This window comes from Burkholderia sp. ABCPW 11 (assembly GCF_001523445.1).
Lineage (GTDB): Bacteria > Pseudomonadota > Gammaproteobacteria > Burkholderiales > Burkholderiaceae > Burkholderia.
Genome location: NZ_LOVM01000031.1, coordinates 1 through 57,671 on the forward strand (window position 1 = coordinate 1; position 57,671 = coordinate 57,671).

At 67.2% G+C, this 57,671-nt stretch carries 47 protein-coding genes and 1 pseudogene (1 of these 48 running past the window's edge); 13 read left to right on the top strand and 35 right to left on the bottom strand.

The window, feature by feature from the left end:
* The 4 genes and pseudogenes from WS61_RS33215 to WS61_RS11945 all read right to left on the bottom strand — a co-directional run.
* Positions 1-562, bottom strand: a pseudogene (locus tag WS61_RS33215) (IS3-like element ISBcen22 family transposase); the annotation flags it as partial.
* A 78-nt stretch (positions 563-640) separates the two neighbouring features.
* Positions 641-1,393, bottom strand: a complete 753-nt coding sequence (locus WS61_RS11935) for a DUF6402 family protein (RefSeq protein WP_257127247.1) — start codon at positions 1,391-1,393, stop codon at positions 641-643.
* Between the two features lie 379 nt (positions 1,394-1,772).
* A complete protein-coding gene (locus WS61_RS11940) occupies positions 1,773-2,735 on the bottom strand; it encodes a zinc-binding alcohol dehydrogenase family protein (protein ID WP_059500666.1) in 963 nt (320 codons plus the stop codon).
* Between the two features lie 31 nt (positions 2,736-2,766).
* Positions 2,767-3,018 carry a hypothetical protein gene (locus WS61_RS11945; RefSeq protein WP_034204951.1) on the bottom strand — a complete coding sequence of 84 codons (252 nt, stop codon included), beginning with the start codon at positions 3,016-3,018 and terminating at the stop codon, positions 2,767-2,769.
* 95 nt (positions 3,019-3,113) lie between these two features.
* On the opposite strand from WS61_RS11945, the gene WS61_RS11950 reads away from it, so the two are divergent.
* A complete protein-coding gene (locus WS61_RS11950; RefSeq protein WP_059500667.1) occupies positions 3,114-3,905 on the top strand; it encodes a helix-turn-helix domain-containing protein in 792 nt (263 codons plus the stop codon).
* Positions 3,906-3,979: 74 nt separating this feature from the next.
* Here the strand turns inward: WS61_RS11950 and hpaI are convergent, their stop codons facing one another.
* From hpaI to WS61_RS11985, 7 genes are all read right to left on the bottom strand, one after another.
* Complete coding sequence (gene hpaI, locus WS61_RS11955) at positions 3,980-4,786, bottom strand: 4-hydroxy-2-oxoheptanedioate aldolase (RefSeq protein WP_059500668.1); 807 nt, start codon at positions 4,784-4,786, stop codon at positions 3,980-3,982.
* Positions 4,787-4,798: 12 nt separating this feature from the next.
* Entirely contained in the window at positions 4,799-5,602 is an 804-nt protein-coding gene (gene hpaH, locus WS61_RS11960; RefSeq protein WP_059500669.1) for a 2-oxo-hept-4-ene-1,7-dioate hydratase, read from the bottom strand.
* 20 nt (positions 5,603-5,622) lie between these two features.
* A complete protein-coding gene (locus WS61_RS11965; RefSeq protein WP_059500670.1) occupies positions 5,623-6,015 on the bottom strand; it encodes a 5-carboxymethyl-2-hydroxymuconate Delta-isomerase in 393 nt (130 codons plus the stop codon).
* Between the two features lie 44 nt (positions 6,016-6,059).
* Positions 6,060-6,908 carry a 3,4-dihydroxyphenylacetate 2,3-dioxygenase gene (gene hpaD, locus WS61_RS11970; protein WP_059500671.1) on the bottom strand — a complete coding sequence of 283 codons (849 nt, stop codon included), beginning with the start codon at positions 6,906-6,908 and terminating at the stop codon, positions 6,060-6,062.
* Between the two features lie 164 nt (positions 6,909-7,072).
* A complete protein-coding gene (gene hpaE, locus WS61_RS11975; protein ID WP_059500672.1) occupies positions 7,073-8,536 on the bottom strand; it encodes a 5-carboxymethyl-2-hydroxymuconate semialdehyde dehydrogenase in 1,464 nt (487 codons plus the stop codon).
* A 22-nt stretch (positions 8,537-8,558) separates the two neighbouring features.
* A complete protein-coding gene (locus tag WS61_RS11980; RefSeq protein WP_059500673.1) occupies positions 8,559-9,323 on the bottom strand; it encodes a fumarylacetoacetate hydrolase family protein in 765 nt (254 codons plus the stop codon).
* A complete protein-coding gene (locus tag WS61_RS11985; protein WP_059500674.1) occupies positions 9,320-10,009 on the bottom strand; it encodes a fumarylacetoacetate hydrolase family protein in 690 nt (229 codons plus the stop codon). The genes WS61_RS11980 and WS61_RS11985 overlap by 4 nt, the downstream gene beginning before the upstream one ends.
* A 152-nt stretch (positions 10,010-10,161) precedes the next feature.
* On the opposite strand from WS61_RS11985, the gene hpaR reads away from it, so the two are divergent.
* On the top strand, positions 10,162-10,602 hold the full coding sequence (hpaR, locus tag WS61_RS11990) for a homoprotocatechuate degradation operon regulator HpaR (protein ID WP_027782888.1): 441 nt from the start codon (positions 10,162-10,164) through the stop codon (positions 10,600-10,602).
* A gap of 55 nt (positions 10,603-10,657) precedes the next feature.
* On the opposite strand, the gene WS61_RS11995 is transcribed toward hpaR, so the two are convergent.
* Positions 10,658-11,869, bottom strand: a complete 1,212-nt coding sequence (locus WS61_RS11995) for an SDR family oxidoreductase (protein WP_059500675.1) — start codon at positions 11,867-11,869, stop codon at positions 10,658-10,660.
* Positions 11,870-12,518: 649 nt separating this feature from the next.
* Here WS61_RS11995 and WS61_RS12000 point away from each other — a divergent pair.
* On the top strand, positions 12,519-12,866 hold the full coding sequence (locus WS61_RS12000) for a DUF3564 family protein (protein ID WP_059500676.1): 348 nt from the start codon (positions 12,519-12,521) through the stop codon (positions 12,864-12,866).
* Positions 12,867-13,289: 423 nt separating this feature from the next.
* Positions 13,290-15,179, top strand: a complete 1,890-nt coding sequence (locus WS61_RS12005) for a penicillin-binding protein 2 (RefSeq protein ID WP_059500677.1) — start codon at positions 13,290-13,292, stop codon at positions 15,177-15,179.
* A 105-nt stretch (positions 15,180-15,284) separates the two neighbouring features.
* Here WS61_RS12005 and WS61_RS12010 read toward each other — a convergent pair whose 3' ends face one another.
* The 5 genes from WS61_RS12010 to WS61_RS12030 form a co-directional block, all read right to left on the bottom strand.
* On the bottom strand, positions 15,285-17,000 hold the full coding sequence (locus WS61_RS12010; RefSeq protein WP_059500678.1) for a cation:proton antiporter: 1,716 nt from the start codon (positions 16,998-17,000) through the stop codon (positions 15,285-15,287).
* A 198-nt stretch (positions 17,001-17,198) separates the two neighbouring features.
* Positions 17,199-18,626, bottom strand: a complete 1,428-nt coding sequence (locus WS61_RS12015) for a cytochrome c (protein WP_059500679.1) — start codon at positions 18,624-18,626, stop codon at positions 17,199-17,201.
* Positions 18,623-20,401: a GMC family oxidoreductase gene (locus tag WS61_RS12020; protein WP_059500680.1), complete on the bottom strand. Its 1,779-nt coding sequence runs from the start codon at positions 20,399-20,401 to the stop codon at positions 18,623-18,625. Before WS61_RS12020 ends, WS61_RS12015 begins: the two co-directional genes overlap by 4 nt.
* Positions 20,401-21,141 (bottom strand): gluconate 2-dehydrogenase subunit 3 family protein, encoded by a 741-nt coding sequence (locus tag WS61_RS12025; RefSeq protein WP_059500866.1) that lies wholly within the window; start codon positions 21,139-21,141, stop codon positions 20,401-20,403. Before WS61_RS12025 ends, WS61_RS12020 begins: the two co-directional genes overlap by 1 nt.
* Before the next feature lie 726 nt (positions 21,142-21,867).
* On the bottom strand, positions 21,868-22,284 hold the full coding sequence (locus tag WS61_RS12030) for a DUF3995 domain-containing protein (protein WP_059500867.1): 417 nt from the start codon (positions 22,282-22,284) through the stop codon (positions 21,868-21,870).
* Positions 22,285-22,551: 267 nt separating this feature from the next.
* Here WS61_RS12030 and ald point away from each other — a divergent pair, with 267 nt between their 5' ends.
* Positions 22,552-23,667, top strand: a complete 1,116-nt coding sequence (ald, locus tag WS61_RS12035; RefSeq protein ID WP_059500681.1) for an alanine dehydrogenase — start codon at positions 22,552-22,554, stop codon at positions 23,665-23,667.
* A 45-nt stretch (positions 23,668-23,712) separates the two neighbouring features.
* Here the strand turns inward: ald and polX are convergent, their stop codons facing one another.
* The 4 genes from polX to WS61_RS12055 form a co-directional block, all read right to left on the bottom strand.
* Entirely contained in the window at positions 23,713-25,488 is a 1,776-nt protein-coding gene (polX, locus tag WS61_RS12040) for a DNA polymerase/3'-5' exonuclease PolX (RefSeq protein WP_059500682.1), read from the bottom strand.
* Between the two features lie 150 nt (positions 25,489-25,638).
* Positions 25,639-26,031 carry a TraR/DksA family transcriptional regulator gene (locus WS61_RS12045; RefSeq protein WP_059500683.1) on the bottom strand — a complete coding sequence of 131 codons (393 nt, stop codon included), beginning with the start codon at positions 26,029-26,031 and terminating at the stop codon, positions 25,639-25,641.
* Between the two features lie 383 nt (positions 26,032-26,414).
* Positions 26,415-27,821, bottom strand: a complete 1,407-nt coding sequence (locus WS61_RS12050; RefSeq protein WP_059500868.1) for an undecaprenyl-phosphate glucose phosphotransferase — start codon at positions 27,819-27,821, stop codon at positions 26,415-26,417.
* Positions 27,822-27,832: 11 nt separating this feature from the next.
* On the bottom strand, positions 27,833-28,615 hold the full coding sequence (locus WS61_RS12055) for a Crp/Fnr family transcriptional regulator (protein WP_059500684.1): 783 nt from the start codon (positions 28,613-28,615) through the stop codon (positions 27,833-27,835).
* Between the two features lie 919 nt (positions 28,616-29,534).
* On the opposite strand from WS61_RS12055, the gene WS61_RS12060 reads away from it, so the two are divergent.
* The 6 genes from WS61_RS12060 to WS61_RS12085 all read left to right on the top strand — a co-directional run bounded on the left by WS61_RS12060 (position 29,535) and on the right by WS61_RS12085 (position 36,448).
* The gene (locus WS61_RS12060) at positions 29,535-30,317 is read left to right on the top strand and encodes a Crp/Fnr family transcriptional regulator (RefSeq protein ID WP_059500685.1); all 783 of its coding nucleotides are present in this window, start codon (positions 29,535-29,537) and stop codon (positions 30,315-30,317) included.
* Positions 30,318-30,497: 180 nt separating this feature from the next.
* Complete coding sequence (locus tag WS61_RS12065; protein ID WP_006490451.1) at positions 30,498-30,749, top strand: acyl carrier protein; 252 nt, start codon at positions 30,498-30,500, stop codon at positions 30,747-30,749.
* Positions 30,746-31,942, top strand: a complete 1,197-nt coding sequence (locus WS61_RS12070) for an acyl-CoA dehydrogenase family protein (RefSeq protein ID WP_059500686.1) — start codon at positions 30,746-30,748, stop codon at positions 31,940-31,942. Before WS61_RS12065 ends, WS61_RS12070 begins: the two co-directional genes overlap by 4 nt.
* Positions 31,939-32,913 (top strand): amino acid--[acyl-carrier-protein] ligase, encoded by a 975-nt coding sequence (locus WS61_RS12075; protein WP_059500687.1) that lies wholly within the window; start codon positions 31,939-31,941, stop codon positions 32,911-32,913. Before WS61_RS12070 ends, WS61_RS12075 begins: the two co-directional genes overlap by 4 nt.
* Positions 32,910-33,965, top strand: a complete 1,056-nt coding sequence (locus WS61_RS12080) for a DUF1839 family protein (protein ID WP_059500869.1) — start codon at positions 32,910-32,912, stop codon at positions 33,963-33,965. The genes WS61_RS12075 and WS61_RS12080 overlap by 4 nt, the downstream gene beginning before the upstream one ends.
* A 29-nt stretch (positions 33,966-33,994) precedes the next feature.
* Positions 33,995-36,448 (top strand): glycoside hydrolase family 2 protein, encoded by a 2,454-nt coding sequence (locus tag WS61_RS12085; RefSeq protein WP_257127248.1) that lies wholly within the window; start codon positions 33,995-33,997, stop codon positions 36,446-36,448.
* Between the two features lie 39 nt (positions 36,449-36,487).
* On the opposite strand, the gene WS61_RS12090 is transcribed toward WS61_RS12085, so the two are convergent.
* Complete coding sequence (locus WS61_RS12090) at positions 36,488-37,879, bottom strand: sigma-54 dependent transcriptional regulator (protein WP_034204976.1); 1,392 nt, start codon at positions 37,877-37,879, stop codon at positions 36,488-36,490.
* Positions 37,880-39,174: 1,295 nt separating this feature from the next.
* Between WS61_RS12090 and WS61_RS12095 the strand changes: the two genes are divergently transcribed.
* Entirely contained in the window at positions 39,175-39,753 is a 579-nt protein-coding gene (locus tag WS61_RS12095) for a hypothetical protein (RefSeq protein ID WP_059500689.1), read from the top strand.
* Positions 39,750-41,315 carry a mannose-1-phosphate guanylyltransferase/mannose-6-phosphate isomerase gene (locus WS61_RS12100; RefSeq protein ID WP_059500690.1) on the top strand — a complete coding sequence of 522 codons (1,566 nt, stop codon included), beginning with the start codon at positions 39,750-39,752 and terminating at the stop codon, positions 41,313-41,315. Before WS61_RS12095 ends, WS61_RS12100 begins: the two co-directional genes overlap by 4 nt.
* Positions 41,316-41,339: 24 nt before the next feature.
* On the opposite strand, the gene WS61_RS12105 is transcribed toward WS61_RS12100, so the two are convergent.
* The 13 genes from WS61_RS12105 to WS61_RS12160 form a co-directional block, all read right to left on the bottom strand.
* Positions 41,340-42,629, bottom strand: a complete 1,290-nt coding sequence (locus WS61_RS12105) for a hypothetical protein (RefSeq protein WP_059500691.1) — start codon at positions 42,627-42,629, stop codon at positions 41,340-41,342.
* A gap of 100 nt (positions 42,630-42,729) precedes the next feature.
* Positions 42,730-43,944, bottom strand: coding sequence for a glycosyltransferase family 4 protein (locus WS61_RS12110; RefSeq protein ID WP_082742287.1), 1,215 nt, complete (start codon positions 43,942-43,944; stop codon positions 42,730-42,732).
* Positions 43,945-44,102: 158 nt separating this feature from the next.
* Positions 44,103-45,296 (bottom strand): acyltransferase, encoded by a 1,194-nt coding sequence (locus WS61_RS12115; protein ID WP_059500692.1) that lies wholly within the window; start codon positions 45,294-45,296, stop codon positions 44,103-44,105.
* Positions 45,297-45,401: 105 nt separating this feature from the next.
* The gene (locus WS61_RS12120) at positions 45,402-47,210 is read right to left on the bottom strand and encodes an alpha/beta fold hydrolase (RefSeq protein WP_059500693.1); all 1,809 of its coding nucleotides are present in this window, start codon (positions 47,208-47,210) and stop codon (positions 45,402-45,404) included.
* A gap of 199 nt (positions 47,211-47,409) precedes the next feature.
* The gene (locus WS61_RS12125) at positions 47,410-48,618 is read right to left on the bottom strand and encodes a glycosyltransferase (protein ID WP_157692729.1); all 1,209 of its coding nucleotides are present in this window, start codon (positions 48,616-48,618) and stop codon (positions 47,410-47,412) included.
* An 88-nt stretch (positions 48,619-48,706) separates the two neighbouring features.
* Entirely contained in the window at positions 48,707-49,945 is a 1,239-nt protein-coding gene (locus tag WS61_RS12130; RefSeq protein WP_082741767.1) for a hypothetical protein, read from the bottom strand.
* Positions 49,942-51,375 carry a DUF6418 domain-containing protein gene (locus tag WS61_RS12135; protein WP_059500871.1) on the bottom strand — a complete coding sequence of 478 codons (1,434 nt, stop codon included), beginning with the start codon at positions 51,373-51,375 and terminating at the stop codon, positions 49,942-49,944. The genes WS61_RS12130 and WS61_RS12135 overlap by 4 nt, the downstream gene beginning before the upstream one ends.
* Before the next feature lie 11 nt (positions 51,376-51,386).
* On the bottom strand, positions 51,387-52,568 hold the full coding sequence (locus WS61_RS33225; RefSeq protein WP_179949677.1) for a glycosyltransferase: 1,182 nt from the start codon (positions 52,566-52,568) through the stop codon (positions 51,387-51,389).
* Positions 52,569-52,612: 44 nt separating this feature from the next.
* Complete coding sequence (locus tag WS61_RS12140; RefSeq protein ID WP_095211703.1) at positions 52,613-54,835, bottom strand: GNVR domain-containing protein; 2,223 nt, start codon at positions 54,833-54,835, stop codon at positions 52,613-52,615.
* 227 nt (positions 54,836-55,062) lie between these two features.
* A complete protein-coding gene (gene gmhB, locus WS61_RS12145; RefSeq protein WP_059500696.1) occupies positions 55,063-55,635 on the bottom strand; it encodes a D-glycero-beta-D-manno-heptose 1,7-bisphosphate 7-phosphatase in 573 nt (190 codons plus the stop codon).
* Positions 55,625-56,356 carry a nucleotidyltransferase family protein gene (locus tag WS61_RS12150; RefSeq protein WP_257127249.1) on the bottom strand — a complete coding sequence of 244 codons (732 nt, stop codon included), beginning with the start codon at positions 56,354-56,356 and terminating at the stop codon, positions 55,625-55,627. The genes gmhB and WS61_RS12150 overlap by 11 nt, the downstream gene beginning before the upstream one ends.
* Entirely contained in the window at positions 56,353-56,934 is a 582-nt protein-coding gene (locus WS61_RS12155) for a D-sedoheptulose 7-phosphate isomerase (protein ID WP_059500698.1), read from the bottom strand. The genes WS61_RS12150 and WS61_RS12155 overlap by 4 nt, the downstream gene beginning before the upstream one ends.
* Positions 56,931-57,671, bottom strand: the 3' portion of a protein-coding gene (locus WS61_RS12160) for a dehydrogenase (protein ID WP_034206207.1). 306 nt of this gene lie beyond the right edge of the window; only the last 741 of its 1,047 coding nucleotides appear in the window; its start codon lies beyond the right edge, outside the window — the gene reads right to left on this strand; it ends in the stop codon at positions 56,931-56,933. The genes WS61_RS12155 and WS61_RS12160 overlap by 4 nt, the downstream gene beginning before the upstream one ends.

Here is a 57,671-nt window from a genome sequence, read left to right on the forward strand (position 1 = left end):
CGTTTGGGCAGCTTCGAACGCAGTTGAAGCTGCTCTTCGGCGTAGAGCCGATAGACCCGATTCCGGCTCACACGCCAACCTTCACGCTTGAGTAGCACGTGCACGCGCCGGTAGCCATATCGAACGCGCGTCTGTGCGATCTCGCGCATGCGTTGACGCAGTGCCGTCTGCGGGTCCTTGACGCTGCGATAGTAGTGGGTGCTGCGAGCTTGCTTGACTAGCCGGCACGCCCGCTGCGTCGGAAGACCGTAGTGATCCACGATGTAGCTCACTGCCTGTCTCTTCAGCGCGGGCGCGGCCACTTTTTTGTGGCGATATCCTGCAGGATGGCCTTGTCCAGACTCAGTTCCGCAACCAGCTTCTTGAGCCGCTCGTTCTCGTCCTGGAGTTGTTTCAGTTCGCGGACCTGGTTCGACTCCAGGCCCGCGTACTGCTTCTTCCATCGGTAATACGTCTGCTCCGATATCCCGAGCTGCCGAACCAGATCCGCCACCGGCATGCCCAGCTCAGCTTGTTTGAGCGCGGCCACGATCTGCTCCACCGAGTATTGCTTGCGCTTCATCGCCAACCTCCCGTTCCTATTGGGAAAATTGCCTCCGAAACACTAACACTCATTTGTGTCCAGGATTTCTAGAGCAGATCACGAAAGCCGCCGCACGGCCTGCAAAGCCTTCTGCTCAAAGGAACTTTCTACAGCCGCTCGCTGGAACTGGAATTCCTTGTGTAGCTTGCGGAGATCGTAGCCGCTGACCGTCCAAGGCGATACATCCCCGCGCCTGCGATAGCGACCAAGAATGTCCTTGAGGGTTTCATATGCACGCGGGCTGTATATGTCGACATTCACGAGATTGTCGTATTGCCTCTTTGCACGTGCATGCTTGAGAACCCAGTCCAGTTTTATGGTGGTTCGATCGATCATCGATTCCGGATAGAGCTCGCCGTACTGATTGATCTCGTTCCGCTGATCTTTTGACGTGGCCGAGTAGTTGAGCTCTCCTGCAAACCACCGCTCCATCAGTTTCGCCGAGACTGGCATATGCTCTTTGCGCATAGCATCGGGAATTTGCTGAATATCGAAAGGCGGCACCACCCTTTCCGTCCCCATCTGCTTCGATTGCTTGGGAGGAATAGGCGTATCCAGCCATTTCTTGAAGCGAGAAAACGCAGCCGCAACCCTTTCGATGTCGTCCACCATCTTGTCGAGCGAGTCGCGCTTGTCGACTCGCGCAATGGGCGTAGATTGCTCTACTGAGGGCTCGCTCACCGGCGGAGCCATTGCTAGTGACAGGCCGAGATCACACGCCGGGATGCCCCCATCGTCGCCGTCGCATAGCTTCCATTTCCAAATCAGCTTGTTGATCCTTAAGTACGGGATCCTATCGTTATCGCGCACCGTGCATTCCCTTGCGTCGTGGAATCCCGGACCTTACAGACCCACTCGACGCCTCGCAATGTTCCGTATGCGCCATTCAACGAAAATCGCGAATCCGACGGAGTCGCGAATGCGGAGCATTCGGCATCACCTGACATGGATTCCACATGTATTCGTTCGTTTCAGGCGGAAAACACATGCCTTGAAACAAGCGCTAGGCAGTCTTGCGGTGTGGGACAAGGCACCCAAGTATCGTTGCCAACTGTGAACAGTGACCGTGTCATTCGTAAGCCCACCCCCGAACTGCTGTGCTTGCCGACCCAACTCCTCCATCGCACTGGCGCTCCGTCTTCTGGCCCTTCCCCTTGGCAGACGATGGCCCTTTGCACGCCCGTCGCCGTTACTCGCCCCGCATCGTGAACACCGGACGCACGAGGCTGCTCGTATCGCCCCAATGTTCGCCGACGTCCGACAGCGGCACCGTGCGCGTGTCGATCGCGAGGCCCGCCGGCCCGGCCGCTTCGAATACGCCGCGCACCGACGCCAGCAAGCGCGGCAGCGACACGCTGCCGATCCCGCTACCCATCAGTTCGATCGCGGTCGCCCGCAGCACGGCGCCCGGCAGCAGCACGTCCGCGCCGCCGATCGAGCCGATCTGCACGAAACGCAGCCGGCGGCCATCGGGCGTCGCCTTCGCGCCGGCAACCAGCAGGGTCTGCGCGCTGGCCCCCCACAGATAATCGAGCACGACATCCACGCCCGCGCGGAAATGCGGCTCGAGCGCTCGCGCCAGATGCGCGTCGTCCTGCTGCAGCGACACCACGGCGTCCGCGCCGGCATTCAGCAACGCCTGCAACGCGGCCGCGTTGCGGCCGGTCGCGACGACCTTCGCCGCGCCGAGATGCTTCGCGATCCGCACCGCGAGCCGCCCCGACGTGCCCGTCGCGCCATTGACGAGCACCGTCTCGCCCGCGACGAGCCGCGCGCGTTCGGTCAGCGCCGCCCACGACGACATCCCCGGAATCGCGATCGCCGCGGCCGTGACGTCGTCGAGCGCGTCCGGCAGCGGCACGCACTGCGTATCGGGCACGATCGTGCGTTCGGCCATCGCGCCGAACGGCGCCGGGGCACCGAAGAAGTAGACGCGCCGACCGTCGTCGAGACGCCCGACGCCGTCGACACCGACAACGAACGGATAGCGGCGGTCCGACGAGTAATGCGTGCCGGCCGCGCGCCCCTGCGCGAGCCGGCTCAACGCCGACGCCGTCACGTCGATCAGACGGTGGCCCGGCATCGCGCCGGGAGCGTCGAATTCCGTATGAACGGGACGCTCGCCGGCACCCGTCACGACTGCTGCTTTCATGGTGGTTCCTTCAATTCTGGAAGATGGGTCTTTACCGGGCATCGAGCCATGCGCGCAGCGCGGGATCGCGTACTTCCAGCACGTCGAACAGGCCGAGCGCACGCAGTGCAGGCAACGCGTCGATCGCATCGGCCTCCGCACGCGCCCGCTCCGCCGGCGCGGCATTCGGATCGGTCAACACCCGTGCGTTGACCAGAAACGCACCAACGGTCCCCTTGCGAATCGTCGTTCCGCCGGCATCGACCCGGTCGGCATGGTCGGGAAGCATCTGTTCGGCTCGCATCGCGTCTTGCTCCGGTTGTCATCGATGGACGCAGTGTAGGCGTGCAAATCCGGCCGATCTCCGGTATAACGGCCATTCGATACCGATATCCGGCCATGTCCGATCCGCTCCTGCCCGCCCGCTTCGTCACGTCCGACGACGGCCCGTTCGTGGTCGCCGCCGTCCTGTCGCAACGCGACCCGCGCATCACCGCGCCGCATTCGCATGCGCGCGGCCAGCTCGTCGGCGCGCTGAGCGGCCTGGTAACGATCGGCCTCGACGACCAGGAGTGGGTCGTGCCGGCGATCCATGCGATCTGGATCCCGCCGCATTGCCGGCATTCGTTGCGCTCGTTCGGGCCCATTTCCGGCTGGTCGGCATTCGTCGCCGAAGCCCGCTGCGCGGCGTTGCCGGCGACGCCGCGCGCGATCCGCACGACGCCGCTGCTGCGCGAAGCCGTGCAGCGCGCGGCAAGCTGGGGCGATGGCGAGCTGGATGCCCCACAGGCCCGGATCGCCGACGTGATCCTCGATGAAATCGCGGCATCGGAAGCCGAGGCGCTGGGCCTGGTCCGGCCGCGGGATCCGCGCCTCGTGAAGATCACCGATGCGCTGGCCGCAGATCTCGCGAACGACCGGCGGCTGGAGGAATGGGCTGAATGGGCCGGCATCGGCGCACGGACGATGAGCCGCCGCTTCGTCGCCGAGACGGGGTTGACGTTCGCGCAGTGGCGTCAGCAGGCGCGACTGCTGCGGGCGCTGGAGCGCATTGCCGACGGTGCGCCGGTGACGACGATCGCGCTCGATCTCGGGTACGACAACGTGAGCGCGTTCATCGACATGTTCCGGCGCGCGCTGGGAACGACACCGGGACGGTATATGGAGGCGGGACGAAGCGCGAACGGATAGGCGCGACCATGCGCGGGCACGAAGCCGCGTGGCGAAACGCCGCGGGCGGCACACGACCACCGCCTGCCGCCGCGTCAATACGTGCCGTCGCCCTGCTTCGCGGCGGCGTCGCCGCTCCTTTTGAACTGCGCGGCGAGCCGCTCCGCGCTCCGCGCCAGCAGCGTCGTATCGACGCCGACCGCGACGAACAGCGCCCCCGCGTCCAGATAGCGCCGCGCGGCCGCTTCATCCGCGCTCAGGATCCCCGGCGCCTTGCCGGCCGCCTTGATCGCGCGAATCGCACCGTCGATCGCGGCCTGCACGGCCGGGTGCCCGGGATGGCCGAGATGACCGAGATCGGCCGCCAGATCGGCCGGCCCGATGAATACGCCGTCCACGCCGTCGACCCGCGCGATCGCATCGATCGCGTCGAGCCCCGCGCGCGTCTCGACCTGCACGAGCACGGCCATCTCGTCGTTCGCGCGATGCAGGTACTCGCCGACGCGATTCCACCGCGACGCCCGCGCCAGCGCGCTGCCGACGCCGCGCATGCCGTGCGGCGGGTAACGCGTCGCGGCCACCGCCGCACGCGCTTCGTCCGCACTCTGCACCATCGGCACGAGCAGCGTCTGCGCGCCGAGATCGAGCACCTGCTTGACGATCACCGGATCGTTCCACGGCACGCGCACGACCGGATGCGACGGATACGGCGCGATCGCCTGCAGTTGCGCGAGGATCGTCGGCACCGTGTTCGGCGCATGCTCGCCGTCGATCAGCAGCCAGTCGAAACCGGCGCCCGCGACCACTTCGGCGCTGTATGGATTCGCGAGGCCGAGCCACAACCCGATCTGCGCATCGCCGCGCGCGAGCGCGGCCTTGAAGACATTCGACGAAATCTGCATCGTTCGCTCAACTCATTCGAAGTAGCACTGGATCGTCCCGAGCGGGCCGTAATCGACGCTGAACGTATCGCCCGAACGCGCCGCGCACGGCCGCGTGAACGACCCGCCCAGCACGATCTGCCCCGGCTCCAGCGCAACGTCGAAGCGCGACAGCCGGTTCGCGAGCCACGCGACGCCGTTCGCCGGATGGTTCAGCACGCCGGCCGCGACACCGGTTTCCTCGACCACGCCGTTGCGCGACATGATCGCCGCCACCCAGCGCAAATCGACGTCCTGCGGGCGCACCGGCCGGCCGCCGATCACGACGCCCGCGTTCGCCGCGTTGTCGGCGATCGTGTCGAATACCTTGCGCGGCCGCTTCGTATCGGGGTCGATCGACTGGCTGCGCGCGTCGATGATCTCGAGCGCCGGCACGACGTAATCGACCGCGTCGTACACGTCGAAGATCGTGCAGTTCGGGCCGGTGAGCCGCTTGCCGAGCACGAATGCGAGCTCGACCTCGACGCGCGGCACGATGAAGCGGCTAGTCGGAATCGTGCCGCCGTCTTCGAAAAACATGTCGTCGAGCAGCGCGCCGTAGTCGGGTTCGTCGATCTGCGACGTGTTCTGCATCGCCTTCGACGTAAGGCCGATCTTGTGCCCCTTCAGCGTGCGGCCTTCCGCGAGCTTGAGGGCCACCCACGCGCGCTGGATCGCATACGCGTCGTCGATCGTGATGTCGGGATGGTCGAGCGAGATCTGGCGGATCTGCGTGCGCGCGCGTTCGGCGTCGTGCAGACGGTGCGCGAGCTGGTCGATGATGGCGGGTTCGAGCATGGTCGGATCGGGAATGGAGTTCAGCCGGCCCGCTTGTAGCGGGCGTGAATGTTGTTGTGCTTGTACGAGCCGCTTTCGCTGAACTCGGTCAGTTCCATCGACAGCGCAAGGTAGCGTGTCGCGTACAACTCGGCGAAATGCACCTTGATCGCGTCGAACAGCGCGTCGCACGCGGCCTTTTTCTGCGCGTCGGTGCGGCCCGCGCCGATCTTCAGCGTCACGTGGACGAACGCGTCGTCCTCCGTGCCGTCGGCGACGCAGTAGTCGCGCAGCTCGATCGCGCGCGAACGGATGCCGCCGGTCGGGAACACACCGCCCTGTGCGATCAGCGTCGCGTTGATCGTGCGCAGCAGCACGGGAATGCGTGCGTCGTCGCGGATGTTCGCGGTGTATTCGACGACGATGTGTGGCATGGCAGGTCTCCGGTCGGATTCGAATGCGTGGCGGGCGGTAACGCTCAGGGCAGCGGGAAGATCGCGTTGATCTGCCCGGTGCCCGAGCTCGCGAAATAGTCGGTGACGATCTCGACGGGCCGATCGTAACGATCCCAGCCGAGCAGCCCGAGCAGCATCGCCGTGTCGTGCATGCCGCCTTCGCCGTGGCAATGCACGTTGTACTCCGGCAGCATCGCGCAGAAGGTCTTGAAATCGCCCTGTTTCCACAACTCGACCACGCGCAGGTCGACCTGCCTGAAGAATTCGCGGCTGATCTCGTGGATCGATTCCTCGGGGCTGCCGTTGTCGTTGAAGCGGTGAGACAGCGAGCCGCTCGCGAGGAACGCGACGTTCGAATCGCTCTTCTCGATCGCTTCGAGCAGCGCCTCGCCGAAGCGCCGGCTTTCGTCGAGCGTGTGCCACATGCACCACCCGGCAATCGACACGACCTTGAAGTGCTGGTCGCCGTTCATGTAGCGCATCGGCACGAGCGTGCCGTATTCGAGCTCGAGGCTGTCGATCTCGTGCGCACGGGTCGCGACGCCGCGCGCGGTGGCCGTTTCCGCGATCAGCCGGCCGAGCGCCGGGTTGCCCGGATACGCGTACTGCATGTCGCGGATGAAGTGCGGCAGCTCGTTGCTCGTATAGGTGCCGGCGAACCGCGCATTGCAGTTCACGTGATAGCCCGCGTTGACGAGCCAGTGCACGTCCGACACGACGATCGTGTCGACGCCGAGCGCGCGGCAGCGCTCGCCGATCAGTTGATGGCCGCGGATAGCCGCCTCACGGCAGCCGTGATGCCGGCCGGGCAGTTCCGACAGGTACATCGACGGCACGTGCGTGATCTTCGCGGCGAGGGACAATTTGCCCATCGTTGAGTCTCCCTGTCGACCGGAGTTAGTGCTTTAGCGGTTACTCCGGTCCCATGCTTCGCGGTCGGCCAGAGTCAGCGCTTTAGCGCTTACGCTGGCCCCATGCTTGGCCGGCGTGCCGGCCAAGGAATCGTTCGTTCTTGCGGCGACACGACCCGCTCCCGTTACACGCCCCAGCGAGGAATGTGATGCGAACCCATCGAGATGCACACGTTCTTGATCTCCGCGAACACCTCGAAGCTGTACTCGCCGCCCTCGCGCCCGGTGCCCGACTCCTTCACGCCGCCGAACGGCTGGCGCAGGTCGCGCACGTTCTGGCTGTTCACGAACACCATCCCGGCCTCGATGCCCCGGGCGAGCCGATGTACCTTGCCGACGTCCTGCGTCCAGATGTACGACGCGAGGCCGTACGTCGTGTCGTTCGCGAGCCGCAGCCCTTCTTCCTCGTCGTCGAACGGGATGATGCACGCGACCGGCCCGAAGATCTCTTCCTGCGCGATGCGCATCCGGTTGTCGACGTCGGCGAATACGGTCGGCCGCACGAAGTTGCCGTTGCGCAGATGGTCGGGCAACCCGGCCGGCTTGTCCGCACCGCCCGCGACCACGCGCGCGCCTTCCTGCTCGCCGATGCGGATGTAGCCCGTCACCTTCTCCCAGTGCTGGCGCGTGATCATCGCGCCGAGATTCGTGCCCGGATCGGACGGATCGCCGACCACCAGGTTGTTCGCGCGGCGCGCGAATTCCTGCACGAAGCGGTCGTAGATCGTGCGCTGCACGAAGATCCGCGAGCCCGCGGTACAGCGTTCGCCGTTGATCGAGAAGATCGTGAACAGCGACGCGTCGAGCGCGCGGTCGAAATCGGCGTCGTCGAAAATCAGCACCGGCGACTTGCCGCCGAGTTCCATCGAATACTTCTTCAGGCCCGCGCGCTCCATGATCCGCTTGCCCGTGACCGTGCCGCCCGTGAACGACACCGCGCGCACGTCCGGATGCCGCACGAGCGCATCGCCGGCCGTCGCGCCGTAACCCTGCACGACGTTCAGCACGCCGGGCGGGATGCCGGCTTCGAGCGCGAGCCGGCCGAGCTGATCGGCCGTGAGCGGCGACAGCTCCGACATCTTCAGCACGGCCGTGTTGCCGAGCGCGAGACACGGCGCCGTCTTCCACGTGGCCGTCATGAACGGCACGTTCCACGGCGACACCAGTGCACACACGCCGACCGGCTGGTACAGCGTGTAGTTCAGCATCTGATCGTCGACCGGATAGGTCCGGCCGTTCATCTGCACGCACACTTCCGCGAAGAAGTTGAAGTTCTCGGACGCGCGCGGAATCAACTGCCTGCTCGTCTGCGCGATCGGCAGGCCGGTGTCCTGCGTCTCCAGCGCCGCGAGCATCGGCACGTTCCGTTCGATCAGCTCGCCGAGCTTGCGCATCAGCTTCGCGCGCTCCTTTGCCGGCGTGTTCGCCCATTTCGGGAACGCTTCCTTCGCCGCGCGCACGGCCGCGTCGACCTCTGCCTCGCCGCCCGACGCGACGTCGGTGATGACGTCGCCCGTCGCCGGGTTCAGCGTCGTGAAGGTTTCGCGGCTCTCCACTTCGCGGCCGTCGATCCAGTGCTTGATGGTCATGTGCTCTCCTTGGGCGACGGGCTCAGCCGGCGCGATAGTAGTCTGCTTCGCCGACGATCGTGTTCACGAGCCGGCCGATCCCTTCGATTTCGGTCACGACCTCGTCGCCCGGCTGCGTGTCCGCCAGCCCCTCAGGCGTGCCGGTCAGGATCAGGTCGCCCGGCGCGAGCGTCATGAAGCTGCTGATGTGCTCGATCAGCGCCGGCACGTCGAAGACCATGTCGCGCGTGCTGCCGCGCTGCGTCTGCCGGCCGTTCACCGTCGTGCGCAGCGTCAGGTCGCCCGCGTCGCCGATCTCGTCGCGGCTGACGAACCACGGCCCGAGCGGCGTGCAGGTGTCGCGGTTCTTCACGCGCAGGTTCGGACGGTAGTAGTTCTCGAGATAGTCGCGGATCGCGTAGTCGTTCGCGACCGTATAGCCGGCCACGTAGTCGATGGCCTGCGCGCGGCTCACGCGGCGCGCTGGCCGGCCGATCACGACGGCCAGCTCGCACTCGTAGTGCATGTGCGTGGCGTCCGCCGGGCGCACCGTGCGCGACCGGTGGCCGACGAACGTGTTCGGCCCCTTCAGGAAGATCAGCGGTTCGCTCGGCGCATTGAAGGCGAGTTCCTTCGCATGGTCGGCGTAGTTCAGGCCGAGCGCGAACGTCGTACGCGGCGCGACGGGCGGCAGCCATGCCACCGCATCCTCCGCCAGCACGCGCCCCGTATCGAGGCGGATCGCGCCGTCGCCGGCCGGTTCGGCTGCATGCAGTGCGCCGTTGTAGATCACGCGCGCCGTCTTCATCGTGCTTCCTCCGCAATCAACGTATGCCGCAACGCGCCGATACCGGCCGCGGCGATCTCGATCGTGCTGCCCGCGCGGGCGCGCGGTGCGCCGCCCGCGACGCCGAGCAGCAGCACGTCGCCCGCGTCGAACGACATGAAGGCCGTCACGTCGGCGATCAGCTCGCGCACCGGGCGAATCAGCGTCGCGGTCGATGCGGACGCGGCCACCTCGCCATCGATCCGCACCGTCAGGCCGATCGCGTCGACGTCGGCGAGCGCGGCAGCCGGCACGATCGCCGGGCCGAGCGGGCAAAAGCCGTCACGGCACTTGAAACGCACGGCCGGACGGTAGTAGTCGGGATGCGGCACCGACACGTCGCTCGCGAGCGTGAAGCCGTGCACGTAGTCGAGCGCCTGCGCGGCCGCCACGCGCGTCGCGCGCCGGGCGAACACGACGGCCACCGACGCACCGATCTCGAGCGCGTCGACGCCGGCCGGCACGACGACGGCAGCACCGTCGGCCACATGCGTGTTGGCGGATTTGATGTACAGGATCGGCGCCTGCGGCGGGCGGCCGTAAGGCGGTGCGTTCACCGCATCGCCGAGCGCGGCGAGCGCCGCGCGCTCGTTGAGCAGCGCGCCGTAGACGGTACCGATGGCGACCGGCAACGGCGGCGCCGCGGCGGTCGTGCAAGACAGCTCCATGCGTCATTCCCCTGCCGCGCGTCGCGGCGCATCGTCAATAGTTAATATCTTAAGTAAACAATTGGGCGCTGGCAACCTCGATTACCCTGATACACGAAATTCATCAGCTTCGGCTGTTAAGATTGATGCGTCCCCGTCCTCTGCTCACCCTGATGAACCGTACGCTCGACCATCGCAACCTGGCCATGCTGCTGCTCGAGGCCCGCGAAACGCTGATGGGCCTGTTTCGCCCCATTCTCAAGGAATTCTCGCTGACCGAACAGCAATGGCGGATCATCCGCGTGCTCGACGGCGAACCGGCGCAGGCGCTCGAAGCCGGGCAGATCGCGAAACGCTGCTGCATCCTGAGCCCGAGCCTGACCGGCGTGCTGGAACGGATGGAGCGCGACGGCCTGATCACGCGCATGCGCGCGCAGGAGGATCAGCGCCGGCTGCTGGTCAGCCTGACGCCGCAAAGCAGGAAACTGGTGACGGAAATCGGTCCGCGCATCGACGAGCAATATCGTCAGCTCGAATCGCGATTCGGCCAGGACGGCCTCGAGGACATCTACCGCGCGCTCGACCGGCTCATCGAGCTCGGCAGCCACGCGTAAAGGCGGCGCCCGCGCCCGCCACGTGCGGGAACGGGCGCCGGTACGACGCGGGCGGTCAGTGGATCGCGCCGCGCATCAGCTCGGTCACGGCCACGCCGCGCGACGTGCGCATGCACTCTTCGACGTAATCGATGAACGGCAACGGCTCGAAATCGATTTCGTCGCGCACGCGGCGATTGTCGAACACGCGATCGACTGTCGCGAATTCCCCGCAGCGCTGCAACGCCCGGCCGATCACGCGCTCGAGTGCCGGATCGCGGCGCCCGAGCACGTCGCGCACGACGAGCGGCAGTTCGGCCGGCGCGCATGCCGCGTAGCGCGGCGCCCCGGTCATCCCCGCCGCCTCGTCCATCGCGCGCACGATCTGCGCGACCTGCGGCGCCTCGTCGCCGGCCGACACGTGATAGACGTCGTGCGCGAGCGTCGGCTTGACGGCCAGCAGCATCGTCGCGCGCGCGACGTCGTCCACCGACACGATGTCGATGCGCGTCATCGGCCGCGCGGTGAAGCGGCGCGCCGCATGCGCGAGCCGGAACATCCAGAACGAATTCGGCGCGGGCCGCGTACCGAGCACCGTGTGGCCGACCACGTGCGACGGCCGCACGACGACGAGCGGCAGCCCGAGCGCACGCAGGCGCTGTTCCGTCTGCGCCTTCGCGTGCAGGTAGCCGGCCGCGAGCACCGCGCCCGGCAGGCCTTCGCCGCCCGGCGCGGCATCGTTCCCCGCGTCGCGTTCCGCCTCCTCCTGGACGATCCCGCCACGGCCGGCATGCGCGTAGGCCGTGCCGACGTAGACGAAGCGCTGCAGGCGCGGCGCGCGCGCAAAGCGTTCGGCGAAGCGCACCGCATCGGCGATGTCGGCCTGCAGGTGCGCGCCGTCGGCCGGCGACGCATGGCCCGCGCAGTGAATCACGTGTGTCGCGCCGGCCAGGCGCGGCGCATCGGCGCCGTGCCAGACGTCGGCGAGCGCGCCGACGATCACGTTCGCATCGGTCAGGCGCGACGCCCAGTACGGCGCGAGCCCCGCGCGGAGCGCCGCTTCACGCAGCCGCGCGACCGCGTGGCCGCGATCCTGCGCGCGCACGACGCAGACGATGCGTTCGAGCAGCCCTGCATTGACGAGCGCCGTCAGCACGGTACTGCCGATGAAGCCGGTCGCGCCGGTCAGCACCAGCCGTCCGACGTTCGCCGCCGCGACCGGTGCGCTGGCCGGCGACACGAGGCTCGTCCGCCAGTTCAGCGACAACGCGGTTTTCCAGATCAGCACGATAGTCTCCTTCGAAGAGTCGGCCAGGCGGCGCGGCACCCGCGGTTGCGGGCGGCGCACGGCTCACTGGCCGGGCCGGGGCTGACGCGCGCCCCGGCGGCTCCCGATCGGGCATGCGGCCAGCGATCGCGTCGATCGCGCTCTGGCACGAGGCGGCGGCAGCCGGCGCGGACGGGCGTCCGTCGCACAGGATCGGGAAGCTTCCAGTGTGGGGCCGGACCGCATGCAAGTCTGTCCCGAAAGTTTCGTGAAAGTGTGCCGATTTGTACGCGATTGTCGGAGTGTGTCGTGCCGGCCGCCGCGTCGACGCGCCGAGAGGTTCGGTCCGGCTGCATTCGACCGGCTCCGCAGCGCGTCGATCGCACCGGTTTCGACGGCGGCCGGTGCGCGACCGATCGACGCGGCCGGCGGCCCTGTCATCCCATGTCTGGGTCACCGCGCGTGCCCGCCCGGACATCGTCGTTGCCGGTATCGCCCGTGTGTGCTGGCGCATCGGGAAGACCATGCATCGTCAGACGTCGTTTCATCTGAAACCGAAATAGACTCGATACGGATTTATTGCGGATTATCACTTGCGTTTCACACCAGTCTATCTAGACTGTTCAAGTCCAAACGGTCGAATGTGTCATTTTTTTCAGGAGACGATGCAATGCGCCTCACCATTCGGATTAATGGCAGCGAATCGGCAACCCGGCATTCGTTCGCGGTATTGTGGGTCGATACCGACGAAGGGCTGTGGTCGCGCGAGGCACACCAGGGCATCGACCTTCCAACCTGGGGCAAGGTCCGCGACGTGGAGGGCGCGATGGCGCTCTGCGCGGCCGACGGCGGCAATGCCGTCTGCCAGTTGAAGGGGCTGTCGTTCGATGCGACGCAGCGCGAACAGGGCCCCGCGGTGCTCGCCGGCGAGCACCCCGACGGCGCGTGGCGCCTGCAGGCTGTCGATACCTGCACGACCCAGCCGGAATACCGGGAATTTATTTCCGTTGCCCGATAGATATCGACAAGTACTATTGACGTCAATCGTCTGCGGTTTTCGGGTTTATTCCGGTAGAAGTAATATTCATTTCGATATTCAGCATGAATGGCGCCTCGACTGGAGGCGCTTTTCATTTTCGGGATTAAAGAAATAACCGAGGCGCGGGCAATTGATCGTACGCCGGGACGATCGCCATCGAGCCTCGCCGGAGACCGCCCGGGTCGGCATGCGATGAGTCGTCCGTATTTAATCCTCCGCACCCGGTGCGAAATCCCGCACTCGGCCGCGCCTTTCCTGCTCTTCCCCCTTTTCCAGGCTGCCTTCCATTCGTCTTTTTGCGGGGCCGGAACATACTTTCCCCACACGATGTTTACTCATTTATTACAATCGCATTATTCAGACTGACCAGCCGCCGTCCGGCGGCCCGACCCCGGCCATTGCATGAGCGTGAAAAAGAAGACCCACCCTGCCGATCCGTACGCGACGGCGACCAAGAATCCAATGCTCGCTTCGCGCCTGCCGATGTGGCGCTCACGGTTGATCGTGGTGGTCGTGTTCCTCGCGTTCGCGGCGCTGATCGCGCGCGCTTTCTGGGTGCAGGTCGCCAACCAGGATTTCTACGTCGGCCAGGGCCAGAAGCGCTATCAGCGCACGATCGAGCTCGACGCGATGCGCGGGCGCATCGTCGACCGCAACGGCGCGATGCTCGCGGTCAGCCTGGCGACCTATGAGATTTGGGCGAACCCGAAACAGGTCGCCGACACCGATTACCCGCAGATCGCGAAGCTGCTCGACATGCCGCTCGTCGAGGTGAAGCGGCGTCTCGGCAACGACAAGACGTTCGTGCTGCTCAAGCGGCAGGTCGACGCGGACACCGCCAGCCGGCTCGACAAGCTCGCGATCGACGGCATCACGCAGATCGCCGATTCGAAGCGCTTCTACCCGGAAGGCGAATCGGCCGCGCACGTGGTCGGCTTCACGAACGTCGAGGACAAGGGCCAGGAAGGGGTCGAGCTCGCGGCGAACGCGCGCCTGCAGGGCACGTCGGGCCAGCGCGAGGTGATCCGCGACCGGCTCGGCCGCATCGTGTCGGACACGCGCCCGCTCGTCCCCGCACAGCACGGCGCGACGATCGAGCTGACGATCGACCGCCGCATCCAGCAGCTCGCATTCAGCCAGCTCAAGGCCGCCGTGATCGAGAACAACGCGCTGGCCGGCAGCGTCGTCGTGCTCGACGCGAAGAACGGCGAAATCCTCGCACTCGCGAACTATCCGACCTTCGACCCGAACGACCGCGCCCGCCTCACCGGCCAGCAATTGCGCAACCGCGCAGTGATCGACACGTTCGAACCGGGCTCGACGATCAAGCCGCTCGTCGTCGCGCTGTCGATCGACGAGCGCAAGGTCACGCCGAACACGATCATCAACACGTCGCCGGGCACCTACAAGATCGGCCCGGCGGTAATCCACGACACGTCGAACCATGGGTCGCTGACGGTATCGCAGGCGCTGCAGAAGTCGAGCAACGTCGCGCTCGCGAAACTCGCACTGAACCTGCCCGCCGAAACGATCTGGAACAAATACCAGGAGTACGGGATCGGCCGCGCACCGGAACTGACGTTCCCGGGCGTCGCAGCGGGCCGGCTGCGCGGCTACAAGCGCTGGCGGCCGATCGAGCAGGCGACGATGGCGTACGGCTACGGGCTGTCGATGTCGCTGCTGCAGATCGCGCAGACCTACACGGCCTATGCGGGCGACGGCACGCTGCACCCGGTGTCGCTGCTGAAGAACGGCACCGACCAGCAGACGATCGACGCGCATCGCGGCCACCGCGTGACGTCGCCGCAAACGGCAGCCGCGATCCGCTCGATGCTGGAAATGGCAGTGGGTGAAGGCGGTACGGGGCGCCGCGCGCGCGTGGACGGCTACCGGATCGGCGGCAAGACGGGTACCGCGCGCAAGCAGGTCGGCGCGACCTATGCGAAGGGCAAGTACCGCGCGCTGTTCGCCGGGATGGCGCCGATGAGCGACCCGCGCCTGATCGTCGCGGTGATGATCGACGAGCCGCGCGGCAAGGGCTACTACGGCGGCACGGTGGCCGGCCCGGTGTTCGCGTCGGTCACGAGCGGCTCGCTGCAGTTGCTCGGCGTGCCGCCCGATGCGCCGGTCGAACCGGAGAAGAATGCGCCGGCGAAGGCCGCCGCGCCGCAGAAGACGGTCGCGGCGCCGAAAGCGGCGGCGACGACCGTCACGCAGAAACCATCGGCATCGCTCAAGACGACCGCGCAATCCGGGCTCCCCGCGCCCGCGAAGGCGGCTACCGCCGGCTGACGGCGCCACGGGCGATGCCGTGTCCGCATCGCCCCGTCCCACCCTGCTCTCCAGGAACGCACCGCCGAGACCGGCGCACGCAGGGCCGATCGCGGCCGCGCGCCGTCAATGCGCGGCCGCGGCCGGCTTCACCATCCGCCCGAGCACGTGCTCGGTCATCCCCCGCGCGAGCTCGGTCTCGCCCATGAACACGGTGCCGACGCCCTCGCTCGACAGCAGCGCGGCCTCGTCGCCGCTGTTCGTGCACAGCACGACCTCGAGCGTCGGATTCAGCGTGCGCGAGATCTCGACGATCTGCCGCACGTCGAACACGTCGGGCAGCGTCACGACCAGCATCCCGGCGCGGGCGATATGCGCCTGCACGAGCACGATCGGCTCGATCGCGTCGCCCGACACGGCCGCGATGCCGTCCGCGCGCAGCTTCTCGACGAGTTCGCGATTCTGCTCGACGACGACATACGCGATGCCGCGCTCGTCCAGCGCATGCGCGATCCGCGTGCCGACCTTGCCGTAGCCGACGATCACGACCTGCCCGGTCAGATGCGTCTGCGGCGTCGACATCGGCAGCGCGGCGAGCGGATCGTCTCGCGCCTCGAGCTTGCGCGCGAACGCCGAATGCTTGCGGATCCATGCGAGCGCCGGATCGATCAGCGCGAACAGCAGCGTGTTCATCGCGATCGAGATCAGCGCGACCGCGAGAATCAGGCTCTGTCCTTCGGCCGACAACAGCCCGAGCGCACGGCCGAGGCCTGCGAGGATGAACGAAAATTCGCCGATCTGCGCGAGGCCGGCGCCCACGGTCAGTGCCGTGTTCAGCGGATAGCGGAATGCGATCACGAGCGCGACGGCCGCGAGCGTCTTGCCGATCAGCACGATGGCCGCGACCTCGATCACGTGCAGCGGCTCGTCGAGCAGCACCTTCGGGTCGAACAGCATGCCGACCGAGATGAAGAACAGCACCGAGAACGCGTCGCGCAGCGGCAGCGTCTCGTCGGCCGCGCGCCGGCTGAATTCCGACTCGCGCATCATCATCCCGGCGAAGAACGCGCCGAGCGCGAACGACACGTCGAACAGCTTCGCCGCGCCGAACGCGATGCCGACCGCCGCGGCAATCATGCACAGTGTGAACAGCTCGCGCGAGCCGGTGCGCGCGACGAGCCAAAGAATGCGCGGGAACACGCGCTTGCCGACCACCAGCATCAGCGCGATGAACGCCGCGACCTTCAGCATCGTGACGCCGAGCGTGCCCCATACGCTGCCGCCGGCCGCATGCGCGTCGCCGGGCGGCGTGCCGCCGAGCAGCCCCGCCACCGGCGGCAGCAGCACCAGCACGAGCACCATCACGAGATCCTCGACGACCAGCCAGCCCACCGCGATACGCCCGTTGACCGTCTCGACGAGCCCGCGCCCTTCGAGTGCGCGCAATAGCACGACGGTACTCGCGACCGACAGCGCGAGCCCGAACACGAGCGCCGCACCGAGGCTCCAGCCCCACATGAGCGCGAGCCCGCCGCCGAGCAGCGTCGCGACGGTAATCTGCACGATGGCGCCCGGCAGCGCGATCTTGCGCACCGCGAGCAGATCGCCGAGCGAAAAATGCAGACCGACGCCGAACATCAGCAGCATCACGCCGACCTCGGCGAGCTGCTGCGCGAGCGACAGGTCGCCGACGAAACCGGGCGTGCCGGGGCCGATCACGATCCCGGCGAGCAGATAGCCGACGAGCGGCGGCATTTTCAGCAGCGACGCGAGATAACCGAAGATCATCGCGAGACCGAAACCGGCCGCGAGCAATGCAATCAGGCTGACGTCATGAGGCATCCCCCCTCCCAAGCTCTTGTAACGATTTAGTAAGGTTCAAGAGTGAAAGGATACGGGATGAGGCGGAAAAATGGCGCGCCGCCGCGAAAATTTCAACGCGGCGGCGCGTATTGGCGGGGTGCAACCCTGCGCAGGGGAAACGCGTCGCAAGCCCGGCCGCACGTCGCGCGGGCCGGGCAGCCGGCGGGCTGGCTCCCGTCAGCGCGACGCTTGCGGGAACCGCGCGCCCGGCGGCGGCTCGGGCCGCGTCGACGGCACGCTCTTGCGCACCTTCGCGACCTGCGCGGCGGTCACCGGCGCGCCCGTGTTGCCCCAGCTCGTGCGCACGAAGTTCGACACGTCCGCGACTTCCTGGTCCGACAGGCGCCAGCCGAACGGCGGCATCGTGAAGGTCGACGGCGCGGTGCGCGTGCCCTGCAGCGCGCTGCCTTCCAGTACGACGTGGATCAGCGAGGTCGGATCGTCGCCCTGCACGACCGGGTTGCCGGCGAGCGCCGGGAACACGCGCGTATAGCCGTGGCCGTCGCTGCGATGGCAGGCCATGCAGTTGTCGCGATAGACGGCCGCGCCCGGCTTGCTCGCGTCGCCGGTCTGCAGCGCCTTCGCCGCGGCCGCGTCGTACACGTGCGGCTGCTCGCCTTGCACGCGCGGCGGCAACGTCTTCAGGTAGCGCGCGATCGCGTTCAGGTCGTCGTCGGTCATGTGCTGCATGCTGTGGCCGACCACGTCCGTCATCCCGCCGAATGCGGCCGTACGCAGCGTGCGGCCGGTCTTCAGGAACTGCACGATCTCGGCCTCGTTCCACGTGCCGAGGCCCGTGCGCGGCTCGCCGCGCAGGCTCGTCGGCACCCAGCCGTCGATCGCCGCGCCGCCGGCCAGGAAGTCGAGGCCGTCCGCGTCGGTCAGCCCGCGCTCCTGCATCGTCGGCGCGCGCGGCGTATGACACGCGCCGCAGTGGCCGAGCCCCTGCACCAGATACGCGCCGCGCGCGACCACCGGGTCGGTGTACGGCGCCGCGTCGAACGGCTTCGGCGACGGCGCGAACATCTTGCGCCAGATGCCGAGCGGCCAGCGCATCGACAGCGGCCACACGATGTCGACCGCGCGGTTCTCGTGCTCGACGGGCGCGACGCCGTGCATGAAGTACGCGTACAGCGCCTTCATGTCGTCGTCGGTCAACCGCGAATACGACGGGAACGGCATCGCCGGATACATCGTGTCGCCGTTCTTGCGCACGCCTTCGCGCACCGCGCGGGTGAAGTCCTCGTAGGTCCAGCCGCCGAGGCCCGTCTTCGGGTCCGGCGTGATGTTCGTCGAGTAGATGCCGCCGATCGGCGTGTCGAACTTCAGCCCGCCCGCGAACGGCTTGCCGCCGCTCGCGGTGTGGCATGCGATGCAGTCGCCGGCGCGGGCAAGGTATTCGCCGCGCTTGACGAGGGCCGCGTCGGCGGACAGCGCCGCCGGTGCGGCCGCCGGGCCCGAAGCCGCGGCCGGCGCGGACGCCGGCTGCGCGAACGCGGCGCCGCCCGGCAGACCGAATGCCGCCCATGCCGCGCCGATCGCCAGCGCGCGCCGCAGCGGAGCAATGCGGCGCGCGGCGTTGTGGTGGTTCATCGTCCTCTTCATGCGGTCACCAGCGGGGCGGGATTTTTCAGGTACTGCTCGCGGATCGCGCGTGCCGACCAGTAGGCCAGCGCCGCGATGATCCCGGTCGGGTTGTAGCCGATGCCCTGCGGCAGCGCGGACGCGCCCATCACGAACACGTTGTGCACGTCCCAGCACTGCAGATAGCGGTTCAGCACGCTCGTCTTCGGGTCGGTGCCCATGATCGCGCCGCCGACGAGGTGGGTCGTCTGGTACTGGCGCGAGTCGAAGTGCTTGCCGAACTCGCGCGTCGACACGCCGATCGCCTTCGGCCCCATCGCCTCCGCGATCTTCTTCATCTGCCCGGTCACGTACCGCGCCATCCTGATGTCGTTGTCCTTCCAGTCGAACGTCATCCGCAACAGCGGCTGCCCGTACGAATCGCGATAGGTCGGATCGAGGTCGAGATAGACGTCGCGGTACGACATGTTGGTGCCGTGCGCGTCCATCGAGATCGTGTGCGCGTAGTTGTCCTTCACCGCCTTCTTCCACGCCGAGCCCCACTGCGGCGTGCCGGGCGGCGTCGCGATGCCGCTGATCGGCTTCACGCCGGCCTGGTTCACCCACAGCGGCGAGCCGCCGACGAAGCCGAGCGGGCCGTGGTCGAAGTTGTCCGCGTTGAAGTCGTCCACCGCGACGCCGTTGCCGCCCGCGCCGATGAACGGATTCGTGTAGGTGTCCTTGTCGAAGAACGCCTTGATCGTCGACAGGTTCTGGTACGCGAAATTGCGGCCCACGACGCCTTCGCCCGACACCGGGTCGTACGGCTTGCCGATGCCCGACAGCAGCAGCAGGTGCACGTTGTGATACTGGAACGCGGCCACGATCACGAGGTCGGCCGGCTGGTGCACTTCACGCCCGGCCGGATCGACGTAGGTCACGCCGGTCGCGCGCTTCTTCGTGTCGTCGAGGTCGACGCGCAGCACGTGGCACTTCGAGCGCAGCTCGAAGTTCGGTGCCTGCTTCAGCGCCGGCAGGATGTTCAGGTTCGGCGACGCCTTCGAGTACATGTAGCACGCGTAGCCGCTGCAGTAGCCGCAGAAGTTGCACGGGCCCATCTGCACGCCGTACGGGTTCGTGTACGGCCCCGACGTGTTCGCCGACGGCAGCCGGTACGGATGCAGGCCGAGCGAGTGCGCCGCATCGAAGAAGCGCTGCGCCGAATACGTATTGAGCTGCGCGGGCAGCGGGAAGTTGTCGCTGCGGTTCGCCTCGAACACGTTGCCGTCGCCGACCACCTTGCCGCCGACCTTGTACGCCTGCCCCGACGTGCCGAACACCTTCTCGGCGAAATCGAAATGCGGCTCGAGCTCGTCGTACGTGACGCCCGTATCCTGGATCGTCATCCCTTCGGGGATGAATTTCTTGCCGTAGCGCTCTTCATAGTGGCTGCGCAGGCGCAGCTCTTCCGGCGTGATCCGGAAGTGCACGCCCGACCAGTGCAGCCCCGCGCCGCCCACGCCTTCGCCCGGCAGGAACGCGGCGAGCTGCCGGTACGGCAGCGCGGTGTCCTGCAGACCATGGCGGATCGACACGGTCGTCTTCGACAGGTCGAGGAACAGCTTCTTGCGGATGTTGTAGGTCAGCTCGTCGATCGTGTTCGGGTACGCGCCGTCCGGATAGGTGTCGCGGTATTCGCCACGCTCGAGCGCGACGACGTTCAGGCCCGCTTCGGTCAGTTCCTTCGCGAGAATCGCGCCGGTCCAGCCGAAGCCGACGATCACCGCATCGACGTGCGGCTTCTTATCTGCGGCCATCAGCTGCGCTCCCCGTTGATCGAGACGGGGCCGTACGGATAGGGCTTGCCGCTCTGGTTGACGAAATCCATGAAGTCCGCGCGCGCGCCCGGGAAACCGATCATCTTCCACGCGGCCATGTCGCGATTGCCGCCATGCACCGGATCGCAGAAGTAGCCTTCACGCGTGTTCTGCAGCAACTGGCCGAGGAACACGCCGGGCGGGACGTCGTCGATCTGTGCGCTGCCCTTCTCCAGCGCGCCGAGCACCGTGTCGCGCGTCGGCGCGTCGAGATCCGCGAACGCCTTGCCGTGCGCCTTTTCGCAATAGCGGTTGACGGCCGCGATGCCGAGCCGGTAGATGTCGCGCGGCACCAGCTTCAACTGGTAGCCGAGCTCGGGCACGCCCTGCTGGAACGGCCCCTGCATGTACCACGTCGCGCCGTGCGCATACGGCGTCTCCATCTGGCGATCGATGAATTCGGGCACGCCCGCTTCGAGTGCGCCGGGGCCTTCGGCGTCGGCAGGAATCAGCCGGTCGACGGCGGCCTGGACGAACGCCCATTCCTTCGCATCGAAAAAGGTCGGCTTGTACGGCGCGCGTTCGGCGCTGGCCGACGCAGTGGACGCGTTGCCGGCCGTCGTCGCGGACGACGAGGACGAGCGCAGGTCGCAGCCGGCGACCGACGCGATCGGCACGAGCGCGACCGAGGTGCGCAGGAAACGGCGACGCGAATTGGGTTTGTCAGGTGGCGTGGACATGGTCGGATGTTGATCGTTGGGGATCGGGTTCGGACGCGCGCATGCCGCATGCCGCGTGCCCGGCGGGCAGCCGTGCCGCGGGCGGCCGGTCGCCATGTTCTTTCGGTGTTGCGCACTACCTCGATGCAGACGTCCGGCGACGCAGTCCGCGGCGGTACCGTCAACGCAGCCGCACGTCGCCCCGGCGCCGGCGGCGCTGCGCGGTTCGACCTCTTCGCGGGCCCTATCGTCGGACAAATACCGGCATCGGCCTGCATCTACCCGCCATCGCCCACGACCCTTGTTCAACTTAGACGTCGCGTCCGCGGACAGCAAGCGCAACGTGCACGACCCTCTTTTCCGGCCGGGCGACGAGTGCGGCGAATTATATATGGAACCGGTTCCATTACTAGAGGGTTCGATGCAATTCAGTGCATCGAAATTAGCAACAATGGGAAGACTGCAAGACTGAATGTGCAAGGATGGCGAGATGGCGACGCCTTCGCCGGTCGGGCAAACGAGCGGAGCGCGGGGGATGTGCCGGACGTGAGAGGCGTGAGAGGCGTGAGAGGCGTGAGGGCTGCGAGGGCCGCGTGTCGATTTCCGGCGACGCCCGCTCGGAGGGCGATGTCGAGTTGGACCGCGCTCCGGTAGTTCCCCCTCCTATGCATACCCACGATGCCGTGCCGGCCGAATACCTGAAGCCGACCGACACGCACGCGTGCCGAATCGCGCGCGGCTTTCCCCTCACCACGGCCAGAACATCGACGCGATCGACAACGCCAGCGCCGCGCACAGCGGCGAGTAATACAGCGTGTCCATCCGCGCGAAACGCGACCCGCGAATCCGTTTGAAGAAGCCGACGTAACGGAAATCGCCGACGGCCCGCACCGCGAAGATCAATGCGAGCGCAACGACCGCGAACGCGATCGTGCCGGGATACGCGTTGCGCCCGAGCCATCCGGCACGTGCGGCGACCACGCCTGCGCCGCCCAGCAGTGCCGCCGCGACGGCGAGCGTGCCGACGGCAGTCGGCCGCAACAGCGGTACGCCGTCGTGCTCGGGAATGGCCGCGCGCTTGCCCAGCCGCCCGCCGAACGCCCAGTAGACGTGCACGAACGCGATGGCGCAAAGCATCGGCACGCTGAAATACGCACCGGTCATGTCGATCAAGGTCCTCGTCTCGTCGTCTCGTCGTTTTGCCGAAAGCACTCCGGCCCGCGGCCACGCGCGCATTGCGACGTCGGGTCGCAACGGCCGCAACCGATAGCCGCGCATGTTGCGTCGCAGTGCGCATGCGTCGTCGCGCTGGCCGGCCGCTTGACTTCCCTCCGTGCACAACTACCCTGTTATTCCAGTACTGCGGTCGGCACGCCGCTACGCGAGCGGCTGCCCGCACGACGACGATAACGAAGGCCATGGAGGCGACTCATGCTGATCGGCGTGCCGAAAGAGATCAAGAACCACGAGTACCGCGTCGGCCTCACGCCGGCCGGCGCGCGCGAACTCGTGCGGCACGGCCATCGCGTGCTCGTGCAACGCGGCGCGGGCACGGCGATCGGCCTGCTCGACGACGACTACACGGCAGCGGGCGCATCGCTCAGCGACGGCGCCGACGAAATCTTCGCGCGCGCCGACATGATCATCAAGGTCAAGGAGCCTCAGCCGGCCGAATGCGCGATGCTGCGGCGCGGCCAGATCCTCTATACGTACCTGCATCTCGCGCCCGATCCCGATCAGGCCGCCGCGCTCGTGAAATCCGGCGCGGTCTGCATCGCGTACGAAACCGTGACGGGCCCGGGCGGCGGCCTGCCGTTGCTCGCCCCGATGAGCGAAGTGGCCGGCCGCATGTCGATCCAGGTCGCGGCGACCCACCTCGAAAGCCCGCGCGGCGGCCGCGGCCTGCTGATGGCCGGCGTGCCCGGCGTGCCGGCCGCGCACGTCGTCGTGCTCGGCGCGGGCGTCGTGGGCACCGGCGCGCTGCAGATGGCGGTGGGCCTGGGCGCGCGCGTCACCGTGCTCGACAACAACGTGAACCGATTGCGCCAGCTCGATCTCGTGTTCGCGAACCGGATCGCGACCGTCTGCTCGAATGCGCAAACGGTCGACGAAGCCGTGCGCGATGCCGACGTCGTGATCGGCGCCGTGCTGGTGCCGGGCGCATCGGCGCCGCGGCTCGTCACGCGCGACATGATCGCGACGATGCGCAAGGGAGCGGTCGTCGTCGACGTCGCGATCGACCAGGGCGGATGCTTCGAGACCTCGCATGCGACCACGCACGCGGCGCCGACCTTCGTCGTCGACGGCGTGGTCCACTACTGCGTCGCGAACATGCCCGGCGCGGTCGCGCGCACGTCGACCTTTGCGCTGAACAATGCAACGCTCGGCCATGCGCTCGCGCTCGCCGACAAGGGCTGGAAACAGGCGATGCTCGACGATCCGCATCTGCGTGCGGGCCTGAACGTGTGCGACGGGCACATCACGTACGAAGCGGTCGCACTGGCGCTCGGCCTGCCCTACGTGCCGGCGACCGGCGTGCTCGCTTGACCATGCCGGCATGCGTTGCACGCAACGCGGCCGGCCGCGTTGCGTTCACGCGCCCTTCGACCGGCTCCGCTTCGCGCCGCCGCCCGCGCTGCCCGCACCGCCCATCGTGCGCGCCAGCAGCGGCCGCAGTTGCGCGAGCGTGCGCGTGTTCAGCACGTCCTGCCGCGTCAGCCAGCCGCGCCGCGCCTGATCGATACCGAACGCGAGGTTGTCGAGTTCGTCCGCGCTGCATGCATCCGAACCGATCGCCACCAGTACACCGGCCTTCGCGGCCTCGCGGCACCAGACGTCCGGCAGATCGAATCGCCGCGGCTGCGCATCGAGTTCGACGAAGCAGCCGCGCGCGGCGGCCCCCGCGAGCACGCGCGGCACATCGAGTGCGCAGGCGTCGCGTTCGCCGAGCACGCGGCCGGTGGGATGCGCGAGAATCGTGAAATGCGGATGGTCCATCGCGCGCAGCATGCGATCGGTCTGCGCGCCGCGCGGCAGGTCGAAACCGTCGCGTACCGCACCCACCACGAGATCGAGCCGGCCGAGCATCGCGTCGGGTACGTCGAGGCTGCCGTCCTCGCGAATGCCGGCTTCCACGCCCTTGAGCAACACGAAATCGTCGAACGTCGCGTTGACGCGATCGATCTCGTCGATCTGGCGCGCAAGCCAGTCGAAGCCGTCCCGAGCGCCATCGGGCGGGGCACGGTCGGTGACGGCCAGGTACGCGAGCCCGCGTGCACGCGCGGCGTCGGCCATCGCGCGCAGGCCGTCGCGGCCGGCCGATGCATCGGTATGCGCGTGCAGGTCGCCATGGAGATGCTTGCGCTCGACCAGCGCCGGCAGCGTGCCGGCACGCGACGCATCGACCTCGCCGCGGTCCTCGCGCAACTCGGGCGGCACCTCGCGCAGCCCGATCGCCGCATAAACCGATGCCTCCGTCGCGCCGGCAATCCGCTCGTCGCCGCGAAACACGCCGTATTCGTTGATCTTCAGGCCGCCGGCCTGCGCGATCCTGCGCAGCGCGATGTTGTGCGCCTTCGATCCCGTGAAGTAGACGAGCGCCGCGCCGAACGCATCGGCATCGACGACGCGCAGGTCGACCTGCAACCCGCTGGCAAGCGTCACGCTCGACCGGGTCTTGCCGTGCGCGAGCACGCGCGCCACGTCGGCGTGGCCGACGAACGCTTCGGCGACCGCGACCGGCTCGCGTGCGGTGACGAGGATGTCGAGATCGCCAACCGTCTCGCGGCGGCGGCGGAAGCTGCCGGCCGGCACGGCCTTGCCGACGCCGGCCACCGCACGCAGGCGTTCGAGCAACGGCATCAGCGCATGCGCGGCGTCGGGCAGCAGAAAGCGTTGCGGCTCGCGCTGCAGGCGATCGTCGATCGCTTCGAGCAGATGCGCTTCGGTTTTCGCGCCGAAGCCCGGCAGCTCGCGCACATGCCCGCTCTTCGCTTCGGCGCGCAACTGTTCGAGCGAATCGACGTGCAGCGCGTCATGCAGCGCCTTCACGCGTTTCGCGCCGAGCCCGGGCACATCGAGCAGCTCGACGATCGCGCCCGGTAACGCATGACGCAAGGTCTGCTGCAGTTCGCAGGTGCCGGTCGCGGCGATCTCGCGCAGCTTCGCCGCGAGATCGGCCCCGATCGACGGAATCTTCGCGAGATCGTCGCCGTTCGCGATCATCGTCGGGATATCGCGGCCGTAGTCGGCGACCGTGCGCGCGGCGTTGCGGTACGCACGCACGCGAAACGGGTTGGCGCCCTGGATCTCGAGCATGTCGGCGATCTCGGCGAACACGGCCGCGCACTCGGCATTGTGGATCGGCATGATCGGCGTGGCTCCTTCCACGTGGATGTCGCGCCGCGCGCGTGCGCGGCGGCGTCTGCCCGCCCGGCGCCGCATATCGACGCCGCCGGGCGCCCGTTGGTCATCCTACGCCGGCCGCGCGTCGCGTGCAGCGCGGTTCAAGCCGCAACGTCAGAGCGACGCGCGCGGCGTCGTCGCGTAGCGTCGCTCGTAGAGCGACTGGCAATGCGCGCAGCGCTCGGCGGTCGGACGCGCCAGCAGGCGCTCGTAACCGACCGAGCCATCGCAGTCGATGCATTCGCCGTAACTGCCGTCGCGCATCCGCTGCTGGGCACGGCCGATCGCGCGCAACTCGGTCAGCTTCATGCCGATCAATGCATGATCGACGTCGACGAACAGGTCCGCGTTCGCCTCGTCGCCCTCGTCCGGCGCCGCGCCGGCCAGATCCGCATAGGATTCCGACGCGCGCTGGTCTTCGCTCGTGCGGATCTCCGCACGCAGCGCCTGCTCGCTCTCGTTCAGCCGCTGCTTCAGCGTCTGCCTTTGTTGTGGGTCGAGCGACATGGCCGTCTCTCCTGTTCCGGGTTCCGCGCGAAAAAGAGCGGCGCGCGGTATCGCGCCGGTGCACGGCACGCAGGCACGACTGCGCCGCCGCATCCGGATGGGCGGCCGGACGTGCGAAACGCCGGACGCATTCGACGCAGGATAAACTCATTGAACACGCGTGTGTTGACCGAAATCGGCGTACCCGTCATGCAGCGGCAGCGGTGCGGAAACTGGGGACCGACGCGCAATCCCGGCTTGCGGCGCGCACCGCGAAGGCCGCCGGCGCAACCGCAGCGCAGCAATTTCCCGGGCGGCCACGGTGCATCCTTCCGTGCTCGCGAACCGGCATCACGCGGTCGATACGATCGCGCGCACGGCGTCGCCTCGATGATTCGGCATCCTTAGAACGCGTTGCGCCCGACGAAGCCGCGCACCACCGTCATCAGGATGATCTTGATGTCGAACCAGAAGCTCCAGTTCTGCATGTAGAACAGATCGAGCTTCACGCGCGCCTCCATCGCCTCGATCTTGCGCGTCTCGCCGCGATAGCCGTTCACCTGCGCCCAGCCGGTGATGCCGGGCCGCACGCGGTAGCGGTACATGTAGCAGTCGATCAGTTGCCGATACAAGTCGTCGTGCTCGATCGCGTGCGGACGCGGGCCGACCACCGACATCTGCCCGAACAGCACGTTGAAGAACTGCGGCAGCTCGTCGAGCGACGTGCGCCGCAGGAACGCGCCGACGCGCGTGATGCGTGCATCGTTGCGCGACGCCTGCCGCACGACGCCGGGCTGGGCGCGATGCACGCGCATCGTCCGGAACTTCAGGATGTCGAACTCGCGGCCGTCGACGCCCTTGCGGCGCTGCCTGAACAGCACGGGCCCCGGCGACGACAGCTTGACCGCGATCGCCAGCAGCGCCAGCAGCGGCAGCAACGGAATCAGCACGCCGAACGCGAACAGCCGGTCGAACGCGAACTTTGCCCACAACTCCGGCGCGGAGCGCGGCGTGGTCGCGAGATTGATCGCCGGCATGCCGAGCACGTCGGTCGCGGAGCGATCGACGATCGCCATCTGCCGCACGTCGGGCAACAGCCGCAACTCGACGAACTCGTCGCGCAACTCGCGCACGATGCGATGGATCCGCCACTCGTGCGACATCGGCAGCGTGAGCCAGACCTCGTCGATGTCGCCGCCGCGAATCAGGTCGCGGAGCGTGTTCCAGTCGTCGATCACCGGTACGCCACCGATGCCGCCCGCGGCGGCCTGCGCATCGTCGTCGAATACGCATGCGGGCACGAACGGGCCGTTCGGCGCGAGCTGCATCCGCTCGATCGCCACGCGCCCGTAAGCCGTTGCGCCGACGACGGCGACGCGGCGCTGCCGCGCACGCGGGTCGCCGCGCGTCAGCGCGAGCGCCAGCAGCGCCGCGCGGCCGAGCAGCAGCGCCGCGTCGCCGGCCAGCACCGTGCGCACGATCCAGCGGGTGGTCACCGTGCCGCCGCGATTCATGATCCACATCGTGCCGGCCACCGTCAGCACGCTCGCACACATCACCGCCACCAGCGTGTGCGTCAGCACGTGCGCGCCGCCCTGCACGGCCACACCGCCAGGCACGGTGCGCAGGTAGCGCGGCAGCAACGCCACCGTCAGCACGCACAGCAGCGCGATCGAACCGCGTTGCGCATCGGACAGTTCATGCCATCCGAGACCCGACGCTGCCTGCGCGACGAGCGTCCCGGCCAGCACGAGCGCGACGTCGGCCGCCGCGATCGCGGCACGCCGCATTGCATTCGTTCCACCGGACATCGACTGCATCGTCACGCACCGTGCGCGGGGAATCCGAAATGCGCATCCGGCATGCGCGGGCGAACCGTCGCCGGCCTCGCATTTGCGCGCGTGCCGAGCAACCGGCGATAGTCGGCACGAATCAGGTCGTAGCACTCGCACGCCTGATGTTCGAGGCCGTGCCGGTCGAGCACCGTGATGCGGCCGCGGCGTTGCCGGATCAGCCCGGCTTCCTGCAGGTTCCCGGCCGCTTCCGTCACCCCCTCGCGCCGCACGCCGAGCATGTTCGCGATGGTCTGCTGCGTGACGGCCAGCTCGTCGCCGTCGATCCGGTCGTGCGCGAGCAGCAGCCAGCGGCTGAGTTGCTCGCTGACCGAGTGATGCCGGTTGCACAGCGCACTGCGCGAGATCTGCGCCATCGTCGCCTGGCAAGTGTTGAGCAGCAGCCGGTAAGTCTGCGCCGATCGCTCGAATTCGGCGCGCATCACGCAACTCGGCACGCGATAGGCCATTCCGCCGATACGCACCTCGACCCGGTTCGATGCGGCGACACCGCCGACCAGCGTCCCCAGCCCGACCACACCCTCACGGCCGACCACCGCCACTTCGACCATCGCACCGTCCTCCATCAGGTGCTGCACCGACATCATCGCCGTCGTCGGGAAATGCAGGTGGCGCATCGGCTCGCCGACCCGGTCGAGCATCCCGGCCTTGATCCTGACCAGTTCGAGATGCGGTGCGATGGCGCGGATGCTGTCCTCCGGGAGGGCAGCAAGGATGGCGTTCGCCGAATAGCTCGAGTGAAGATGAAGCATGTCTGTATCCCTTTTATCGTCCGCGCCGCCGGCAGCAGCAGGCACGGAACTCGTTATCTCGATGCGCGCCCGGACATTGACAGCGGTTGCGGCCCACAACCCTGAATCCGACTGATCATCGGCTTGTCATCGCCGAATTGAGTCGACTGCCCCGTTTGACACGCCAGCCCGAATAAGCGATTTACGTGCCAATACCCGCCCGTCCTTAATATATGAATCACATCCGATTTAGAGCCGCCGAATAACCGTCCCCAAATCCCAAAAAGCGTCTCATTTCCGGACACTCTCCCGCGCGACGGACACAGCGAGCATTCGACTGATCAATTCCCTTGCCTCGGGCCAGGACGGCCGGTTGGCGGCCGCGACGCTTATCGTTCAAATACTTACAGCCGATTTTCAATTGTTTTCTTGATGTGCGGCGCAGCATTTCGCACCATCGCCGCACCGCACACGCTCGTTTCAAACTGTCTCAAATTTGAATCGATACACTAATTCGCGGCTCTGTCCGTTACCGCACATATCACAATCAAGCCATTGATTTTAATGACAAATCATATTGACCCCATTAATTTGTCAAATAATGTTCAATGCCATCTCGCCACTTTCGCTGTACGATTCGCCATGTCGATCGATTGATTCCCGGTCGACATAGAATGACAAGCAGGCTCATGATTCCATTTCCGGATAATTAATTCCGGGAAAACGAATCATTAAATCGATATAACGTTCCGGCTCAATTGCAATCGTCAAACTTTGTGAAATGACAGAATGCGGAATTGCTCGAATTCAATTGCGTGCTAGCCTTTTTCGCGAGTATCGTCATTCCGTTTTTGATCAACAAAAGTCCGCACGATCGTGCGAAATCCCGTTCCGGGGTTCGCCGAAACGACGCGCGACCGCCAACCTGCGAGGATGCGCCGTGACTCACCAGGCCGCCGACGCCGTCGCGTATGCGAACGGCGTGATCGAGCTTTCCCACAGCTTCGACGCCAACCGGTTTCTCGCGGCCATCGACCGCGACGAACTCGCCACGCTGACACCCCACCTGCAGCTCGTTCACCTGAAATCCGGGCAGGTGCTATGCGAGCCCGGCGAAATGCTCGCCGCGGTCTACCTGCCCGTCACGAACGCGATTTCGCTGCAGTACGTGTCATCCGGCGGCATGACGCTGGAGGTCGCGGAGATCGGCAGCGAAGGCGTGGTCTGCGACGACGTGATCGGCGGCAGCGGCCGGATGCCCTGCCGCGCGGTCGCGTGCCGCGACGGTTTCGTCTACCGGCTCGACCGGCGCGTCTTCGCGGCCGCGTTCGATGCGTCGCCGGTGATCCGCCATCTCGTGTTCGTCGGCGTGCGGCTGCTGATGGCGCAGGTCTCGCAGATCACGTTCTGCAGCCGTCATCACGTGCTAAAACATCAGTTGTGCAGATGGTTCCTGCTCGCGTTCGACCGCACGCGCAGCATCGAGATCCAGGTGACGCACAGCATGCTCGCACAAATGCTCGGCGTGCGGCGCGAAACGGTCACGGACGCCGCCGGCGAAATCCAGAAGCTCGGCCTGATCCGGCAATATCGCAGCTCGATCGAGCTCGCGGACCTCGACGGCCTCGAAAAAATGTCGTGCGGCTGCCGCGCGATCGTGCGCGACGAGATGAAGCGCATCCTGTCGGCCGACTCGGGCGTGCCGGCCGCGTCGCGCGCGTGACCGGCGCACCGGGCCGGGACGGCGCTTCTGCGCCGCCGGCGTGCCGGGTCAGCTGTTTGTAGGGTGGCGAACAGAACGCCGTGTCCACCGATGGTCTACTGATGCCGGACTGCCGGGGGGATGTCAGCGCTTATCGCGCGTCTGCCCGAGCGGACGACACCACGCATGCCGGAGCAGCACGTGAAAAACGAAATCAGAACCATCCTGAAGCACGTCGCCCACCTCGAAGCCGCGATCGATTCGATCGGCGACGGGGACGACCTCTACGAAGCGGGCCTCTCCTCGCTCGATACGATCCAGTTGATGCTCGCGATCGAAAAGCAGTTCAACATCGAGATTCCCGACGAGATGCTGAACCGCAACCTGTTCCGCAGCATCGACGCACTCGCGGACACGATCGCCACGCTGCAACGCACCGAGCACTCCGCATGAGCGCGCTGCTTCCCGAACTCGCGTCCAACAGCGATTCGCATCGGCTCGACGAGGCCGCGCATGCCGTCGCACAGATCGCCGCCCAGCATGCCGATGCGGTCGATCGCGACGCGCGCTGCCCCGTCGAGGCGATCGAGGCGATGCGCGCGCGCCGGCTGCTCGGCGCCATGGTGCCGACCCATCTTGGCGGCGCGGGTGCGTCGCTCGAAGACATCGCGTCGGCCTGCTCGATCCTCGGCCAGGCGTGCGCATCGTCGGCGATGGTGTTCGCGATGCACCAGATCCAGGTCGCCTGCATCGTCGACCACGCCGCCGACCAGGGCTGGCACAAGCTGTTCCTGCAGCAGCTCGTGCGTCACCAGTGGCTGCTCGCATCGGCCACGTCGGAAGACGGCGTCGGCGGCAACCTGCGCGCGAGCCAGTGCGCGCTCGAAATCGACGCCAGCGGGTTCCGGTTGCACAAATCCGCGCCGACGATCTCGTACGGCGACTACGCGGACGGTATTCTCGCCACCGCGCGACGCGATGCGGACGCGCCGGCTTCCGAGCAGGTGCTCGTCACGCTGCTGCGCGACGGCTATACGCTCACGCGCCGCGGCGAATGGGACACGCTCGGCATGCGCGGCACGTGCAGCAACGGCTTCGTGCTCGACGCGCAAGGCGCCGCCGTGCAATGCCTGCCGGTGCCGTTCGCGAAGATCGCCGAGGAAACGATGGTGCCGGTCTCGCACATCCTGTGGGCCGCGGTGTGGATCGGCGTGGCCGGCGACGCATTCCATCGCGCGCATCAGTTCTTCCGCGCGCAGGCGCGCCAGACCGACGGCGCACCGTCACCCGCCGCGCGACGCATCGCCGAATCGCTCGCGCTGATGCAGGCGATGCAGGCCCGCGTCGACAACGTGCTGCGCCTCCACGCGAACGCGTCGGCCCGCTCGTGGTCGGCCGGCATGGCCTGGGCCGCCGAAATCAATACGCTGAAGACCTACGTGTCGGCGACCGCGCTCGAAGTCGCGCACCAGGCGATGATGATCTGCGGGATGGCCGGCTACAAGCAAGGCACGCCGTTCAGCATCGGCCGCCACATTCGCGACCTGCACGCGGCGCCGCTGATGATCAGCAACGACCGCATTGCCGCCAACACCGCGAGCCTGTTGCTCGCCCTGCGTCCCGCCACGCTGGAGAAACATACGTGAACGATCGCCTCGCCGTGCCCTCCGCCGCCTCCGTCCCCGCCGACGCACCGCTCGACCGTGCGGGCGTCAATCCGCTGCGCGATGCGCTGATCGACGCGGGCCTGCTGGTTTCGACCGGCATCCAGGGCCTGTTCGGCCGCAGCGAACGATTCGAGCGCGTGGTCGAAGCGCTCGACGCGTTCGTCACGCGCCTCGGCGCCGACCAGCAGGCCGAAGTGCTGCGCTTCCCGCCGGCGATGAGCCGCACCGAGTTCGAGCGCAGCGAATACATGAAGAGCTTCCCGCAACTGGCGGGCAGCGTGCACGCGTTCTGCGGCGACGAACGCCAGCATCAGCGCGTGCTGCAATGCCTCGATCGCGGCGACGACTGGACCGAAAACCAGAAGCCGACCTACGTCGTGATGACGCCGGCCGCGTGCTACCCCGTGTATCCCGTCGTCGCGCGCGCGGGGGCGCTGCCCGCCGACGGCCGGATCGTCGACGTGTTCTCGTACTGCTTCCGTCACGAACCGTCGCTCGACCCGACCCGCATGCAGTTGTTCCGGATGCGCGAATACGTGCGAATCGGCACGCCCGAGCAGATCGTCTCGTTCCGCGAGACGTGGATGGAACGCGGCACGCGGATGATCGAAGCGCTGCACCTGCCGAATGCGATCGATCTCGCGAACGATCCGTTCTTCGGGCGCGGCGGCAAGATCGTCGCGAACAGCCAGCGCGAGCAGAACCTGAAGTTCGAGCTGCTGATTCCGATCGAGCACGACGGCCGGCAGACTGCGTGCCTGAGCTTCAACTACCACATGGACCATTTCGGGCTGCTGTGGGACATCCGCACCGCGACGGGCGACGTCGCGCACACGGGCTGCGTCGGCTTCGGCCTCGAACGGCTCACGCTCGCGCTGTTCCGCCACCACGGCTTCGACATCGACGCCTGGCCGCAAGCGGTCCGCGACGTGCTGTGGGGCACGCCATGAGGTTCGTTTCCCGCGACGGCGAAGACGCGTCGTTCGAGGGGGTGCGCCACCGCGCACGCCACTACCGGCCGCACCCGCTGCACAGTCAGGAGATGGTCTGGAAGCAGACCAACTGCTATGTCGACATGTGGCTCGAGGTGCTCCGGTGGTGGGGTCTCAATCCGTATGCGGCGCTGCCGTTTACGATCGCGCTCGATTTCGAGGGCGACCAGTTCACGTTCTTCAAGTTTCCGCACGACGAGCTGGAGCGGCTCTACGGGATCGTCGTGCAGGAACATTCGATCTACGAGCCGCTCGACCAGCACATCGAGACGCAGGTCGCGCGCGGCCACCTGATGATCGTCGAGGTCGACGCGTGGTTCCTGCCCGATACGCGCGGCAGCAGCTACCGCACGCAGCACACGAAGACGACGATCGGCATCGACGCGATCGACCGTGCGAAGCACCAGATCGGCTACTTCCACAACAGCGGCTATTACGTCGCCGAGGATTTCGACTACAACGGGCTCGTAGGCGCCAGCTCGCCGATGACGCTGCCGCCGTACGTCGAATGCGCGAAGCGACGCTTTGCACCGCTCGACGAACGCGCGCTGTGCGAAGCCTCGCTCGCCGCGTTGCAGCGCCACCTGCGGCGCCTGCCGATCGTCGATCCGATCGCGGCGTTCCGCCGGCAGTTGCAGACCGACGCGCGCATCCTCGCGGGCGCGCCGCTCGAGCGCTTCCACGCGTACTCGTTCAATTCGGTGCGGCAGCTCGGCGCGAATTTCGAACTGTTCGGCCACTATGCACGCTGGCTGCAAGCGAGCGGCTGCACCGGACCGTTCGCCGAAATCCGCGCCGCGTGCGATCGCATCGCGTCCGAAGCGATGGTGCTCGAATTCCGGCTCGCGCGCGCGTGCGCACGCGGCAAGGAAGAATACGGCGATTCGACGCTCGAAGCGATCGAGGTCGCGTATACCGACCTCGTCGCGTGCGCGCGGCAGATCGGCGCACCGCTGCGGCACGTGACGCCCGTGCGCGCCGACACCGCACCCGTGTCGGCCATGCGGTGACGCGCGCGCGCCCCCTGCCCGCATGGTCGATGCTGGCGACGGCCGCGGGCGCCGTGCGCGAACCGCGCGACCTCCCGGCCGATCGCGGCAGCTGGATCGCGGCGCCGGTGCCCGGCACGGTCGCGCAGGCGCTCGCGCTGGCCGGCCGGCTCGACGAAGCCGCGTCGCTCGACGAGCGCGATCACTGGTACCGGCTCGAGCTGCGCGGGCGCGGGCCGCGCATCCTGCGCTTTCACGGCCTCGCGACGCTCGCCCACGCATGGCTTGACGACACGCCGATCCACCGCTCGGACAGCATGTTCGTCGCCCACGACGTGCCCGTGTCGCTCGACGGCACGCACCGGCTGACCATCTGCTTCCGTGCGCTCGCGCCGCATCTGCGCGACGCGCGCGCGCCGCGCCGTGCGCGCTGGCGCACGCGGCTCGCCGAACCCGCCGCATTGCGCACGATCCGCACGTCGCTGTTCGGGCACATGCCGGGCTGGTTTCCGCCGTATGTACCCACCGGCCCGTGGCGGCCCGTCGAGGTGCTCGATCCGGCCGACGGCCCCGTCCTGGCCGATTGCAAACTGCATGCCCGTATCGAAGGCGACACGGGCTGGCTCGACGCGGAACTGACGTTCGCCGCGCCGCTGCCCGACGCGTTCGCGGCACGGCTGTCGTGCGGCGACCATCACGCGACGCTCGAACGTGCCGACATCGACCAACTGCGCGCAAGCGTTGCGATACCGAACGTGCGTCGCTGGTGGCCGCATACGCACGGCGACCCGGCGCTCTACGAGGTCGTGCTGCATATCGGCGCCGCGCGCCGGTCGCTCGGCTCGACGGGTTTCCGCACGATCGAGATCGATTCCGGCATCGACGGCAAGGGGTTCGGGCTGCGCATCAATGGCGTGCCGGTGTTCGCGCGCGGCGCATGCTGGAGCAGCGCCGCGCCGCTCGCGCTGCACGCCGACGACGCGACCTACGCCCGCCTGCTCGGGCTCGCACGCGACGCCGGCTTCAACATGATCCGCGTCGGCGGCACGATGACCTACGAGGCCGACGCGTTCCACGCATGGTGCGACCGGCTCGGGCTGCTGGTCTGGCAGGACTTCGGTTTCGCGAACTTCGATTACGCGCTCGACGATCCCGAGTTCGCGGCCAACGTCGATCGCGAAGCGAGCCAGTTCCTTTCGCGTCACGGCGCTTCGCCGTCGCTTGCGGTGCTGTGCGGCGGCAGCGAGATCGCGCAACAGGCCGCGATGTCGGGGCTCGGGCCGAAGCAGCGCTTCGTCGAGCTGACGGCCGACCGGCTGGCCGGCCACGCGGCCGCGCACCGCCCCGATGTCCCGTACGTGCCCGATTCGCCCGACGGCGGCGTGCTGCCGTTCACGCCGCGCGAACGCGTGTCGCACTACTACGGCGTCGGCGCGTACCTGCGTCCGCTCGACGACGCGCGCCGCGCGGACGTGCGCTTCGCGAGCGAATGCCTCGCGTTCGCGAACGTGCCGTGCGATGCGACGCTCGCGGAACTCGGCTGGCCCGGCGTGCACGAGCCGCGCTGGAAGGCGGCCGTGCCGCGCGACCCAGGCACGTCGTGGGATTTCGACGATATCCGCGACCACTATCTGGAGACGCTGTACGACGTCGCGCCCGACCGGCTGCGACGCGAGGATCCGGCGCGCTACTTCGAGCTGTCGCGTGCGGTGATCGCGGACGTGATGCGCGAGACGTTTTCCGAATGGCGACGCACCGGTTCGCGTTGCGCCGGCGCGCTCGTGTGGCAGTTCCAGGATGTGATGCCGGGCGCCGGATGGGGCGTGATCGACGCCGCGCACCGCCCGAAATCGGCATGGTATGCGCTGCGCCAGGTGCTGCAGCCGATCCAGGTGCTGCTCGTGGACGAAGGCCTGAACGGGCTCGACGTGCACGTGGTCAACGAGCGCCCGGCGCCGCTGTCGGCCGCGATCGACCTGGTCGCGCTACGCGACGGCCGTACGCCGGTCGCACGGGCCGGCTGCCCGGTGCGGATCGCCGCGCACGACACGGTGCGGCTCGGCTCGGCCGAGCTGCTCGGCCGCTTCTTCGACTGGACCTACGCGTACCGCTTCGGCCCCTGCGAACACGATACGGTCGTCGCGACACTGCGCGCCGACGACGGCACGCTGCTGTCGCAGGCGTTCCATTTCCCGTCCCGCACGCATCCTGCCGTGCTGGCGCGTCGCGAACCGGGGATCGAGGCATGCGTATCGCGCACCGGCGAGACCTGGCACGTCGACATCGACACGCGGCATGTCGCACGCCACGTGCAGATCGACGCACCGGGTTTCATGCCGAGCGACGACTGGTTCCATCTCGCGCCCGGCACGCCGGCGCGCATCGCGCTCATTCCATTGCGAATCGACGGAAAGCCCGCGGCGGCCGACGGCGATGCGCCGCCCGCGGTGGAAATCCGGGCCGTGAACGCCGCGCGCGCGGTGCGGGCCAGCCAGGCCGGGTGACGACGCTCGCGGCCGCCGCGAGCGTCGCGCTGCCGCGTATCAGTCGGACGAGCCCGTGCTGCGCGGCCGCTCGATGCCGTACGCCTCCATCCAGCGATACAGCGTCGCGCGCGACACGCCGAGTTCGCGCGCGGAAGCGGCGACGCGCCCGCGCGTGCGCAGCAACGCGGTTTCGATCGCTTCGCGCTCGATCGACTTGCGGATGTCGGCCACCGACGGCGACGCCGCGTCGAGACAGTATTCGAGCTCGAGATCCTGCGCGGTGATCAGACGCCCTTCCGTCATCACGACCGCCCGGCGCACGCGGTTGATCAATTCGCGGACGTTGCCCGGCCAGTCGTGCTTGTAGAGCGCCGTGATCGCATCCGTCGAGAACCCGCGCACGCGATGGCGCGCATCGCCGCGAAAGCGCTCGAGCATGTGATGCGCGAGCAGTTCGATGTCCTTGCCGCGCGCGCGCAGCGGCGGCTGATCGATGCGCATCACGCACAGACGGTGGAACAGGTCGGCGCGAAAGCGCCCTTCCTCCATCGCATCGCGCAGATCGACGTGCGTCGCCGACACGATCCGGACATCGACCGGTACCGGATCGCTGCCGCCAAGCCGATGAATCGCGCGTTCCTGCAGAAACCGCAGCAGGCTCGCCTGGCTTTCGTGGGGAAGGTCGCCGATTTCGTCGAGCAGCAGCGTGCCGCCGTTCGCGGCCTCGACGTAGCCGATCTTGCGCGCGTTCGCGCCGGTAAACGCGCCGCGCTCGTAGCCGAATAGTTCCGATTGCAGCAGATGCGGCGGAATCGCGCCGCAGTTGACCGCGACGAACGGGCCGTTGCGCCGCTCCGAATGACGGTGGATCGCGACGGCCGTGAGCTCCTTGCCCGTTCCCGTTTCGCCGAACACGAACACCGGTGCGTCGGTGCGCGCGAAACGCCGCACCGTATCGAACAGCCGCAGCATCGCGCTGCAGGTGCCGACGATGCCCTTTTCCTCCGATTCGAGCTGTTCGCGATCGCGCGCGAACAGGCATTCCATGCCGTAGGCGTGGCCGACCGTATCGGCAATCCGCTGGTGCGACGCCGGCAGCGTGACGTAGTCGAAGCAGTAGTCGCGCAACAGCGCGCGCACGTTCGGCGACGCGGTCTGGCCGGCATCCACGAGCGCCACCCACACGACGTCGCGCATCGACGCGCAGGTCGACGCGATGCTGCCGATCGCATCGGCGTGGCCGCCGCTCAAGTCGAGAATGCCGCAGGTAATTTCGCCGGACGTGTCGCGCAGCTCGTTCGCATGCGCGACGACCGACACTTTCCAGTCGCGGCGCGACAATTCCTTTCGCAGCATCACGGACGGCGACTGCGTCCAGTAAATCAGCGGACGCTGCCCGTTACCGCTCCCCACGCCGGCGCTCTTATCGCGCGTTATTGGCATATTCATAACGAACCATCACTTTCCGCACTCCGCGAACCGTTCGCGTGCGCTGCGGCCGGCGGCGCATGGCCGCCTTTCCGCGCTGCGTTTCCGCAGCTTTGGCGAAGATCGAAACTGCACACGGCGAGAACCCCCGGAGATCGAGCCGGCTGTCATCCGGCCTCGTTGTCATCGAACTCGAACGGAATGCGCGACTGCAGGAGCCATGACATTCCGGCTTTGAAGCGACCCGCCGTCAGGCGGGGCACGTCGGCACACGGAAACGCCGACCCGCATGGGCGTCGCATCGTACACGACGGTCGCACCCGATGCCGAGCCGGAGGGCGGCCAAACCGCGCCCGGATCGCCCGCCCCATTTCATCCGCACCTGAATTTACACCCCGTTGCCAGTTGGCCTTGTTACCAAAAGATAAACGTGAATCAGTCGGTTACGCTGCTCGTGGCCCGGCGCTCCGCGCTTTTGACCACTGAGATTTGATTATCTATGACCATTCCCGTCAATCAGTGGCAAATACTACTTTTCCGCAAGATTGATCCGGTCGATTGCCCGCGATTTCCATCGAAATCTCCCAAAAAGCAAAGTACCGTGCTCCGCGGACCGCATAATCGCGCGCGCCCCCGGGTCGCCGCATCGCCTCCCGCCGGCGCGCCGGCCACCCGGCCGTTACACGTCGTAATCACCGGCATCGCGCCGCGCAGGCGCTTTTCGGCGAAATCCGGCCGGCTGGCCGGATACCGGCGGCGGCCCGCGCGTCGTGCGGTGCAGCATGATGGCCATCCTTGCGCGATCCGCCCGCCCGCAGGTCCCGGCCCGAAGCGCCCCCACCGGCAGATCACCGCGGCGGTGCAAGCGCGCGAGCGGCAGCGCCCCCTTGCGGGCGTGCAGGATGGCGATCGGATGGCGGGGGGATCGCCTCGCCCGGTGTGCACGATGCGATCGACGGCGAGCCAGCGCCCGACACTCCTGCGCGCAGCCGGTCCGTCGTCAACGATGCAATCTCGGCCCCGTCTCCCGGCGCGCGGTTTGCGTGCGATGTCGGCCGGGCGCGCTTCATTGCAGGCCGCCACGATGAACCAATTATGAAAAAGCACTGGCCCCGACGGTGTGTGCTACCGCACATTGCGACGCTCCCGTGCCGCGCGCATCGCCTGGTATCCCGCGCCGCGCCCGGCGAATCCGGAGCGTTAGTGCGCTTTCGAACAGACCGCTGCACCACGCATCGGGATGATGAAGATCGCCGCGCCGCACGGATCGACCGCATCCGCGCGGCGTGCCGAAGGCATCACGCGAGGACAGCATCATGGAATGGCATTGTTGTGAATTCGAACATCTGAGCGCCGTCGATCTCTATGCAATCCTGCGCGCGCGCAACGCCGTGCTGGTGGTCGAGGACGCGCACACGCATCTCGACATCGACGGCAAGGACGCGGGCGCGCTGCACGTCTATGCGAGCGTGCGCGACGGCGACGCGATGGAAGTCGCGGCCTACGCACGCATCCTGCCCGGCGACGACATCGATCCGGACGTCGTGATCGACAAGGTGCTGACGAGCGAAAGCTGCCGCGACGACGACACGCTCGAACGCCTGATCGGGCGCGCGCTCACCGCCGCGCAGGCCGCATGGCCGGAGGCGGCGGTGCGCACGCACGTCCCCGCACCGCGCCAGGCATTCTACAAACAGTTCGGATTCCGCAAGGCCTACGGGCCGTATCTCGAACAGGGCACGCCGTTCGTCGGCATGATACGGTCGGCCGACCGCGCGGCCGGCGCGCTGCGTCACCTGCTGTCGCGAGCCGTTTCGGTCTCGCGCCACGACGACGCGCGCGCCGACGGCCGCGCGCGCACCCTGCTCCCTGCCGATACCGGAGCGAACCGATGACCCGCACCCTTCGTCCGGTTCCCGAACCCGATCTGCCGAGCATCCTGCCGGTGATTCTCGCCGGCGGCTCCGGCACGCGGCTGTGGCCGCTGTCGCGCGAGCAGTATCCGAAGCAACTGATCGAGCTGGTATCGAACGAGTCGCCGCTGTCGGCGACGGCGCGCCGCCTGAACGGTATCGCGAACGCATCGCTCGGCGACACGCTGCTGCTCGTATGCGGCGAACAGCATCGCTTCATGAGCGCCGAGCAGGTGCACGGCCGCTCGGCGCCCGCCCGCATCCTGCTGGAACCGGCCGCGCGCAACACCGCGCCCGCGCTGACGCTCGCCGCGCTCGACGCGAGTGCGCTCGCGGACGATCCCGTGCTCGCCGTGATGCCGGCCGATCACGTGATCGTCGACGTCGGCGCGTTCCAGGACGCGATCGCACGTGCGGCGCGCTATGCGCAGGAAGGCGCGATCGTCACGCTCGGCGTGCTGCCGCGCCGCGCGGAGACGGGCTACGGCTACATCCAGGTCGGCGAGCCGCGCTCGGGCCGCCACGGCAGCCAGGGCGGTTACGCGATCGGGCGTTTCGTCGAAAAACCCGACGCGACGCTCGCCGAACGCTATCTGCAATCGGGCGATTACTGGTGGAACAGCGGGATCTTCGTCACGCGCGCATCGGTCTGGCTGAAGGCCATCGGCGCGCTTGCGCCCGACATTCATGCGGCCTGCGAGAGCGCGTGGCGCGCGGGCGTCGCCGACGATCCGTTCTTCCGGATCGACGCGGCGGCCTTCGACGCATGCCCGTCGGATTCGATCGACTATGCGGTGATGGAGCGCCTCGCGGAACACGGCGAGCTCGGCATAGAAGGCATCGTCGTGCCGCTCGCGGCCGGCTGGTCGGACGTCGGCACATGGGACGCGATCTGGGAAATCATGCCGAAGGACGATCACGGCAACGTCGCGCGCGGCCCCATCGTTTTCGAGGATACGCAGGACAGCATCGTGCGCTCGGAAGGCCGCCTCATCGCGTGCGTGGGGATGAAGGACGTCGTCGTGATCGAGACGGCCGATGCGGTGCTGGTGGCGAACAAGCACGACGTGCAGCGCGTGAAGAACATCGTCGCGCGCCTGAAGACCGACCGGCGCCCGCAGGCGAGCGAGCACCGCAAGGTGCAGCGGCCGTGGGGCCATTACGATTCGATCGATCTCGGCGAGCGCTTCCAGGTGAAGCGGATCGTCGTCGAGCCCGGCAGGCGGCTGTCGCTGCAGATGCACTATCACCGCGCCGAACACTGGATCGTCGTGCGCGGCACCGCGAAGGTGACGCGCGGCGCCGAGACGTTCCTGCTGTGCGAGAACGAATCGACGTACATCGCCGTCGGCGAAGTACATCGACTCGAGAATCCCGGCCGGATTCCGCTCGAAATCATCGAGGTGCAATCGGGCGACTATCTCGGCGAGGACGATATCGTCCGCTTCGACGATCAGTATGGCCGGGAGACTTGCGTACCGCCGGAACCGGCTACGCGGAAGGCGGCCGTGCTGGCCGCGCCGTCGACGGGCGACGCGTGCTGACCGCACGGGCATGGCGCCCGCGCGTCACCGCACGACGATCGCCGTCGACACGACGTTCTGGATGAACGGCTTGCCGACGGCCTTGATGAAGTACGTGCCCGCCCGGGCGCCCGGCAGCGGCATGCTCGTCGTGTCGGCCGGATAGCGGCCGGCCAGCGCGAACGCGCCGTCGCCGAGCCGCTCGTACAGCTCGAGATGGTCGACGGTCTCCGGATGGGTGATCCTGACGGTCAGGCTCGCACCCACGGGCTGCGCGTCGATTGCGGTGCAACTGGCGATGCCGGTTTCGAGCGCGCTGCCTTCCTCGTAGTCGTTCCAGGTGATCAGTTGAACGAACGGCAATTGTTGCCGCACGCTGTAGCGCTCGTTGATCGTCCTGAACGTGTCCAGCCAGGTCCGGCCGCACGACGGCGCGAGAAAGCGCGGCGCCGCGGCGCCCCACGATGCCTTCGTATCGTCGAAGCCGCTCCATACGCCGCCGACCGTGATCGTCCCCGGCGGCTGATTCCGTGCGATGTCGTAGAAGCGCTCGCGATACAGCAGGTCGCGTCGTATGCCGACCGCTTGCGGCGCGGCGCGCGGCGACGGCTGCGTCCACACGTACGCGCCCTTGCTGTACGGAAGATCGAAGCCCTGCATCAACGTATGAATCCAGTAGACGTCGGGGTACGCGGCGTGAATCCGTGCCCAGTCGGCCTTGCCGACCGCGTCCATCCCGAACTCGGACACGACCGGATGGCCGTTGTAGCGCCGATACTGGCTCGACGTGAAGTATTCGCGGCTGATGTACGCGAGGTTGTGCAGGATCGTCGCGGTCAGGTCGCAGCCGCGACACGCATTGAACTTGAAGGAACCGCTGTCGATCATGATCGAGAACGTCATCCCGGGAAACTTCGCGAGTTCGGGCAGCGATGCCTGCCACGCCGTGTCGACGAAATGGCCCTCGCCGTACCAATCCACGATCACGCCGTCGATGCCTCTCGAACGCATGTCGGCGAAGGTGCGAAACGCCTGGCGGGGATCGTCGGATCGATAGCCGACGTTCACGCCGCGCCGGTCGGGGCCCCACCATGGAAGGTAGTGCGCGAGCACCTGCGTCGTGCTGCCCGGGTACAGCAACGTGTGCACGTCGATTTTCGATATCGACGTCGTGCCGGCGAGCAGCCCGTTCGACGAGCCCTTGAAATCGGGGCTGCCGGACGTATTGGCCGGCGCGAGCGCCATCACGCGCTCGCCGCCCTGGCAATGACCGTAGACGGCCGACAACGCCAGTGCGCCAAGGGCGACCGCCACGATGCGTCGCAATGCCCGCATAACGCTCCTCTTGATCAAGTATCGCGGCCGCGGGACGAACGCGCGGCCGCGATGTATCCTGGCCGAACCCGGCCCGGGTCGACGCATCCGCTGCGCGCCGCTAACCGCCCTGCTGCCCGCCGAGCCCCATCCACGATGCAAGCTGCGCCGCGTAGCGCGACGGCGTGTACGCCGAACAATCGTAGTGCCGATCGGCGATGCGCAAATGACGACCCAATTCGTCGAACGCATTCGTCAGGCCGTCCGGCGAATTCCGGTACAGGATCTTGTTGCCGATCTCGCTACCGAACGTCGACAGGCTGCCGATCTCGTGCGCGAGCACCGGCAGCCCCAGCGTGGCGGCCTCGACCAGCACGAGCGGCGCGTTTTCGGCCCAGACCGACGGCAGCACCAGCGCATCGTGCGCGCGCAGTGCGTGAAACAGCTCGCCGTGGCCGAGTCGCCCGGCGAAACGCAACCGGCCGGCCTGAACCAGATCCTGGTGGCGCGTTTCGAGCTGCGTGCGCAGTGTGCCGTCGCCGTACAGCGTCAGACTGCCGATACGGCGGAACGCGGTCCGGCGCGCCAGTTCGATGAACTCGTGAATGCCCTTCTCCGCATCGAGCCGCCCCACATAGGCGAGATCGAACTGCTCGCGATCGCATACGCGCGGCGGGAACGGCTCCGCCAGCGTGCTCACCGGATTCGGCAGCAGTGCGGTGCGCGTGATGCCGCGTTGCGCCAGCGCCATGCGCATGTACGGACTCGGGCACAGGAACAGGTCGAACACGTTCCGCGGATTGCAATACGCGTACACCGCGTGCCAGTGCAGTTTCTTCACCGTGTCGTGCAGCCGCCCGCGCGGGCTCGCCAGCGCGAACAGGCGCGCCGGATTCGACAGCGCATCGACCGGAACCGGCACCGGACGCCCGTTGCGATAGGCGAGCAGGTTCGGGTTGTAGAACACCAGATGGTAGTCGTGACACGTGAGATACGTGCGAAATCCCTGCTCGCGCCGCCGCCGTGCGAGTACCGGCAGGATCGATTGCGTCAGCAGATTGTGATAGTTGTGCACGAGCACGCGATGCGGACGCACGTCGTCGAGCAACGTCGCCAGTGCGCCCGCCGCGGCGCGGTTCCAGCCGCGCGCGAACGCGCCTTCGCCCGCCGCGAAATTCGTCTCGTCGAACGAGTACACGTCCACGTCCGGGATCTTGCGCAGCACCTCGATGGAGGTCTGGTAGACCTCCTCCGCGCCGCCCTTGCGCGCGTAGTCGTTGACGACGACGACGCGCGTCGCCTCCGCGCGGGAGCCGATCGACGACCACCCGTTCAATTCGGCATCCCGAACGTGCATCGAACCACCCGGTATCGCGACATGCCGCCGCCATCGCCATGCACCACCGTACTCGTCAGCATCGTCTGCGCTCCGTATCGTCCATTCCATTCGTATCGGCAACGCGAGATCGCCGTTCCAAACCGTTCCAAGCCATTTCATCCGTCCGCGCGCCAGCCGCTTCGCACCGGGCCCGGCGTCGCATCGACCGACCGATTGCCGACCGGCAGATCGCCGCCGCGCCGCCGCGATGCGGTCAAGCGATGCGCGAGCCGCACACAGGGCGCTTCGCAATACCGGTAGCTCAGATACGACAACGCAATCAACGGCACGACCGGAACGATCATGTAGACGCCCAGCGGCCATCCGGTCCATCTGTAGTGTTCGCACAGCCAGTAGAACCCGAACAGCGGGATCGCGTGAAACAGGTAAATCGAGTAGCTGACCTCGCCGAGCTTCGCCATCGCGCGCGCGCGGACTTTCAATACCGTCGCCATCGCCACGAAGATCGCGACGCCGACCACATAAGCCAGCGACGACGGTAGATGATCGACGTTGTGATGGCGCCAGTCGTTGGCCGCGCCGACGAGCGCCACGCCGACGATCATCGCGGTCAGCAGCCCCGCCACGCATCGGTACGTCAGCGCGATGCCGGCGTGTTCGCCCCGCCCCCCTCTCACCCGCAGCGTGTCGCGCGGCCGGTCGTAGGCCTGACGAAAACATGCGCCCCAGAACATGATCGCGAGGTGATACGGCATGGCCTTGTACTGGCCCAGCGTGTCGTCGGGAAAGACGTGCAGCGCGACGGTCGTCACGAACACCGCGCACAGCCCGATGCAGGCGAGCGACAGGTCGCGCATCCGATGCAGCCCGCCCCACCAGAACAGCACGAGGCAAAGCCCGTAGAAATACAGCTCCGTTTCGAGCGTCCAGTAATGCCCCATGACGGGCTCCTGACCGAACGCGGTCGGGATCATCGTCGCATTGGCGATCAGCAGCGTCGCGCTCACCGGTTTGCCGAACAGCGTCCAGAAGACGGCGCAGCCGATCGGAATGGACAACCAGAATGCCGGATACAGCCGCAGGAAACGGCGGATCAGGAAGCGCCGTGTGCCTGGTCCGACCGGCCCGTGCAAACTGACCGGAATCAGCAGGCCGCTGATGCCGAAAAAGACCACCACGCCGATCCGCCCGAAATTGACGGAGCGCTGCAGCGTGTCGAGCCACTGCTGAGCGCCCGCCAGCGCGACGAACCGCTCGGCATAGTGCGTCCAGATGACGAGCAGGACCGCGACGGCGCGCATCGCATCGATATGGTCCAGACGTCCGGAAGGTTCGGAATGCATCGTCATGGTCGCGTAGAGGTTGCCGGCGTCGGCGGAGGACAGACGCGTTACCGTATCACCGCACCGGTGCGGCGACTGTGCGACATGTGACACAGCCCCGCGTCGGTCCGGTCATGCCGGCGACTCCGCGTTGATGATCGTCGCCGCGGTCGCGCGACGCGATTCGAGCCCCTTGACGAATTCGCTGCACAGCCCGACCACCGCGTCGGCGGCATGCGAACCGAACACACTGTGATCGAGATCGTCGAGTACGACGGCGCGCGCACCGGCAAATCGCGACAGCCGCTTTCCGCGCGGGCCGAAATACATCGTCACCAGATCGAGGCTGCTGTCGTATGCGCCGCAGACGAACAACGTGCTCACCTCCTTGCGCTGGAGCGCACGCAGGATCTCGTGCGGATCGACCGGGGTCGTGTCCGCGCACGACCAGCCGGCGATCCGGCGTCGCCATGCGCCGATTCGCACGGCCAGCGTCGTCGTCGAGCGCTTCAGCACGAGCCGGACGAACGGCATGATCTTTCGATCGCCGCTCAGCACCTGCTTCCACTTCTTCAGCTCGAAGAACGACGACCGGTAGCCGGCCATCGAATTGGGACGATGCTCGCGCAGCGCGTCGGTCGAGATGCCGTCGGGCATGTGGAAACGCTGCAGGTTCACCGATATGACGCCCGACAGTGCGCGTCCCGCGAGCGCCGCACGCAACGCGCTGTATGCGCCCGAGCAGATGCCGAACGACACGACCTGCCGATACCCTTGCTCCTTCAACCATTGGGCTGCCGTCGCGACGTCGTCGACGACGGCGCTCGAATAGACTGGCTGGGGCGCATCGAGCGGCGCGCCGTCTTGCGCCGGCGAACTGTCGCCGATCCCGCGTCCGTCGAACCGCAGCGACGCGATGCCGCGGCGCGCGAGCTCGCGGGCGATCCGCACCGACAGCCGGCTGTCGCCGACGTGCGGACTGGCCGACGTGTTCGTGATCAGCACCACCGGCCCCCGGTCGTGCATCTCGTGCGGCGTGCACAGAATGCCGAACAGGCGGCCGGCCGCCCCGAATCGAACCGGCTGCTCGCAGGCTTCCGGCGTGCGCAGCATCAGGTCGGGCTCCCAGTCCGTTTTCTGCGCGGTGCGCGCCGCCGGTCGCTGCGGGCCATCGGTGGCCGCGATCCAGTCGACGACGGCATCGAACACGCGCGTCGGCAAGCGCGAGAACGTCGTTTCCTGCATGAACGCCGCATAACCTTCGAACGGCCTTTGCTCGACTTTGCCGCCCAGCGCTTCGAGCCGTTTGCGCAGCGGTTCGGTGCCGCCGCCGCTCATGTCGACGATCAGCGTTTCCGATGCCGGCGCACCCGTGCGGTCCTTCAACGCGTCGATCGCGTCGAATGCATTGAGCCGCGTACGGAACGCCGCACTGTAGACCTGCCCGAGCACGTTGAGCGGCGCGTCTTGCGGCTGGGCCGCGCGCAGCGGCGCCGGCAACTGGTCGAGCCAGATATTGCGCATGATCGACAGCTCGCGCACGTAGCTGCGCCCGCTCGCCACCGGCGCCAGCAACACCAGCCGATCGACGTCGTCCCGGTCCGCCGCAAGCAGCGCGAATGCCGCGCCCAGCCGCAGGCCGCACAGCGTCACGCGGGTCACGCCGGTTTCCTCGCGCAATCGCGAGATGGCCGCACACACGTCGTCGACGGCCGTTTCGAACTGGTCGTTCGCGCCATCGGCCCCGGCGGAATCGCCGGTGCCGCGGTAATCGAAACGCAGCACCGGCATCCCGCGCGCGGACAGGCGATCCGCCAGATTCCGCATGCCGCCGTGACTCCAGACGGATTCGTGTCCGTACGCGTTGCACAGGACGACACCCCGCGTCCCGCTGCCCGGATGCAGCCATCCGAACCGCCCGTCAAATATGATCGGTCTCATTTTCTATTAGGTATCGGTGAAGAATGGGTACGGCGCCCTGCGGCCCGACCGCTGAACCGGTCGGCCGCAGGACGGCAAATCTCCCGCGGAAGCCTTCCCCTTTCCGGTATCCATGCCGCACATGCAAGGTCCGGAAGCCGGCCGCCCGCGAGCCGTTCGGATCACGCCATCGGGGCCCTCCTCTTCGTTGCGGCGCCCGTCACGACGGGCTGCCTGCCGGCGGCGCGATCAGCTCGCGCCACCGACGATCGAATACGGGCATGCTGAAATGCTGCTCGCAGTACGCGGCGAAGCGCGTGGCCGCCGCCACGACGCGATCCAGATCCGCGGCCGGATCGGCGACGAACCGCTCCAGTCTCGAGTCGCTCATCGCGAGCGCATCGTCGTGGAATCCGAGCCCTTCGAACGCGGCTTCGTTGCCGACCGGCACGCAACCGTACGAAACCGCCTCCAGCACTTTCGACTTGATGCCGCCACGCAGAAAAGCAGGACACAACGCGATCGAGCACTCGGTGTAGACATCCGCCTGTGTCGGCGCGAACCCGGCGAACTCGACATTCGGAACGGGCGCGTACCGGCCGGCCATGCGCCCGTAGATCACCAGCGGCGTGGCCGGCCGGATACGCGCCCACAACGCCACCAGGAATTCGATCGCGAGCCGGTTCTGCAACTGCCGGTCCGAACCGATGAAGACGAACCGGAACGGCGCCGCCGGACGCCGCATCGGCACCAGCGCATGCATCGGCGGCGCGATCACGTGCGTCTTCACGGCTTCGTCGTTCGTGAGGGACCGCCGCAGCGACTGCGCGTCCTCGGTCGAAACGAGCGTGACGGCATGCGACGAGCCGATCGCCGCGCGCTCCTGCCGTTTCAGCGCGAATGCTTCATAGCCGAGGAATGCGTTGCGAACCAGCCTCGCGTTGGCGAGCCTGACGAACGGCCCCGGAATCGACTTCTCCAGATACCCGGCCGACAACGGCAAATCCTGCTCGCGCAGGATGTTCGCACGGCGCGACATGAGATCGTCGAAATCCACGACGATCCGGCAGCCGGGCACGCTGCGCCGCACCAGGATCGCGTAATCGACGAGCCGGATGCCGTCGAAATAGATCACGTCCGGCCTGATCGCCTCGACGGCGCGCAGCAGCGCCGTGCGCTTGCGCGGATGCGAAAACATCGCCACCTGAAGCGCGCACGGCGCACCGCGCAACACGCTCCATCCGACCCGCACCGCCGCGCCGATCTTCGCGCGCCAGCCGCCGTCCTCGAACACCGAGCGGATCTTGAATTCGGTTACGTCCATGTGGTCGCCGATTGCCTTCCGGATGAAGCTCAACGTGCGCTCCCGTCCGTTCGATACGTCCTGCGGAATGTCCCGCGTCATCACCATCAGCACCCGGTTTTTCACGAGTGACCTCCCCTACGATCCGAAACCTTCCCGATTCCATGTCCCGCCAGTCCACGCCGGCGCGGCAAACGACCGCCTGCACGCCGGCTCATGGCCGCTCCCGGGTAAACGCGAGATTCCCGAGCACCACGCACCAGAACACCACGAGCGATACCGCAATGCCGGTCGACGGCGCATACATCACCAGCGTGCGCGGCATGACGAACGGCGCGGCGACGATCGCCGCGACGATCAGCACCTGCTTGATCATGATGAGCCGGTAGCGCCGCACGGCCAGGAGCCACGTGCTCAGCCCCGCATCGACGAACGTGGCGATCGCGCAGCCGGTCGCGTAGATCATGATCGGCACGCCCTGCACGAACGCGGGCCCATAGATCATCAGGAACACCTTGCGGCCGACGAAGTAGCTGCCGACCCACGCGGCACAGCCGACGAGGCCGAGATAGAGACCGAGCTTCAATGCCTTGGCGCGCACGAGCGGCTCGGTCCGCGCCGAAAAAACCATGCTCGGCGCCAGGGCCAGCGCCAGCGTCGTGCCGACCGAATTCCATTGCTCGACCAGCGACGCGGCGGACGCATAGATGCCGAGATCGGCCTTGGACACCAGCACGCCGAGCAGCAGCCGATCCATGCGCAGCACCAGCACGCTGGCCGCAATGGCCGGCCAGATCCGCAGCCCGCGCACGACCAGCGCTTTCGTGACGGCCGCGCTGCCGCGAAACGATTTCGGCGTCTTCAACGCCAGCTCGCGATAACGGCTGAACGGCGCCGCGGCCGCCACGCAAGCCTCGAGCGGCCATGCGAACGCGGCGACGATCACGCCGAGCGACGCGTGTGCCGCGATGTACAGCCATAGCACCCGCACGCAGCTGGCGTACGCCCGCGCCCGCGTGATCACCCACGGCTTCGATTCGGCGTAGGCCATCAGCGAACCGAGCGCGATCGGCTCCACGATCAACGCAAAGGCCGCGATCAACGTGAGCTCGGATACGCTCGACGGCCGCATGACGATCACCACGACCCCCATGAACAGCAGCATGACGGCCAGCGTCAGCGTGAGCCGCAGGCGGAACGCGCGGTAGACGACCATGTGCCGCAGGCGCGGGTGCTTGCCGAGGATCGGCTGGATCACCTGTGCGCCGAAAATCAGCGCGACGCTGCCGATCACGTAGGCCAGCGACAACGCGAACTGCAGCTCGCCGAACAGCCGCGCGCCGTAGATGTTCGCAAACAGGTGATTGCTCGCGATCGCCGCTAACGCACCGATGATCTTTTCGCACACCACGCCCGCGAACGACGAAAACAGAAGCCTGACGAACGCGTTCAAGATGTCCCCGTCCGCATCGCATCGGCGTGCACGCGCCGCGCGTCGACGCAATGCCACCAGATCAGCGCGATCGCCAGATAGAACAGCGTGCGTGCGCCGAACAAGGTCCAGTAATCGCCCTGTTGCATCGCATAGGTCGCGTAGGCGAAGATCTTCGTGGCCAACCACAGCATCACGACCCCGCCGCGCATCGCGACCAGGATCAGCATCGCGCTCGCCACGCCGTAGATCGCGCCCGTCAGCGCAATGAACAGCGCGCCGCCCGCATAGCCGAACCAGTAGACCGGCACCGCCATGTTGCCCATCGTGAACGTCACGTCGTCGAACACGTAGGCCTTGAGGATCTCGGGCGTGCCGTACGACAGCATCAGGTCGCGCAGCCCGCTCACCGGCGCATCGCTGAAGAACGTCGGCTCGGTGAACGAACCCAATGAATCGACGAAGCGCCCGAACGCCGCCATGCCCCCGAACGTCGGCGCGCCGAACAGGTGTGCGTCGCCGTCCACCACGTACCACGCCTGCCCCTGTTCGAGAAACCGCGACACCACCGTCTCCGCGACGTCGAGCCCCTGCCCCCGGTACGCGTAGAACACCGACACGCTGCCGATCACGAGTGCGATGAGCGAGCCGATTCCCAGGTAGCGCATCACCGGCTTGCCGTTCATCGCATGGATCGCGATGAACGGGATCAGGACGGTCAGGCATACGTGCAGCACGGCCATGAACTGTTCGCCGTGCAACGCTTCCAGCACCAGATCGACGACGAGCAGGCACACGGACGTCCAGCGTACGACCCGCGCCGAACTCGTGCAGAAGGTGCCGAGCAGCACCGCGACGAAGGTCTGGTTGTTCAGGAACAGGTTGAACAGCGTGCTGTTCGACGCGTCGTTGCGCAGCGCGTAGCGATTCACGCCGCTCAGCACCGCGAAGCCGCCCGTCAGGCCGGCCAGCACGCCCGTCGCGAGGATCGCGCCGACCAGCCCCAGCCCGAGCGCCACGCTTATCGGCTGAAGCGTCATCCGCGCGCGGATCGGCGGATGGCCGGAGCGTGCGTTCAGGATCCGGTCGAACGCGAACAATGCGCATGCGATGAAAACGACATAGAACGACAGCAGCCGGCTGAACGCGCCGTTCGCGACGCCGAAGATGTCCGTTTCCCGCAGGAATCCGCCGGACTCGATCCCTACGCCGGCAACGAACGCGGTCAGTCCGATCACCAGCGTGTACAGGATCGACACGGCGAACACCGGCCGCGCGACGATCAGCGCGATCACGCCCGCGACCGCGACCAGCAACGTGCAGGTTGCGCTCGGTTCCATCGCGCCGAGCGCCGGCAGCATCGCATTGACGCTCAACGCGAGCACGAACAGCGTCGATACGGCCACGCCCGTGAGCGCCGCGGTTCGGCCGCTGGCCTGAATCGTTCGCATCGCCGCCTCTTTCACGCTTGTGCCCGGCCGGCGCGCGGCCGGCCATGCACGGCGCGCTCCAGCGCATCGTGCAGTTGCGCGCTGACCGCGCCGGACGAAAAACGCCGCGCGTTCGCCCGCCCGGCGCTCACCAGCCCGGCGCGCAGCGACGGGTCGCCGGCGACGCGTTCGATCTGCCGGCCCCATTCGGCGGCATCCATCGCATCGGCGACGGCCACGAACGACTCGCCCATCGTGTAGCGGTACACCGGCAAATCGGACGCGACGACCGGCACGCCGACGAATTGCGCCTCGATCACCGTGCGACCGAAGCCTTCGTGCAACGTCGGCGATACGTACAGATCCGCCGCCTGGAAAAAGTAGCCGAGATCCTCGTCGCCGACGTTCTCGACGAAATGGGCGGCGATGCCAGCCTGCGCGGCAATGCTGCGGCATTCGTCGCGGTTGGCCTGGTTGTGTGCGCTGCCTACCCGCAGCACCATCACGTCCTTGCGCCCGAGCGACGCGAGCGCGCGAAACAGCGTCGCATTGTTCTTGCGCGTCTCGTCCGAGCCGACATTCAGCACCACCAGCGCGTCGCCGATGTCGATGCCGAAGCGCGCGAGCAGCATCGCGCGCGCCCGTTCGCGCACCGCGGCGTCGATCGGCGCATAGCGATCGTCGAACGCATTGGGAACGACCTGTATCCGGTCGGCGCGGATGCGCAGCTCCGCCAGCGCTTCCTGCGCGGTCACGTCCGACGGCGCGAGCACCACGTCCGCGGTCGCGATCAGCGACTGCGTCAATCGCATGTACGCATTCTTCAACTGCTCGACGACGCCGCGCACCTGGCCCGGACGCTGCACATGATGCAGCACGATGCCGACGCGGCCGCCCGCCCACCGGATCAGCGGAATCATGAAGGCCAGGTCTTCCTGGTACAGCATCACGAAGTGTCCGGCGCGCGCCGCCGCGATCGCACGCAGCGGATACAGCACGAACTGCGTCCAGTACCGCAGGAATGAACGCGGCTCGGCCGGAATGTCGACCGGCTCCACGTCGAATCCCGCCAATGCCGGGATGAAATCGATACATTTGAGGCTGTATCGCATGACGCCGTTCCAGCTCACCGGCCGCGGGCCGAGAAACCACACGACCCGCACCGCGGGCGACTCGCGCCGCAGCCCGTCGTTGCCCGCCATCGAATCGCTCATGCGTTGCACCTCCTCGCCCGATTGCATCGACACCTCCCGAGCGGTCAGGCGCGCGCCGCGGCGAAGCCGGCGCCGATCCGGCGTACACCGTGCAACGGCGACGGCTCGAACCCGTTGAACACCAGCCCGTCGATGCGCACACCGATCTTGCGCAGGCTGTCGAGCGCGTCCGCCATGCCGGCCGAGTTCGCCGAACCCTGGCGCGCCACCAACAGCGTCATGTCGGCCACGCGCGACAAGGCCGCGATGTCGGCCACCGGCAGCACGGACGGCGCATCGACGATGACCATGTCGTAGCCGCTGCGCAACCACACGACCAGCTTGTCGAGACGCGCGACGTCGAACAGGTTGCGCGTCGACGCGCGCTGAGTGCCGGCGGACAGCGCATCGAGCTTCCCTGCCACGCGCGTGATCGCCTCGTCGGCCGGCAGCGCGCCCTTCAATACGTCGGACAAGCCCGGCGTCGCGGCGACCGGCAGATAGCGATGCAGCGCCGGCGCGCGCACGTTGGCATCGACGATCACCGTCTTGAGCCCCCTCTCGGCGAACAGGTACGCGAGGTTGGCGGCAATCATCGATTTGCCCTGCGCAGGCGCCGCGGACGACACCAGCACGACCTTCGCGTCGCCGCCATAGGCCGCCAGCCGGTGTCGCAACGTGAGCGCCAGGCTGTCCATCGCATCGGCCAGCGGTTCGTCGGCCGACTCCTGCGTCGCGATGAAGGCCGGCGTGCGATTCGCATCCGCATCGGCCTGACGGCGCGATTTCGGCAGGACGCCGAGCATCGGGATGCCGAGCGCCGCTTCCAGCTCATTCGGATCGCGAATGCGGCCGGCCAGCAGCGCACGGCCCTGCGCCGCGAGAAACCCGAGCATCAGCCCGATCACCGCACCGGCGAGGATCGCGATCAGGCGCTTGGGCCGGATCGGCTTGTCGCTCGCGACCGCCTTGTCGACGATCGATGCGTTGCCGACCGTGCCGGCCTCCGCGATCTGCAACTGCTGCGTATTGTTCAACAATCCGACATAGAGCTGGTTGTTGACCTCGACGTCGCGCGCAAGACGCAAGTACGTCTGCTGCTGCGACGGCAGGCGCGCGGCCTTGTCCTTCAACATCGCAGCCTGCTTGTCGAGTTCCTTCAGCTTGTTGGCCGCCGCAACGACCTGCGGCTGCCCCGGCACGTATTTCGACAGCAGATCCTGATACTCGAGCCGGGTTTCGAGCCGCGACTTGTCGACGAGCGCCAGTTGCTCGACCAGCAGCCGGATATCGCCCTGCGCGTCGATCGACCCCTGCTGGTTGCGAAACGTGTTCAGCGCCTGCTCGGCCTGTTGCAGCCGCGCCTTGACGATCGGCATCTGCGCGTTGAGGATCGTGAGGCTGCGCTCCGCATCGTCGGCACGGCGTCTCGCGTTGAAGTTCAGGTAGGCCGCGGCGATCGCATTGAGCATGCGCGCGGCAAAGACGGGGTCGGGATCCTCGAAACTCAGTTGCATGATGCCCGACTGGCGCTTCGTCTCGATCACGCCGAGTTTCTTCAGGATCGCGTCGAGACGCACGTCGGTGGCGATGCGCCGCACCCTGAATTGCGCACCGGGGCGCGCGACGATCCGTGCGACGTCCACGCGATAGCCGTCGTTCGCACTCGGCACGCCGACCACACCGCTCAGCACCACCTGGCCGCCGCGGTCCGTCAGCTGGAAGCGGTTGCCGTCGAGATAGTCGAACGTCAGCGGCTTGCCGATCTGTGCGGCCGGCACCTCGAACGTCCTGAACTCCAGACGCTCGCCGCCCCAGGCCCACGACGACATCCCGAGCGGTGCGTCGACGAGGCCGTTCGCATCCTTCGGCAGGAACGAACCGATCAGCCCGCCGACGATCGGAAACCGGTTCTCGACCGACACCTCGGCCTGCGCGGCCGTCGCGTTCATCGCTTCGAGAACGACCGAGCGCGAACGGACGATGTCGATTTCGCCGACCACCGCCGAATTCTGGATATCGAGCGCCTTGGAGATCGACGACAGCGACCCCAGTGCGCTGGGCTTGTTCTCCTCGATCTGGATCAACATGTCGGCCGAATACACGGGCGTCGCCGCGATCGCATAGACGATCGCGAGCAGCAGGCAGGCCGCGAACACGGCCGCAAACAGGCGCCCGTTGTCGAGCACGTTCTCCAGCAAATCGATCGGCGACAACCGCGTCGCATGTCCGGCAGCCTGTTTCGGTTCGTTCTGATGCCCGGTCAATGCAGGTCGGTCCATCTTCATGCTGAACTCCAGAATGGAAGATCCGGCTGGCTTCGCCGCCTTACGCGTGTTGTGATTCACGTTCATGTCTTTGAAAATCCGGCTGGAAACCCTTCGGTGCCGGCCGGAGCGCACTGCGTCGGGAGCCTGGATGCCTCGCGCTTGCCCGATCGGCGCAACGGCCGGCAAGCCGTCGTCGAGTCCTCGTTCGTTTCATCTCGGCATGCAGCCGTCGAGGCTGCGACCCGCTATACACCCGCCGCGACGATACCCGTGGGTTGCAGCGCCGCACCGATGTCGGACAGCCGCGCGACGACGTCGGCCGCCGGATCGGCTCGCACCGGGCCGGGCCGGTCGCCCACGAACAGGAAACGGCGCCCGACGCCGGCGCACGCACCGGCCTCGAGATCGGACGGCTTGTCGCCGACCAGAATCGACGCCGACAGGTCGAGGTCGAGCTCGCGCCGCGCGTCGTGCAGCATCCCGGGCTGCGGCTTCCGGCATGCACATGCCTGCCGGTAGCGGCCCATCCCGGCCACCGGGTGATGCGGGCAAAAATAGACACGGTCGATTCTTGCGCCACGCTCGTCGAACCTGCGGCGCATCCAGTCCATGAATGCGGCGAACTGCCACTCCGAAAAATATCCGCGGCCGATCCCGGCCTGGTTCGTCACGACGATCACCTGGTAACCGTTCGCATTGGCCAGCCGCACGAGATCGAAGATGCCGTCCACGAACACGCAGTCCTGCGGCCGGTGGACGTAGCCGTAGTCGATATTGATCACGCCGTCGCGATCCAGGAACAGGGCTTTACGCTTCACTGGTTCCAGTCTCCAGCATCGGCGGAATCGCGGTCTGCGCGCGCCGGTAGTCCGCCGGCACGCCGATGTCGATGAACGACGTGACCTCGGGAAATACGCGGATGTCGAGCGCGTCGGCGCGTTCGGCCAGGAAATCCTGCTCGAACGAGAATTTCGCCGGCAGCGCGAAACCGAGCAGCCTGCTCGCGTCGACGACATACGTGCCCGCATTGATGTAGCCCCGTGCCGGCCGCTTCTCGCGGAATGCCGACAGCCTGCGCGACGTCGCATCGAATTCGAGCGTGCCGTAGCGCGACGCATCGTCGACACACGTGGCCGCCACGACGAGATCGGGGCGCGTCGCACGATGGAACGCCGACAACGCGCGCAGATCCAGGTTCGACCACGTATCGCCGTTCATCACGATCATGTCGCGCGCGCCGTGAGCCTTCAGCGCATGAACGATCGCGCCGCCGGTACCGAGCGGCTCGTCTTCCTCGATCACGGAAATCGCGATGCCGAAGTCGCGCGACGCCACGAACGACTTGATCGGATCACTGCCGTAGCCGAGCGACAGCACGACCTCCGTCACGCCCTGCTGCTGGAGCCCGCGCAGCATCCAGCCCAGAAACGGCTCGCCGTCGATCGACGCGAGCGCCTTCGGCAGTGCGTCGCCCAACACGGGGCGCAGCCGCGTGCCGAGGCCGCCGGCCAGGATCAGGCAGGGCAGCATCGCGTTCATGCAAAGATCCGCTCTTCGACGATGCCGCAAATGATGTGGCCGCATACGAGATGCCCTTCCTGGATCTTCGGGGTCGACGCGGACGGAATCTCGATGCAGATGTCGGCGCGCGTGCGCATCTCGGCCGCGCCGGGTCCGTTGCCCGTGAAGCCGACGCAAACCATGCCGGCCGTCCTGGCCACTTCCAGCGCGCGGAGAATGTTCGGCGAACGCCCCGACGTCGAATACGCCCAGAAGACGTCGCCGGGGCGCCCGGTCGCCTGAATCTGACGCTCGAACAGCTTCTCGTAACCGTAGTCGTTGCCGATCGCGGTCATGACCGAGCTATCCACGGTCAGCGCGAACGCCGCAAGCCCCGGCCGGTCGAAGTTGAAACGGCTGACGAATTCGCCCGCGATATGCTGCGCGTCCGCGGCGCTGCCGCCGTTGCCCGCGAGCAGGATCTTGTTGCCTGTCCGTAGCGCTTCCGTCACGCGTTCGGCCACCTGTTCGATCCGCGCCACTTGCTCACGGTCGGAAACGAGCGCCGTCAGCACCGACAGCGTCTGGCGAATTTCGCTCTCCACGCCGATCGTCATTGATTCTTTCTCCACGACTGCGCACCGATGTCGGTGAACGTACAGTTGAGCACCTGGCCGTTGATCCCGTTGTACGCGTCCAGCGCGCGCATCACCGCCGATCGTTCGACCGGATCGACGAAGAACATCATGAAGCCGCCGCCACCCGCGCCGGACACCTTGCCGGCCTTCGCGCCGGCCCGGACCGCGACGCGGTACAGATCGTCGATCATCGAGTTCGAGATGTTCTTCGCCATCCGCTTCTTCGATTCCCACGCGTCGCGCATCGACGCGGCGAACGCTTCGAAATCGGCGCGCAGCACGGCTTCCTTCATGCGTACCGCTTCATCCTTGACCTCGTGCAACGCGGCCAGCGAATCGACGACGCCTTCCGTCACGTTGCTGCTCTGTTCCTTGATGATGTTGGCCGACTCGCGCGATACGCCGGTGTAATACAACACGAGCGACGCCTCCATCTCGGCCTTGATTTCCTGCTTGATCCGCAGCGGATTGACGATCACGCGATCGCCGTAGAACTCCATGAAGTTCAGTCCGCCGAACGTCGCCGCGTATTGATCCTGCTTGCCGCCGGCGAGCCCGAGATCCTCTCGTTCGATGTCGTGCGCGAGGTGTGCGATGTCGTATTCGCCGAGCGGCAGCGACAGCAGTTCGCAGAACGCCCTGACCAGCGCAACGACGATCGTCGACGACGAGCCGAGCCCGGAGCCGGGCGGCGCTTCGGAGCACGTCGTGATCGT

Coding starts and splice junctions, on each gene's coding strand:
- WS61_RS11940 (WP_059500666.1), bottom strand. CDS start 2,735: ATGAAAGCAGCAGTCGTGACGGGTGCCGGCGAGCGTCCCGTTCATACG.
- WS61_RS11945 (WP_034204951.1), bottom strand. CDS start 3,018: ATGCGAGCCGAACAGATGCTTCCCGACCATGCCGACCGGGTCGATGCC.
- WS61_RS11950 (WP_059500667.1), top strand. CDS start 3,114: ATGTCCGATCCGCTCCTGCCCGCCCGCTTCGTCACGTCCGACGACGGC.
- hpaI (WP_059500668.1), bottom strand. CDS start 4,786: ATGCAGATTTCGTCGAATGTCTTCAAGGCCGCGCTCGCGCGCGGCGAT.
- hpaH (WP_059500669.1), bottom strand. CDS start 5,602: ATGCTCGAACCCGCCATCATCGACCAGCTCGCGCACCGTCTGCACGAC.
- WS61_RS11965 (WP_059500670.1), bottom strand. CDS start 6,015: ATGCCACACATCGTCGTCGAATACACCGCGAACATCCGCGACGACGCA.
- hpaD (WP_059500671.1), bottom strand. CDS start 6,908: ATGGGCAAATTGTCCCTCGCCGCGAAGATCACGCACGTGCCGTCGATG.
- hpaE (WP_059500672.1), bottom strand. CDS start 8,536: ATGACCATCAAGCACTGGATCGACGGCCGCGAAGTGGAGAGCCGCGAA.
- WS61_RS11980 (WP_059500673.1), bottom strand. CDS start 9,323: ATGAAGACGGCGCGCGTGATCTACAACGGCGCACTGCATGCAGCCGAA.
- WS61_RS11985 (WP_059500674.1), bottom strand. CDS start 10,009: ATGGAGCTGTCTTGCACGACCGCCGCGGCGCCGCCGTTGCCGGTCGCC.
- hpaR (WP_027782888.1), top strand. CDS start 10,162: ATGAACCGTACGCTCGACCATCGCAACCTGGCCATGCTGCTGCTCGAG.
- WS61_RS12000 (WP_059500676.1), top strand. CDS start 12,519: ATGCGCCTCACCATTCGGATTAATGGCAGCGAATCGGCAACCCGGCAT.
- WS61_RS12005 (WP_059500677.1), top strand. CDS start 13,290: ATGAGCGTGAAAAAGAAGACCCACCCTGCCGATCCGTACGCGACGGCG.
- WS61_RS12010 (WP_059500678.1), bottom strand. CDS start 17,000: ATGCCTCATGACGTCAGCCTGATTGCATTGCTCGCGGCCGGTTTCGGT.
- WS61_RS12015 (WP_059500679.1), bottom strand. CDS start 18,626: ATGAAGAGGACGATGAACCACCACAACGCCGCGCGCCGCATTGCTCCG.
- WS61_RS12020 (WP_059500680.1), bottom strand. CDS start 20,401: ATGGCCGCAGATAAGAAGCCGCACGTCGATGCGGTGATCGTCGGCTTC.
- WS61_RS12025 (WP_059500866.1), bottom strand. CDS start 21,141: ATGTCCACGCCACCTGACAAACCCAATTCGCGTCGCCGTTTCCTGCGC.
- WS61_RS12030 (WP_059500867.1), bottom strand. CDS start 22,284: ATGACCGGTGCGTATTTCAGCGTGCCGATGCTTTGCGCCATCGCGTTC.
- ald (WP_059500681.1), top strand. CDS start 22,552: ATGCTGATCGGCGTGCCGAAAGAGATCAAGAACCACGAGTACCGCGTC.
- polX (WP_059500682.1), bottom strand. CDS start 25,488: ATGCCGATCCACAATGCCGAGTGCGCGGCCGTGTTCGCCGAGATCGCC.
- WS61_RS12045 (WP_059500683.1), bottom strand. CDS start 26,031: ATGTCGCTCGACCCACAACAAAGGCAGACGCTGAAGCAGCGGCTGAAC.
- WS61_RS12050 (WP_059500868.1), bottom strand. CDS start 27,821: ATGTCCGGTGGAACGAATGCAATGCGGCGTGCCGCGATCGCGGCGGCC.
- WS61_RS12055 (WP_059500684.1), bottom strand. CDS start 28,615: ATGCTTCATCTTCACTCGAGCTATTCGGCGAACGCCATCCTTGCTGCC.
- WS61_RS12070 (WP_059500686.1), top strand. CDS start 30,746: ATGAGCGCGCTGCTTCCCGAACTCGCGTCCAACAGCGATTCGCATCGG.
- WS61_RS12080 (WP_059500869.1), top strand. CDS start 32,910: ATGAGGTTCGTTTCCCGCGACGGCGAAGACGCGTCGTTCGAGGGGGTG.
- WS61_RS12085 (WP_257127248.1), top strand. CDS start 33,995: ATGCTGGCGACGGCCGCGGGCGCCGTGCGCGAACCGCGCGACCTCCCG.
- WS61_RS12090 (WP_034204976.1), bottom strand. CDS start 37,879: ATGAATATGCCAATAACGCGCGATAAGAGCGCCGGCGTGGGGAGCGGT.
- WS61_RS12095 (WP_059500689.1), top strand. CDS start 39,175: ATGGAATGGCATTGTTGTGAATTCGAACATCTGAGCGCCGTCGATCTC.
- WS61_RS12100 (WP_059500690.1), top strand. CDS start 39,750: ATGACCCGCACCCTTCGTCCGGTTCCCGAACCCGATCTGCCGAGCATC.
- WS61_RS12105 (WP_059500691.1), bottom strand. CDS start 42,629: ATGCGGGCATTGCGACGCATCGTGGCGGTCGCCCTTGGCGCACTGGCG.
- WS61_RS12115 (WP_059500692.1), bottom strand. CDS start 45,296: ATGACGATGCATTCCGAACCTTCCGGACGTCTGGACCATATCGATGCG.
- WS61_RS12120 (WP_059500693.1), bottom strand. CDS start 47,210: ATGAGACCGATCATATTTGACGGGCGGTTCGGATGGCTGCATCCGGGC.
- WS61_RS12135 (WP_059500871.1), bottom strand. CDS start 51,375: ATGCGAACGATTCAGGCCAGCGGCCGAACCGCGGCGCTCACGGGCGTG.
- WS61_RS33225 (WP_179949677.1), bottom strand. CDS start 52,568: ATGAGCGATTCGATGGCGGGCAACGACGGGCTGCGGCGCGAGTCGCCC.
- WS61_RS12140 (WP_095211703.1), bottom strand. CDS start 54,835: ATGAAGATGGACCGACCTGCATTGACCGGGCATCAGAACGAACCGAAA.
- WS61_RS12150 (WP_257127249.1), bottom strand. CDS start 56,356: ATGAACGCGATGCTGCCCTGCCTGATCCTGGCCGGCGGCCTCGGCACG.
- WS61_RS12155 (WP_059500698.1), bottom strand. CDS start 56,934: ATGACGATCGGCGTGGAGAGCGAAATTCGCCAGACGCTGTCGGTGCTG.